This window comes from Sinorhizobium sp. 8-89 (assembly GCF_030124325.1).
Lineage (GTDB): Bacteria > Pseudomonadota > Alphaproteobacteria > Rhizobiales > Rhizobiaceae > Sinorhizobium.
This window is the reverse complement of sequence record NZ_JASKLR010000020.1, coordinates 1-57,671: the sequence shown is the minus strand read 5'-3', so window position 1 is coordinate 57,671 and position 57,671 is coordinate 1. Positions and strand designations below refer to the sequence as shown.

Below are 57,671 nucleotides of genomic sequence, written 5' to 3'. Positions count from 1 at the left end.
GCGCCTGGATCCTCGGTTTCGTCAATGGCGCGGGTTTGATCTTCATCTTTTTCTTCGCACACATCGCCTTTGCCGCCGGGGTTGCGACGACGATCCGCGCCGCCATCGCCGCCTATATTCTCGCGGCGGTCATGGGGCTCATCTGGGTCGGCCTGCTGCAACTGCACTACACCGCACGCACGAGCCTGCTTTTCGCGCTGGCGACCCTTGCACTTGCCCTCGCGTCCGCCTGGTTCCTGCTGCAGCCGCGCGAGGCCTATGTGCTTGCTGGCTCGCTCGAAGGCAAGGTGGCTATCGTCAGCAACACGCCGTCCGGCCTGATCGGTGCTGTGCGCTTCGGCCAATATCCGGGTGCGCCCGAAAACGAGTCCGCCGTCAGGACCTTCCTTGGACCGACCGAAGCGGTCGCGGCCGCGGAGAAGAAGGACGTGACGGCTGCGCTTTTACCTAAGGCGGCAGCTCCCGCAGGTTGGCGGGTACTCTGGGAAACCGAAGCGCTGAACGACCGGGACCGGTCGGCTGGCATCACCTTCGCGGTGCTCGCCATCATCCTCGGCCTGCTCACCTTCGGCGGCTACCTGCATCGGCGCCATCCGCTGGCGATCGGATCGGAGTTCGTCGTCGATACCATTCGCGGCATACCGATGCTGGTGATTGTGCTCTATGTCGGACTGCCCCTGAGCGGCGCCTTGAAGGACGCGACCCAAGGCGTCTTCGACCCGCCTAACCTGATGCGCGGCATCGTCGCGATGGCGCTTGCCTATTCCGCCTATCTCGCCGAAATCTTTCGCTCCGGCATCAATGCCATTCCCGTCGGCCAAATCGAGGCGGCGCGCAGCATCGGTCTCAACCGCTGGCAGACGGCGCGGCTCGTCGTGCTGCCGCAGGCCTTCCGGATCATCATCCCGCCGCTCGGCAACGAGTTGATCGCCATCCTCAAGGACACGTCGCTGCTGTCGATCCTGTCGATCCGCGACATCACCCAGCGCATGCGCGAGTTCCAGTCGGCAAGCTTCCTGCCCTTTGCGCCCTATAACTCGGCAGCGATCTTCTACATCTTCCTGACGCTTGCAGCGGCGAGCCTCGTCAACATGATCGAGCGAAAATATGACATCAAGCATCGATAGGAGGAGCACCATGACCGGCCCCACGGTCCTGATCACCGGCGCTTCCCGCGGTCTCGGCCTGGAGCTCGCACGGCTCTATGCCGATTCTGGCTGGCAGGTGATTGCCTGCGGGCGTTCCGTCTCGGCTTCGGTTGACCCCAGGCTCGCCCGGCGAAGGCTGGATGTCGCCGATAGCAATTCGATTGTCACATTGGCGCGCGAACTCGACGGCCTGCCGATCGACCTCCTGATCAACAATGCCGGAATTCGCGGCGACACGGGCGGCTTGGCGACGCTCGATCCGGAGGAGTTCCTCGAGGTCATGCGCGTCAACGCATTGGCCCCGCTTCTTCTGGTGCGGGCGCTTCTATCCAACATCCTCGCCGGCGAGCGCCGGATCGTCGCCAATATCAGCAGCCGTGCGGGATCGCTGGTTGAGGGCACGCTCGACGATGACGAGGGCGACTATGCCTATCGCTGCTCCAAGGCGGCGCTGAACATGGCGACGGTGAAGCTCGCTCAGGATCTGCGTAAGCGCGGAGTTGCGGTTCTGTCGCTGCATCCCGGCTGGGTAAAGACCGACATGGGCGGCGAGGCGGCGACAGTCCCGATCGCGGAGAGCGCAGCCGGGCTCAAAGCGGTCATCGACAAAGCGGGGCTCGCCAATAGCGGCAGCTTCCTCGCTTTCGACGGCAAGCGGGTTTCATGGTGAGAATGTGAGCGGGATCATGACCACGAAGGATTTGGGCGGACAGGAGATAGCGGCGATCAAAAAGCTGCTGACCGGGACCTATGGGATGGAGGGAGAGATCTCCGCGCTGCCGGGCGAACACGACCTCAATTTCCGTGTTCGCGCGAGCGACGGCAGTGAATTCCTGCTGAAGCTGCACGCGGCGGGTGCTTCGGAAGAGCTCGACATGCAGGTCGCCGTTCTCGAGCACCTGGCCCTGGCAGCGCCGGCATTGCCCGTCTCCCGCGCCCTGCCGGATCGTTCCGGCGCGCTGCTCAGTTCCGTCGACTTCAAGGGAGCGCGCCTTGCCCGGCTCCTCACCTGGCTGCCCGGCGAAACCTGGGCGGGAGCTTCGAACCGCAGCGCTGCAAGCGTCGAGACATTGGGAGCCTTGCTCGGCGCGCTCGACCGCGCCTTGACGGGCTTCGATCATCCGGGTGCAGGGCGCGTTTATGGCTGGGATCTCGCTCAGGCCGAGATGCATCGCGCCCATGTCGATCTGATCGCGGACGAGGAAAAGCGCAACGTGGTTCGCGCCATTCTCGATCATTTCGTTTCCGCCGTGCTGCCGCGCCTGAAGGCTTGCCCGCGGCAGGTGATCCACAACGACGCCAATGATTACAATGTGCTTCTCGACGCCGATGGACGCGTCAGCGGCCTGCTCGACTTCGGCGACATGGTCGAGACTTTTCGCGTCATCGAGATCGCGGTGGCCTCCGCCTATGCTCTGATCGGCGCGGAGGATGCGGTTGGCACCATCGCCCGCCTTGCCGGCGCTTATCACGACGTCAACCCGCTTACGGAAACCGAAGTCGAGCTGATCTTCGACCTCGTGCGCACGCGCTACGCCGTCAGCATCTGCGTGGCAGCAAAACAGATCCGCGAGAATCCCGAGAACACCTATCTGCTCGTCAGCCAAAAGGATGTCTGGCGCGAACTGCAGCGGATCGAGCGCGAAAACCGCGCAATTGCCGTTGCTCGCCTTCGGGATGCCTGTGGCTTCGAACCGGTTCCCACGGCGGCGCGGATCGTGCGCTGGCTCGAGCGGAACGCCCATGATTTTTCGAGAATCATAAGGCCGGCAGTCTCGAAGCCGAAGGCAGCGGTCTTCGATTTTTCGGCAAGCGGGCTCGCTGCGAACGACTGGGCGACACTTGACAAGGCGAAGGCGGAAGCCCGGATCGAGGAGCTTATCCGCGACGAGGGCGCGGACTTCGGCCTTGGCCTTTATGGCGAGGACCGCGCGGTCTACAAGGGGGATGCCTATCGCACGACGGTCGCGAGCCAGCGGCGCACCGTCCATCTCGGCGTCGATATTTTTGCGCCGGCCGGCGAATCCGTTCATGCACCGTTTGCGGGCAAGGTCGCCTTCTACCATGACGACGCCGTGGCGCACGGTTTCGGTCCGACGGTGCTCATTGAGCACGTGACCGCCGAGGGTGACGTGTTCTGGACGCTTTACGGTCACCTGTCGCGCGAGAGCGCGGAAAAACTTGCGATCGGTCAGCCGATCACCAAGGGGGAGGCTTTCGCGGCCCTAGGCGCCCGCGATGAAAACGGCGGTTGGGTGCCGCATCTGCATTTCCAGATCGTTACCGATCACCTCGGTCTCGAAGCGCGGATGCATGGCGTCGGCGTGCGCGACCAATGGCAGGTCTGGCGCGAAGTGAGCCCTGATCCGAGCGTCGTGCTCGGGCTTTCGGTGCCGGCCTCGGTAACCGTTTCGCGCGACAAGGAATTTCTGGTGCGCGAACGCCATCGCCGCATCGGCCGGTCGTTGAGCATCGCCTATAGCGCGGCGCCGCTCAAGATCGTCGGCGGCGAAGGTGCCTATCTGATCGACGAGGAGGGCACCCGCTGGCTCGACATGGTCAACAATGTCTGCCATGTCGGCCACTGCCATCCGCGTGTGGTCAAGGCGGCCGAGACGCAAATGGCGCGGCTCAATACCAATTCGCGCTATCTGCACGACAGCCTGGTCGAATATTCGCGGCGGCTGACCGCACTCTTCCCCGACCACCTGAACGTCTGCTTCTTCGTTAATTCCGGCAGCGAGGCGAATGATCTCGCGATCCGGCTCGCCCGTGCCTATACCGGCAACCGCGACATCATCACGGTCGATCACGCCTATCACGGCCATCTCTCGAGCCTGATCGACGTCAGTCCCTATAAATTCGCCGGCAAAGGCGGGGAGGGCAGGCCGGCGCATGTGCGCGTCGCCGAGATGCCGGATCTCTACCGCGGCCGCTACCGTTACGGCGATGCCGATGCGGGGGCGAAATATGCCGAAGACGTCAAACGTCAGGTCGAAGCGCTGGCGGCGGAAGGCCGCAAGCCGGCGCTGTTCTTCAGCGAGGGCATTTTGGGGACCGGCGGCCAATTGGTCCTGCCGGAGGGATATCTGAAGCAGGCTTACTCCCATGTGCGCGCTGCCGGAGGATTGTGCCTGGCGGACGAGGTGCAGGTGGGCTTCGGCCGTGTCGGCACTCACATGTGGGCGCACGAGACCCAAGGCGTCGTGCCCGATATCGTCACCATGGGAAAGCCGATCGGCAACGGTCATCCGATGGCGGCCGTTGTCACCACCGAGGCGATCGCGGCGACCTTTGCCAATGGGATGGAGTATTTCAATACGTTCGGCGGCAATCCGGTTTCCGCGGAGATCGGCCTTGCGGTACTCGACGTCATTCGCGACGAGCGGCTGGTGCACCATTGCGCGGTCGTCGGCAAGCGTTTGATGGATGGTGCGCGCCGGCTGGCGGAGCGGCACCCAATCATCGCTGACGTGCGTGGCCATGGTCTTTTTAACGGCATAGAACTCGTGCGCGATCGAGAAACCCTGGAGCCGGCCGCGAGCGAACTCGACTTTGTCATTGCCGAAATGAAGAGGAAGTACCGGATCCTGCTTTCAAGCGAGGGGCCGCATCACAACGTGCTGAAGATCAAACCGCCGGCGCCCTTTAGCGCCGAGAACAGCGACTATTTCCTCGATGCGCTCGACGAGGTGCTGGCAAGTGTTTCGAGCGGTTGATCAACCGGTCGCGGGGCGGAGCCGGCCAGAGTCAATCCGGCTGCAGTGGTGTCAACACCCCCTCTGCCCTGCCGGGCCGACCGTGGAGGGATGGACCTCGAACAGGCGGGGCCGCCTCGGACGCGCTCGCTGACATTGGTCACTCGTCGCCATTTGTCTTCGTATCGCCCTCAGCTAGTTTCTTGGGCGAGTCCGATGAGCAGCCCTTCAGGCCCACGAATGTAGCAGAGCCGATACGCGTCTTTATACTGGACCACTTCGCCTACGAGCTGCACGCCGCGCGTACGGAGCCTTTCAAGCGTCTCGTCGATGTCGTCCACGGTGAACATGACGCGGAGGTAGCCGAGAGCGTTGACCGGGGCGTTCCGGTGATCTGCGACGACAGGCGGCGTGAGGAAGCGGGAGAGCTCGAGCCGGCTGTGTCCATCAGGTGTGCGCATCATGGCAATCTCGACACGCTGATCACCCAGTCCAGTGACACGTCCGGCCCATTCTCCTTCGATCGTGGCCCGCCCTTCGAGCTCAAGGCCGAGTTCGCCAAAGAAATCAATCGCGCCTCCGAGGTCTTCGACGACGATTCCAACGTTGTCCATCCGCTTGAGCGCCATGTTCCCAATCTCCAAGGTGTCGTGCCAAATCTACAAGATGTCGCCTAGTCCAACAACGCACGCTTGACATGCCCCCAACACGGCGGCCATCGCTGCTGTCGACATCAGAAACTTGAATCATGGCCGCCTGAAACCGCCACCTTGAAACGGTCTCTGAATTTTCGCTTTACACGTAAGTTAAACGTTTTTTTCGTCTATAAAAACGTTTAACTATGTGGTGCATCGAAGGCAGCGATCGCCTCGTGCGCTTTGGGGAGAGATTTTTTGGCAGCGATCCGCATCGAAAATCTTTGCAAGGGCTTCGGCTCGCTGGAAGTGTTGAAGGGCATCGACCTCGACATCGCCGACGGTGAGTTCGTCTGCTTTCTCGGCCCATCGGGCTGCGGCAAGAGCACGTTGCTGCGCTCGATCGCCGGGCTCGAAAATCTCGACGGCGGCTCGATCCGCCTTGGCGAGCGTGACATCACCGACTTGCCGTCGGCGAAGCGCGACATTGCGATGGTGTTCCAAAACTACGCGCTCTACCCGCACATGAACGTCCGCAAGAATCTCTCTTTCGGCCTGGCGCTGAACGGCATGAAGCGCGACGAGATCGATCGGCGCGTCACGAACGCGGCCGAGGTGTTGCGTATTACCGAGCTTCTGAACCGCAAGCCGCGCCAGCTTTCCGGTGGCCAGCGCCAGCGCGTGGCGATCGGCCGGGCGATTGTGCGCGAGCCGAAGCTGTTCCTGCTCGACGAGCCGCTCTCCAATCTCGATGCGGGGCTACGCGTGACGATGCGTGTCGAGCTCGCGGCCCTGCACGAGCGTCTCGCCGTGACGATGATCTATGTGACGCATGATCAGGTGGAAGCGATGACGCTCTCCGATCGCGTTGTCGTGCTCGACAAGGGCAAGGTCAGCCAGTTCGGCACGCCGCTGGAACTGTTCTATCGGCCGGCAAACCTCTTCGTCGCAGGGTTCATCGGCTCCCCCCGCATGAATTTCGTCAACGCCAACGTGGCGGACGAGTGCGAGACGGGCCTGAGGCTTGCCGGCGGCGGGCTCGCGCGGGAGCTTTCGCTCGACACGCTTTCGCCCGCGCCGATCGGCCGCGACTGCCCCGTGACGCTTGGAATTCGCCCGAACAAGTTGGAGTTGACATCGCCCGATGAAGCGCATCTTGCCGGCAATGTCAGGCTCGTCGAACGCCTCGGCACCGAAAGCCACGTCCATATCAGCCTCGAAGGCGGCGGTGATCTGACCGCGGTCGTGCGCGGCACGCATCCCGTCTCAACCCGCGAGCGCGTCCATATCCGCATTCCTTCCGAGCATTGCCATCTCTTCGATGCCGACGGGAAGGCGATCGAACGGCCGCTCGATGCCGAGACGCGGGCGCTCATCAATCAAGAAGAGGGAAGGGGCCCGCGCGGCCCGGTTTTGGAGGAGAGACATGCATAAGATGACGAAGTCGATCGCCGGCTCGTTTTTGGCGCTCGCGCTAACGGGAGCGACCACGCGGGCGGAAGAGACCTTGCGTTTCGCGACCTGGGACACGGATGAAAGCCTTGCAATCCAGCAGGCGATCGCAAAGAAATTCGAGGAAAAGCATCCGGGCGTGAAGGTTCAGGTCGAACCCTATGCGGACGGTTACGACCAGAAGCTCGTCGCCGCCTTCGGCGCCGGCAATCCGCCGGACGTCATGTATATGTGGAATTTTCCGCAATATTACACGTCGTTGATGCCGCTCGACGAGCTGATCGCGCGCGATGCCGCCGAGATCAAGCCGGACGATTTCCCTCAAGGGTTGATGAACACGACGCGCGTCGAGGGCAAGACCTACGGCATGCCCTCGGGCTTCACCACCCAGGTCGTCTTCTACAACAAGGACATGTTCGCCAAGGCCGGCGTTGAGCAGCCGAAGGACGGATGGACCTGGGAGGACCTCCGCGCCAAGGCTGCGAAGTTCCGCGATGAGGCGAACAAGGTCTATGGCTTCGCCGTCGACGCCAAACCGGACCCCTATGACTTCGAGCAGTTCCTGTGGTCGAACGGCACTAAATACATCTCCGACGACGGCAAGGAGATCGATGGCTATATGAACAGCGATGCGGCCGCCGAGGTGCTCGACATGTTCGCCGATATGGCCAAGTCGCACGAGGCGGTGACCCTCAATCTCGGCGACGATACGTCGGGCGGGACGCTCTTCAAGGGCGGCAAGATCGCCATGTTCCAGAGCGCCATGTGGTCGAAGGCGGGCATCGATGCTGCCGGCTTCAACTATGGCGTGGCGCCGCTGCCGAAGTTCGGCGACCATGTCGCCCATTCGGCGCTCGGTGTATCGGCGATTTCGATCGCCAAGGACGCCACCCATCCGGATCTCGCCTGGGAATTCGTAAAGTTCTTCTCCTCGCCGGAAGCGGTTGCCATGCGCACCAACGACCTGCCGGTCCGCACCAGCGTCGCCGAAGCGAAGGGCATGACCAAGGACCCGGTCTACAAGCCGTTCTTCGACATCCTCGCCACCTCGAACATTGAAATCCACGCGTATTTGAAGAACGAGAACTGGGGCAAGATCCAGGACAACCTGGCGCGCGCCATCGAGGCGACGATGATCGATCAGGGCAACGCCAAGGCGCATCTGGACGATGCCGTGGCTCGCTCGAAGCGACTGTTGAAATAAGCGAGGAACGGGGAAATGGATATGGCCTATGCCGGAACGCAGACAGGAGCGGCGCGCCGCAAGCGTGCGAGCGTCAGGCGCCACATTGCGCCCTATCTGTTCATTTCCCCGTGGATTCTCGGTTTCCTGTTCTTCACGCTCGGGCCGCTCCTGTTCTCGCTGACGATGAGTTTCTTCGACTGGCCGGTGGTCGGCGAGCGCACCTTCGTCGGCCTCGACAACTACCGTTCGATGTTCACCGAGGACCCGCAGTTCTGGGAGAGCCTCTGGATCACCGTGAAGTTCGCGGCGATCTACGTGCCGTTCAACATCGTCATGTCGTTCTTCCTGGCGCTGATGCTGCACCACGTGACCTTTGCCAGCGGCTTCTTCCGCACCGCCTTCTATCTGCCAAGCGTCATTTCCGGCGTCGCCCTGGTGACGATCTGGAGCTGGATCTACAGCAGGGAATACGGGCTCTTGAACTTCATGCTGTCGCTCGTCGGCATCGACGGCCCGAACTGGCTCGGCGATCCCAATCTTGCGATCGTCGCGATCATCATCGCCAGTCTCTGGGGGCTCGGCGGCACGATGCTGATTCTGCTCACCGGCCTCAAGGCGATCCCGAAGGAGCTTTACGAGGCCGCGACCATCTCTGGCGTGCCCGGCTGGGCCCAAATGCTGTTCATCACGCTGCCGATGCTCGGGCCGATGCTCATCTTCACCTTCATCACCTCGATCATCTCCGCCTTCCAACAACTGACGATCGCGCTGCTTTTGACGAAGGGCGGTCCGCTCGGTTCAACTTATTTCTTCGCCATGTATGTCTACGACAACGCCTTCAAATATTTCGACATGGGTTATGCCGCGGCCGGCTCCTGGGTGATGTTCGTCATCGTGCTTGCCTTGAGCCTCGTGGTGATGCGCTGGTCTGCCGCCTGGGTCTACTACGAAGGCGAGATCCGCCAGGCCGACGGAGAGCGCAATGCGTAAGACCTTCCTCTATTCGGCGCTGATCCTTGCCTCCGCGCTCTTCATCGCGCCCTTCTACTGGACTTTCGTGACGGCGATCAAAAGCTCGGCCGAACTCTATCAGTTCCCGCCGGTCTTCTGGCCGTCCGAATGGCACTGGGAGAACTTTGCCGCCGCCTGGAGCAAGCAGCCGTTCGGCACCTATCTCACGAACTCGCTGATCGTCGTCGTCTTCTCGACGGTCGGGCAACTACTCTCGAGTTCGCTCGTCGCCTTCGGCTTTGCCCGCTTTCGATTTCCCGGGCGCGATGCGCTCTTCATCCTGTTGCTCGCAACGATGATGATTCCGTGGGACGTGAAGATGATTCCGCTCTACATGGAGTTCAACATGCTGGGCTGGATCAACACGCTCAAACCATTGATCGTGCCTGCCTATTTCGCTGACGCGTTCTTCGTCTTCCTGCTCCGGCAATACATCATGACGGTGCCGATGGAGATCGACGAGGCGGCGCGGATGGACGGGGCGAACAGCTTCGACATTTATTGGCGCATCCATCTGCCCCTGATGATGCCGGCGCTGGTGCTCGTCGGGACCTTCCACTTCATGAATGCCTGGAACGATTATCTCGGCCCGCTGATCTTCCTCAACGACCAGTCGAAATACACGCTGACGCTCGGGCTTTCGATGTTCAAGGGCCTGCATGAGGTCGACGTGACCTCGATCGCGGCGATCACCGTGATCCTCTGCCTGCCGCCGCTCGTGCTCTTTTTCCTGGCGCAACGCTACATCATGGATGGCGCGGTCGGCTCATCGGTGAAAGGTTAGGCCATGCTGTTCGATATCGAGCATGTTCCCTTCAGCCGAAGGGGACGGTTCCTGACGCTGTCGATGATGCGGGTGCCGGGCCGTGAGAGCGAGCGCGCCCTCTATCTGAGACACGTCAGCGGCGGTGACGAGCGTCCCTCGCTTGGTCGACTCTGCCGCGTCGAATTCCTGGATCGGACAGGAGAAATCGCCGAGGCTCGCTTGGAGCTGTCGCCGGACCAGTTCGTCGCGCGGATCGGCGAGGGTTGCGTGCGTTTCGTGATCGGCGAGGGCGAGCGGCTGTATCTGAAAGGCGAACGCGGGGGCGTTCGCTTCCATCTCGAAGGCTCGCGCTACGACTATGTCTACCGCACGCCCGCCGGCGAGGATTGCCTCGTCGCGGCCGCCGAGAACGTCAAGTTCATTCCAAGAGTCGTTTCAGGAGATCTTGCCGTCTCTGGTGAATGGCAGCGCGATCGTTCGACCGAGGTCTCTTTCGCCTTCTCCGGTGAAGGCGGCTTCGAAGGCAACGTGGATTTTTTCCGCGCGCTGCCGCCGCTGGAAAAGCCGGGCGGCTTCGACGCGGCACATGCCGGCGTGGCGGCGGAGTTTTCCGCCTGGTATCGATCGGTACCCGCAGGCGTGGCGGGCGGAGAGGAAGCGCGCCGGCTTGCCGCCTACCTGCTCTGGGCGAATGCCGTGCCCGCCGGCGGCGCGCTGACGCGGCCGGCGATCTACATGTCGAAAAATCACATGATCAACATCTGGAGCTGGGACAACGCTTTCTCGGCGCTGGGTGTGGCGGCTTTCGATGAAAAGCTCGCCTTCGATCAGTTTGCCGCGATCTTCGATCATCAGCACCCCTCCGGCCTCTTGCCCGACTATGTGAACGACCGCGACGTGCTCTTCGCCTTTACCAAGCCGCCGGTGCACGGCTGGGCGGTGTCCTTGATCGCCGCGGCGCAGCCGGATTTCCTGACGCCCGAGCGCAAAGCCTATCTTTGCACTGCGATCGGCCGGCAGATTGCCTATTGGCTGACGTGTGCGCGAGCCGGCGAACACGAACTGCCGAGCTATTTTCATGGCAACGACAGCGGCTGGGACAATGCGAGTTTCTTTGCCAAGGGCGGTCCGGTTCTTTCTCCCGACCTGCCGGTGTTCCTGATCCTTGCCTGCGACGCCCTTGCCACGCTGCTCACGGACAATGCCAGCCGTGCCGCCGTCTGGTCCGAGACGGCCGACAGGCTGCACGCGCTGCTGATCGACCGGCTGTGGACCGGCGAGACATTTGGCGCGCGGCTCGCAAGCGATCCGGGCCGCGTTGTCGACGGGGAAAGCCTGATCCAGTTCATGCCGTTGCTTCTCGGCAAGCGCCTCCCGGCGGCGATCAGTAAAAGGCTTGTCGCCAGGCTCAAGGCGGGCGGCTTCATCACCGAATGGGGACCGGCGACCGAGAGCCCGCAGAGCCGCTTCTACGAGGACGACGGCTATTGGCGTGGGCCGATCTGGGCGCCGACGACCTACCTCCTCTGGGACGGCCTGCGTCGGCAGGGCGAGGGCGCATTGGCGCGAGAAATCGCGCAAAAGTTCTGTGCACTTGCCAACAAAAGCGGTATGGCCGAAAACTTCGACGCACGGTCGGGGAGGGGCTTGCACGACCGGGCGTTCGCCTGGACGTCGGCGGTCTATCTGCTGCTGGCGCAATCCCTTCGCGACGAAAACCGGTAAAGAGTTGAACGGCGATGCAGCGACCGACGATCAAGACCATTGCGCAGGAGACGGGGCTGTCGATCGCCACCGTGTCCAAGGCGTTGAAACACTCGCCGCAGGTTCGTCCGGAAACGCGCGCGATCGTCTTCGATGCCGCCGAGCGGATCGGCTACGAGCTTAATCTTCACGGCGTGCAGTTGCGTACCGGCAAGACCTTTCAGGTCGCCGCGATCATGACGGCGCCGGGGCCGAAGCAGGACGAATGGGAAGGCGTCGAATACGCTCAACTCCTGAGCGGTATTTCCTGGGCGCTGGAGGAAAGCCCTTACCGCGTCGCCCTTTTTGCAGTGCGCGATTTCGAGGAAAGTCTCGCGACGATCAAGCAGATCGTCTCGCTGAAAAAGGCGGACGGCATCATCATTTCCGGTACGCGCGCCGACGATCCGCGCATCCGTGTGATGCAGGAGGCGGATTTTCCCTTCGTCACCTATGGCATGAGCATCGAGAACGAGCCGCACGCCTATGTGGACGCCGACAACCAGCAAATGATCCGCATATCGATGGCGCGCTTGGTCGCGCGCGGGCACCGGCGCATCGCCCTGCTCAATCCGGTGGAGCAGCTGACCTACGGCATTGTTCGGCTTAACAGTTACCGGCAAGCGCTCGACATCGCGGGCCTTCCCTATGATCCGGCCCTGGTCGCCCACGGGCGGCTGACCCCGGCCTTCGGTCGGGAAAACGTGATCGCCATGTCTCAACTTACGGATCCGCCGACCGCCTATATCTGCGCCAACGAGGCCACCGCGCTTGGTGCCTTCTCCGGCTTCCACGCGCGGTGGCCTCGTCCATGGTCGCGACGCGGTCATCAATGCCACCGACGACTTGAACGTCAGCCAGTATTTCGCGCCGCCGATCACCACCTATTACTTGCCGATCGGCGAACCGAGCGCGCTGCTTGGCAAATTCATCCTGCGCCGCATGGAGGGCGAACAACCGGAGGCGCTGCAAATTCTGCTGATGCCCGACCTTATCGAGCGATGCGACGATCGCCTCAGGCCGGAGCGCTAGAGCCAGAAAAGTGTGTAGCCGCTTTCCCTGCGGACCTGCGTAATTTCAAAGGGTTGGAGTAATTCCACGGCTTCAATGAAACGGCGAAAAGTTCTAGGAACGGCGGCGCGCAGCGTCTCTCCGACCGAGAATATAAACGTTTTTATCCCGGCGCCCGCCGGCTCGTTGCTGCGACGAAGGCTTCGCCTGCAGTCGCCAACTGAAAGTGACAAAGGAACCCACCTTGCATCTGCCGCTGACCAAACCTAACCGTTTCAATCCCGACCTCCCGACCTCCGATATGCTCGAACTCGGCGTCTGTTACTATCCGGAGCAATGGCCGCGCGAGAAATGGGAAGAGGATGCGAGCCGCATGGTGGACCTCGGGCTTGCCTGGGTTCGCATCGGCGAGTTCGCCTGGGGCCGGATCGAGCCGAGGTCCGGCGAGTTCCACTGGCAATGGCTGGACGAGGCGATCGACGTGCTTGGCGGTGCCGGGCTCAAGGTCATTCTCGGCACGCCGACGGCTGCGCCGCCGAAGTGGCTGGTCGACCGTCATCCGGACATCCTGCCGGTCGACGCCCGCGGTGTCGTGCGCAAGTTCGGCGCGCGCCGCCACTACTGCTTCTCAAGCCGCCGGTACCGCCAGGAGGCCGCCCGCATCACGGAGGCGATGGCTGCGCGCTATGGCGAAAGCGCCTATGTGCATGCCTGGCAGACGGACAACGAATACGGCGACCACGACACGATCTACAGCTATTCGGACGAGGCGCTGCGCGCCTTCCGGCTGTGGCTCGCTGAGCGTTACCGAACCATCGAGGAGCTGAACCGCGCCTGGGGTACGTCGTTCTGGGCGATGCACTACAACAGCTTCGACGAGGTGGAACTGCCGAACAATCTCGTCGAGGAGCCGAGCCCGACCCATATCGTCGACTTCATCCGCTTCTCCTCCGATCAGGTGAAGAGCTTCAACAGGGCGCAGGTCGATATCATCCGTACGCATTCGCCAGGCCGTCCGGTGACACATAACTTCATGTCGCAGAATACAGACTTCGACCACTACAAGGTCGGCGAGGACATCGACATTGCCTCCTGGGACGTCTACCCGATGGGCGGGCTCTTGAACGGTCGGCTGGCGGCGGAAGACAAGGTGCACTACCTGCGCGTCGGCGACCCCGATCAGCCGGCGTTCAACCACGACCTCTATCGGGCGGTCGGCCGCGGCCGCGTCTGGGTGATGGAGCAGCAGCCGGGCCCGGTAAACTGGGCGGCGCACAACCAGTCGCCGGCCGACGGCATGGTGCGGCTCTGGACCTGGCTCGCCTATGCCCACGGCGTCGACATGGTGTCCTATTTTCGCTGGCGGCAGGTGCCCTTCGCACAGGAGCAGTTCCACGCGGGCCTGCTGCTGCCGAACAGCGAAGCGGACCAGGGCTATCTGGAAGTCGCGCAGGTGGCCGACGAGATGAAACGGCTGCCGAAGGGCGAGACGCGCGGCAAGGCGAAGGTCGCGATCGTGCTTGACTACAGCTCCCGCTGGGCGACACGCGCACTGCCGCAGGGCAGCAGCTATTCCGGCGCAGCCACGGCGCTCGATTGGTACGCGACGGTGTCACGGCTCGGCGTCGACATCGATTTCATTGGCCCGCATTCCGACGTCGACGGCTATCGGTTGGTGCTGGCGCCCGATCTGATGATTGCCGACGCGGCCTTTGTCGAACGGTTGGCAAGGTCGGGCGCGAAGGTCCTTTTCGGCGCGCGCAGCGGCAGCAAGACCGAGGACATGCACATTCCGGAAGGCCTGCCGCCGGGGCCGCTTTCGAGGCTGATCGATGTCAGTGTCGCCCGGGTCGAGTCGCTGCCGGACTTCCACAAGGAAACCGTCCTCTATGGCAACGAGATCTTTGAGGCCGGCGTCTGGCGCGAAAGCATCAGAACCGTCGAGACGGTGCTCGCCACTTTCGATGGCGAATACCGTAACGGCGCGCCGGCGCTCGTCGGCAACGACAAGGCGCGCTACCTCGCGACCGTCGCGCGCGGCGACTTCCTCCGGAAGGTGATCGGCGACGCGCTCGGCTGGGCCGGGGTGGAAAGCCTGACCGAGCTCGGCGATCTGCGGGTGACACGCCGCGGACGGCTCCGCTTTGCCTTCAATTTCGGCAAGGCGACGGCAGAGGTTCCGGCGGCAGAGACGGCGACGTTCCATGTCGGCGGCCGACGGCTCGCGCCGGTCGATGTGGCGATCTGGACGGAATGAGTGCCGAGCGGGGCGGGCTGGGCCGCCCCGCCTCTTCTCGGCGTTCGCACCGCTTAGTCGCCCATCGGCTACTGATGAAGAGGCGCTCAAATAATCACGCGAAATCCATGGCTGGTTACCAAACGTGCAGGACAGGGCCGCAAGTTGCTGAAAATATTAACGATCTGAAATTGGCACGACGCTTGCTTGCTTGCCTTGTATGCAAGATTTGTCGCCACAACAGACCGCACAGAATGGCATCGACGAGGCCATCGTCTCGTCCATTCTCTCCGCCAGGATCCGTCCCGGTACGCGGCTGAGCGAAACCAGCTCGCCGCGCTCTTCGATGTTTCGCGCACCCGCGTGCGCGAGGCCATGATGCGGCTGGAGGCGCGCGGGATCGTCAATGTCAGCCCGCGGCGTGGCTGGTTCGTGGTGGAGCCCTCCGCCGAGGAGGCGATGACGGTCTACGAGGCGCGGCGCGTCATCGAGGCCGGGCTTCTGCGCACCATGAGCCGCCTGACGGAAACCGGCCGCGCAATCCTCAACGCCCATCTCGCCGAGGAGAAGGCGGCAATTGCCGCCGGTGACCGGCAGCGCCTGACCTGCCTGATGGGCGATTTCCACATCCGCATCGCGGAACTCGCCGGCAATGCCATTCTCGTCGATATCCTGCGCGATCTGACTGCGCGCACGATCCTGATTTCGATGCTCTATCAGTCCGATTTTCACGCCATGCAGTCCCACCTCGGCCATTGCCGTATCGTCGCGGCGATGGAGGAAGGTGAATTCCAGAAGGTGGCAGCACTTTCCGTCGAGCATCTCGACCAGGTGGAGACGGGGCTGGACCTTACAAGACGCCCCGACCCGCTCGCCGATCTCAGACACTCCCTCTCGCTTCCTGCCCAGACCGCCGCTCCGTCTTCGACGGCGTCGCGCAAAGCCAAACCCTAGACAAAGGAGAATGCCGTAATGCTGAAAAGAAGACACTTCGTTGCCATCGCGGCGCTGGCCGCAGCCGTCGGCTTCGCTTCCGTTTCCCACGCCGATGCACTCGGCGACATCACCGAACGCGGCGCGCTGCGCGTCGCCGTTCCACAGGACTTTCCGCCCTTCGGCAGCGTAGGACCGGACATGGCGCCGGTCGGCTACGACATCGATATTGCCAATCTGATCGCCGAGAAATTGGGCGTGAAGGTCGAGCTCATGCCGGTCACCAGCGCCAACCGCATTCCCTATCTGCAGACCAACAAGGTCGATCTGGTGATTTCCAGCCTCGGCAAGAACCCCGAGCGCGAGAAGGTCATCGATTTCTCGACCGCCTACGCGCCGTTCTTCAACGGCGTTTTCGGGCCAGCCGAATTCGCCGTCGCGAAGCCCGAGGAACTCGCCGGCAAGGTGGTCGGTGTCACCCGCGGCGCAGTCGAGGATCTGGAACTGACGAAGGTCGCGCCGACCGACACGATCATCAAGCGCTATGAGGACAACAACGGCACGATCTCCGCCTTCCTTTCCGGGCAGGTCGAAGCTGTCGCGACCGGCAACGTCGTTGCCGCGGCCATACTCGCCAAGAACCCGCCGAAGCGGCCGGAGCTCAAGTTCCTCATCAAGAATTCGCCCTGCTACATCGGCCTCAGCAAGGAACAGCCCGCGCTCCTCGAAAAGGTCAACGGTATCATTGCCGCCGCCAAGGCGGATGGTTCGTTGAACGCCATTTCGCAGAAATGGCTCGGAACCGATTTGCCCACCGATCTCTAATCAGCCGGCCGCCATCCCGCGCGGGAGATTACCGGACGGGATGGCGTCGCCGAATGTTTGCTAAACAGGGGTGCGCCTTTGAATTATCAATTCGAATTCGGCTGGCTCGCCGAATATTATCCGCAGATCGTCAAGGGGATCGGGATCACGGTCGAACTGATCGCGGTCGGCGCCGTTGCCGGCATTTCGCTTGGCATCTTCTGCGCCTGGGTGAGGGCGCTCGGCCCTGCCTGGCTAAAGCCGATCATCGCGCTTTACGTCGAACTGATCCGCAACACGCCGTTCCTCATCCAGATCTTCTTCATCTTCTTCGGGCTCCCTTCGCTCGGTCCGCAGCTCAGTGAACTGCAGGCGGCCAATGTCGCCATGGTCGTCAATCTCGGCGCCTATAGCTGCGAAATCATCAGGGCCGGTATTCAGGCGACGCCGAAGGGCCAGTTCGAGGCGGGCGCCAGCCTCGCCATGACGCGTTTCGAGACCTTTCGCCATGTGGTTCTCGTACCGTCGCTTCAGCGGATCTGGCCGGCGCTCTCCTCGCAGGTCGTCATCGTCATGCTCGGCTCGGCCGTCGTTTCGCAGATCGCCGCGGAAGACCTGACGTTTGCCGCGAATTTCATCCAGTCGAGAACCTTCCGCGCCTTCGAAGCCTATATTGTCTCGACTACCGTCTATCTGGCGCTCGCGGTCCTGCTTCGCCAGGTGCTGGCGATGGTTGGCGGGCTCATCTTTCCGAGGAGGGCGGTGCCATGATCGAGTTCACGATCTGGGACATTTTGCGGAACCTGCTGCTTGCCACCCGCTGGACGATTGTCCTGTCGCTCGTCTCGTTCATCGGCGGCGGTATCGTCGGGCTGGTCCTGCTTTTCCTGCGCGTCAGCAAGCGCCAATGGTCGCGGTCGCTCGCGAAATACTACATCGAGCTGTTCCAGGGCACGCCGCTGCTGATGCAGCTCTTCATCGCCTTCTTCGGCCTTGGTCTCTTCGGCATAGACGTGCCGGCCTGGCTTGCCGCCGGACTGGCCTTGATCTTCTGGTCCGCCGCCTTTCTCGGCGAGATCTGGCGCGGCTGCGTCGAGGCGATCGCCAAGGGCCAATGGGAAGCCGCCGCCAGCCTCGGCATGGGCCGGCTGCAGCAGATGCGCTACGTCATCCTGCCCCAGGCCATGAAAATCGCGGTCCCACCGACAGTCGGGTTCTCCGTTCAGGTCATCAAGGGCACGGCGCTGACCTCGATCATCGGTTTTGTCGAACTGTCGAAGGCCGGCACCGTCGTCACCAACGCCACCTTCCAGCCCTTCACCGTCTACGGCCTCGTCGCCCTCATCTATTTCGCGCTTTGCTGGCCGCTCTCCTGGAGCAGCCAGATCCTCGAAAGGAAGCTCAATGTCGCTCATAGAAATTACTGAGGTCCGCAAAAGCTACGGCGAGAACGAGGTGCTGAAGGGCATCAATCTCGATGTCGAGCCGGGCGAGGTGATCGCTATCATCGGCAAGAGCGGTTCGGGCAAGTCGACGCTCTTACGCTGCATCAACGGCCTCGAGACGATCAGCAAGGGCTCAATCTCCGTTGCGGGCGCTCAGCTTCACGACGATGAAGTGCACCTGAAGGCGCTGCGCCTGAAGATCGGCATGATCTTCCAGCAGTTCAATCTCTTCCCGCATCTGACGGTTGGCGGCAACGTCATGCTGTCGCAGATGGTGGTCAAGAAGACGGCGAAACCGGAGGCGGAGAAGATGGCGCGCAGGATGCTGGAGCGCGTCGGCCTGGAGCAAAAATTCGACGCCTATCCGGACGAGCTCTCTGGCGGACAGCAGCAGCGCGTGGCGATCGCTCGCGCGCTTGCGATGCAACCGATGGCGCTGCTTTGCGACGAGATTACCTCGGCGCTTGATCCGGAACTGGTCGCCGAAGTGCTGGCGGTCGTGCGCGAGCTTGCCGCCGAAGGAATGACGCTGCTCATGGTGACGCACGAAATGAAGTTCGCCCGCGATGTCTGCTCGCGTGTCGTCTTCATGTATCAGGGCCGCGTGCACGAGATCGGACGGCCGGAGGATGTCTTTGCCAATCCGCAGACGCCGGAGCTGAAGCAGTTCCTCGGCTTGCACTGAGCAGGCGATCGGTCGGCGGATACCCGGCCGGTCGCTCTTGCCTGTAGGCTCAAGGGCGCACGATGAGGTGCCCTTTCATATTGGGGTGGTAGCGGCAGATATAGTCGAAGCTGCCTGGCTCCTGCAGTACGAGGCGCCCCGATTTTTTCGCAGGGAGGAGCACTTCCGCGCCTCCCTGCACGGTAGCGGTGTGAACGAGCGCATCCCTGTTGATCCACTCGATTTCATCGCCCACCTTCGCCTCGATCTCCGCGGGCGCGTAGGCGAGGCGGTCGATCGTGACCTGAACGGTTTCTGCCTGTGCGGGAACGGCGATGGCCGCCGCGCCCAAGAACAGCGCCAGAAAAGCGCGTCTCGCAGGGTTCGCGCTCATTTCAGCTCCGTCGCGACGTGTTCGGCGTGCTGCTGATGGCCCTGGAAGAGCTTGAGCCCGGTCTCGAGCAGAGACTTGAGCTCGGCATTTTGCGCAGACGGGATCAGCAGAGTTTCCAGTGCGCCGTTGACCTGCTTGTGGTAGGCGATCTCATTCTCGACATAGGCCCTGTCGAAGTCCGCCCCCGTCAGCTTCGCCAGTTCCTCGCGCTTGGTTTCGGCCGCCTGCGACAGAGCTTTGCTGGTGTCGTTGTCTTCCGGCGCAACGTTGAGCTTCTTGACGAGATCGAGCGCCTGCTTGTTCACAGACTCGTGGTCGCGCACCATGCTCTCGGCGAATTCGACGACGGTCTTGTTTTTCGACGTTGCAATGGCCTGTTTCGCCGCTTCAACATCGATCACACCTGCGGTGTAGGCGATATGCGCGATCTGTTGATCCGTCGGCTTGTCGGCGGCGAGCGCCCAATTACTCCCGAGCAACAGGGCGATTGCAGCGGCTGCGGTGGCTAAGCGTATGGTCATCGGATGTCCCTTTCCAGCAATTCAGAGTCCTACAGCGTCCTTTGCGCGTCTGATAAGACGCGCGGCGCTGTAGAAGATCAAAGCGTGATGTCCAATTGACGTGCTTTGGATGCTTCGCGGGTCGAAACGTTCCCGATTATCCGCCGCCGGTCCCTGGATCAGGGCGCGAGATGCGAGCGAGGACCGCCTCCGTTAGGCGCTCGCAGCGTTTGCCCGCGAAGGGAAAGGCGTCCATTAGGACGGGGCCGATCTGGCGCTCCAACCGTTCCTTCAGCAGGTGTCGAGCCCGATGAAGCCGCGTCCGGACGGTCTCGGGGCGGAGCGCCAGCAGACCGGCGGTCTCTTCGTTGCTGAGGCCCTCGATCACGCGCATGACGAAGACCGTGCGGTAGATGTCCGGGAGCTGGTCGGTCGCCTTTTCGACCAGGTCGAGAATTTGTCTCTGTGCCATCGTCTTTTCCGGGTCGTCGGCGTTTGCGTTGAGTGGGAAGGCGATGATCTCCGCCTGATGGGCTTGCGACATGTCTTCGGTGAGCCGTTTCCTGCGCCGACTTTGGCGCAGTCGGCCCAAGGCCTCGTTGATCACGATGCGCGACAGCCATGTGGTAATCGCCGAGTCGCCGCGGAACTCGGAAAAATGCGTGAAGGCGCGGACATAGGCTTCCTGGAGAACGTCCTCCGCATCGCTGTTGTTCTGCACGATGCTCCGCGCGATGCGATAGAGTTTCCGGTTGTGCGTCTGCATGATCGCGCGGAAGGCGTCGATGTCACGCGACGGCATCTCTCGTTTTCGGGAAGGGACTGCTTCGGCGATGGGCATGGCGTGGCTCCTTGTCGCACATTGGATGCCGGACCCGCTCAAACGTTCCCAAATGTGCAGGTGACTGCCATTCTATCGCGATCGCCTCAACGCTTCGACCCTACACGCCGCGCGTCTTATCAGACGCGCAAAGAACGCTGCAGCACTTCGAATCGCTGCATGTTTTGTCCTTAAATCGGTGTGCAAAAGCCTTCAAAAGAGAAAGCCCGGCGCGGGAGGAGTTGCGCCGGGCTTTCGATCCTGATCGGCAACTGGGAGGAGGAGGGTTGCCGATCCCACGATAGAGCCGGGAGGAGGAAGACTCTATCGATAAGTCATACAATAATGCTGCGATGCAACATCTTCAAGTCCGACGTGGTAAATTTCTACGCAATCGAGATATGGAATTGCAACAGTGTCGGCTGATCGTGCGCGGATGCCTGGTGCGTGCAACCGCTCGCCGAGCGATGCGCTTGCATTCGCCGCTGTCTGCGCCAGATCTAGAGGATCCCCAAGACGAAGGAGGCAGCCATGGCGGAGGATCATCGCAAGGCCGCTCTGGTGCGGATCACCGGAAGAGTGCAGGGCGTCGCCTTCCGCGTCCGGACCCGCGACGAAGCGGCGCGGCTCGGCCTGGCGGGTTGGGTCCGCAACGAACGCGACGGCTCAGTCACCGCTCTGATCGCCGGACCCGAGGCGGCGATCTCGATGATGTTGAGCCGGTTCTGGAAAGGCCCGCCGGCAGCACGGGTCTCGAACGTCAAGAGCGAAGATGCCTCCTCCGTGCACGCGCCCGTGGGATTTCACATCACCGATTGACACGACGGTCGGTAGATACTGGTGTCGCGCCGGTGCGGGGTCATACCCGCTCCAGCGCCACCGCGATGCCCTGGCCGACGCCGATGCACATGGTCGAGAGCGAATAGCGCCCGCCGGTCTCGGCGAGTTCCAATGCCGCCGTGCCGGTGATGCGTGCGCCCGACATGCCTAGCGGATGGCCGAGCGCGATCGCGCCGCCGTTGCGGTTGACGCGGGCGTCATCGTCGGCGATGCCGAGTTCACGCAGCACGGCCAGTCCCTGGCTTGCGAAGGCCTCGTTGAGTTCGATCACGTCGAACTGCTCCTGCCTCATGCCGAGCCGCGCCATAAGCTTGCGGGAGGCGGGGATCGGGCCGATGCCCATCACCCGCGGCGGCACGGCCGCGGAGGCGCCGCCGAGGATGCGGGCGATCGGCGTCAATCCATGCTTCCAGGCGGCTTCCTCCGAGGCGATGATGAGCGCCGCCGCACCGTCGTTAACGCCCGAGGCATTGCCGGCGGTGACGGTGCCGCCTTCGCGGAAGGGTGCCTTGAGCTTGGCAAGCGCTTCCATCGTCGTCGCCCGGGGGTGCTCGTCCCTATCGACAACGACGGGCTCGCCCTTCTTCTGCGGAATTGTGACCGAGACGATCTCCTTGGCAAGGCGGCCGTTCGCCTGCGCCGCGGCCGCCTTGGCCTGGCTGCGGACGGCGAAGGCATCCTGGTCGTCACGGGAAACGCGATAGTCCTCGGCGACGTTCTCGCCGGTCTCCGGCATGGAATCGACGCCGTATTGCCTCTTCATCAAGGGGTTGACGAAGCGCCAGCCGATGGTGGTGTCGTGGATCTCGGCATGCCGCGAGAAGGCGCCTTCGGCTTTCGGCAAAACGAAGGGCGCGCGCGACATGGATTCGACCCCGCCGGCGATCATCAGTTCGGCTTCGCCCGACTTGACCGCGCGCGCAGCGGTAATGACAGCGTCCATGCCCGAGCCGCAAAGCCGGTTGATCGTCGTGCCGGGAACGGAAAGCGGAAATCCGGCGAGCAGCAGCGACATGCGTGCGACGTTGCGGTTGTCCTCGCCTGCCTGGTTGGCGCAGCCGAAGATCACGTCGTCGACGGCTTCCCAATCCACCGAAGCATTGCGCTCCAGGAGACTTTTGAGCGGGATCGCGCCAAGATCGTCGGCCCGCACGGAGGACAGCGAGCCGCCGAACCGGCCGATCGGCGTGCGGATATAGTCGCAGATGAAAACGTCGCGCATCAGGCGGCCTCCTTGCCCGTCTCGGTGCCCTGATGGGCCTTCTTGGTGCGGGCGTTGATGTCGCGCAGCACCGCAAGTTCTGTCTCCGACGGCACCGGCGTCTCGATGACGGCATCGGCGAACTTGATCGCCCAGCCGCAGTTTTCGACGATCTTGTCGCGCGTGACGCCGTGATGAATCGAGACGACGGTCAGTTCCTTCGTCTCGGGATCGGGCTCGAGGATGCAAAGGTCGGTGATGACGCGGGTCGGCCCTTTCGTCTTCATGCCGAGCCGTTCGCGGTGGTCGCCACCTTCGCCATGGCCCATCGAGGTGACGAAGGGCAGCTTCTCGACGAAGCCGCGCTTCGAGAGAGCCATGGTGATGAAGATGCGGCCGCAATTGGAGGCGATCTCCGGCGCGCCGCCACCACCCGGCAGGCGGACCTTCGGGTGGTCGTAGGGGCCGACGACCGTGGTGTTGAGGTTGGCGAAGCGGTCGATCTGCGCGCCGCCGAGAAAGCCGGTGGTGATGCGCCCGCCCTGCAGCCAGTAGCGGAACATTTCCGGGACCGAGACGGTGAAGAGCGCGGTGTCGCAAAGCTCGCCGTCGCCGATCGACAGCGGCAGCACGTCCGGCTTGGTGCCGACGGTGCCGCTCTCGTAGATCAGCGTGATGTCCGGCGCATGCGTCAGCCGGGCGATGTTGCAGGCAGCCGAGGGCGCGCCGATGCCGACGAAGCAGACATCGTCGTTGGAAAGTTCGCGCGACGCGGCGATCGTCATCATTTCCGTGGGTGTGAAATCCGTCATCGTGTCCTCCTCACGCGGCCTTTGCCGACTTTACGGCGTGTCTGGCGAAATCCTCGGGCCTTGCGTCGAGCACGTTCTCCTTGATCCACGCGGTAAACGCTTCGCGGTCGCGGGCGATCTCGTCCCAGGCGATGTAGAAGGCGTTGGAGCGCGGGTAATAGCCATGCGCATAGGACGGGAAGGCGCCGCCCGGCACGTGGGCGACTGCCGTCACCGCCCAGGTCGGCAGCACGACCGAATTGGGGGAAGGCGGGACAAGCTCGTCGACGATCTCCTCGACGGTCACGATCGAGCGCCTGGCGGCAAGCACCGCTTCCTTCTGCACGCCGACAATGCCTTCGAGGAGCACGTTGCCCTTCCGATCGGCACGCTGGGCATGGATGATCGTCACGTCCGGGCGGATCGCCGGCACGGCGGCAAGCACTTCGCCGGTGAAGGGGCAGGTAACGGTCTTGATGTTCGGGTTCACCTTCGGAAGGTCGGCGCCGATATAACCTCTGAGCATCGCGAAGGGCAGGTTTGCGGCGCCTGCTTCATAGGCGTTGGCCATGGCCGCATGGGAATGTTCCTCGATTTCGAGCGGCCGCGGCCATTGATTTTCGACCGCGTCGCGGAAGCGATGCAGCGAGCCGACGCCCGGATTGCCGCCCCAGGAGAATTTCATGCTCCGTGCAGCGCCGACGCCGATCAGCTGGTCGTAGAGGATGTCCGGCGTCATGCGGACGAGGAAGAGATCCTTCCTGCCCTGGCGGATTACCTCGTGCCCGGCGGCGTAGGGGATGAGATGGGTGAAACCTTCCATGGCGATGGTATCGCCATCCTTCACGTTTTCGGCGACCGCCTCGGCGAGCGACAATATGCGAGCCATTCTGGCCCTCCTCCGTTGATGTTGCCGACCTGGGATGCTCCTCGGAGGGCCAGGGGTCCGCGAGGCTTTCGTCGTCGGCGATGGCGCAAATAAGCGCTCGTTTCGGCCGCTCGTCAAACATTTTGTGCGATAGTTGACTTTAGTTCATATATCGCACAAAATGGGTTGTATGAATGAGGTGAGCGAATCATGCGGGAAACGGATTTCGTCAGCGGCTTTGCGCGCGGGCTGAAGGTCATCGAGGCGTTCGGAGAGGCGCGGCCGCGCCTGACGATTGCAGAGGCTGCGAAGATCACCGAGCTTGACCGCGCCACGGTGCGGCGCTCGCTGCTCACGCTTTCCGAACTCGGCTATGCCGACTACGACGGCAAGTTTTTCACGCTGACCCCGAAAATCATGCGGCTCGGCCACGCCTATCTGTCGGCGACACCTTTGCCGGCACTCGTCCAGCCCTATCTCGACCAGCTTTCGGAAAAGGCGGGCCAGAGCGCGTCGGCCTCCGTGCTCGACGGCACGGAGGTCGTCTATGTGGCGCGCGCCTCGCAGCGCCGGGTGATGTCGATCAACCTGATGCCGGGGTCGCGCCTTCCCGCCTATTGCGCCTCGATGGGCCGCGTGCTGCTCGCCGCACTTCCTGAAACGGAAGCGCGCGAGATCCTGAAACGCACCGAGCTAAGGGCCAACACGCCACGCACGAAGACCGATCCGGAAGATTTGATCGAGGAACTGCGCCGGGTTCGCGCGCAGGGCTACGCGGTCATCGACCAGGAGCTCGAGCTCGGACTTTGCTCGATCGCGGTGCCTTTGATGAACGCGCGCGGGCAGGTGGTCGCGGCGCTCAATATCGGTGCTCCGGCCGCCCATGTTGCAGCCTCTGAACTCGCAGAACGTTACCTGCCCTTGCTCAAGGAGACGCAAGGTGCATTGCGGCCGCTTGTGCAATAGGCGCGACCGAGAAAACTGACGCCTCGTACACGCCTCGGCTTCAGCTTTGGGTGGAGGGCGGAGATTCCTTGTCGTTGTTCAGACTTCCCCCATTTGCATGAGCACGTCCTGAACCAGGGCCTCCGGAGATTTCTTGGCCGTATCAATCATTACGCGATCCATGGACCACGGCTCATATTCGGCGCGACGTTCTTGCACACGCTCCCACGGTATGTCAGGCATGCCTGTAATGCCGCGAACCCGGTTTTCAATTCTCTTGCGATGAACACCCTCATCGGAACAGTAGGCTTCAACGAAAATCAGCTTGCTCTTTTGACGTTCCGATAATCGGACCCATGTCGCTCTCGCAGCTTCCACAGGGTTCACAGCATCCACAATGACAGTTAAACCGACCTTCAGGTTCTCTTCCGCCACAGCTGCCGCAACTTCATAAGCAGCTATTCCCGTCATATGCTTGGGAATATCAGATCGCCACATTGCAGCCTCTATCGGATCAACAGAGAGAATGGGCGCGCCAATCGTCCTGGCAAGCCCTTCAGCGATGATGCTTTTCCCTGAACCTGGCAGTCCTGCTGTAACAATCAGTCGAGTTCGGCGCACAGTTCTCTCCCCCATGGATTCATCCAAGATATGCGACGTATTTGAATGTTGCATATGGCTGCTTAGGGCCGAAGGCGTGACTAGCCGATGTCGAGCACACTGGTTAGCGACGTTTGAGTTCCTCTGATGACGAAAGCTGCGGCGTCCGAGTCGCTAAAAGGGTTGGTCGGCATCAAAGGTTAGCCAATCGCCGATCAACTTGGACATTCTGGCAGTTAGCACTTGAGAACCAAAGGTCTTTGTAGATTGCAATGGCCGTCTCGTCTGGCGAGCGATCCCGCGTCAGCCAGACCGAGCGTATCGACCAGGCCTCGGCCGAAGTTGGAAACTTGCTGCATTCGGCGCTATCCGATGCACCGACGCAGGGAACGAACCAAGCTGGCATTAGTGGCCGCGCTTCGTAGCCTGCGGCTGTCCGAGTGATCAGGACTGCAAGACCGGTCCTCTTGTTTGCCTGCCAAGGAAAGATCATACGGCCTCCTGGGAGCAGTGCTTCGAGCCAGTGCGCTGGAAGCGCGACGACGCCGGCACTCACATAGACGAGATTGGCGCTCCGCATGGGCAAAGCCGTCGCGTCATCATTGGTGAGCGCAACACCCTCAAACGGCTCGAGGTTTTCCCGCGCGCGATCGGCTAGGCGCCGGTCGATCTCAAAAGCGTGAACATGCCCGTTTTGCAGCACCAGCAACGCTAGCAGCGCGGTATAGTAGCCTGTTCCCGCCCCGACATGGATTACCACATCACCGGACTTCGGGGCCGCCGCGCCAATCAAGGCTGCGTGGAGGAACGGTTCGCCGTTGTTGATGCCCTTCGTGACATCCAGTGCGACAAGGACATTCTGATAGACGTAGCAGGGATCGGCGCTGGGCGTCTCTATGTAGCGTCGATTGACTTTGATCTGCCACGGCCCGGGACCCAGGAACGCCTCGCGCGGGACAAGCTCAAAAATCCGCTCAAGCCGTTCATCTGCTGAGTTACTGGCAACCGCCATCATCCTCGCGTGGAATGCGCGTATCTCATCCAGGCTGGCACGGCGATTTGTAGTCATTACCTCCCTCCGTCCGCGGCAAGATATTTTCGGCCGGCCGCCCACTCCCGTTGGTGACATAGGCTATAGCAGACAGCCCTCAGATGAGAAGCTAAGATCTTCTGTCATCAGGAGTTGCATTGCGCCCGTTCCGTTGCATTCTGTCCGGATCGGCGCCGCTGATGCACCGATATATTCAAATCCCGATTTCTCGCGGCCGATAGGATCCGTGTCTAATCGCAACGATCCCTTCGCCCTTAGCCGGAGCCGTCATGTCGTTTTCGGATCTCATCTATCGTCCCTTCGAGACGCTCATTCGTCCGCTCGACATTCCTTACGCGCCGCTGCCGTCACGCGGGCCTTTCGCGCTGCTCGTGCATTTCGCTTCGATGTTCCGCGGCGTGCTCGCGGCCGTCGCCATCCTCATGATTGCCATCGAAGGCATCAATCTCGCGACGATCTGGGGGATTTCCTTCGTCGTCGACGGGGTGACCGCCAAGGGCGCAGCTGCTTTCCTCGACGGGAATTGGCCGACGCTAGCCGTCCTCGGCGTGCTGATTTTCCCGGTGCTGCCGCTGCTGATCTTCCTCGGCAACACGCTGAACTCGCAGACCGTGGACGTATGTATGCCGGCCGCGATGCAATGGCAGGGCCACAGGGCGGTGGAGCGCCAGGACCTCGCCTTCTTCCACGATCTTTTCGCTGGCCAGGTGGCGACGCGCATTTCCCAGGTCGCGTCCGCCGTGCAGCAGCAGATTGTCGTGGCCTTCTACCAGGTGCCGCTCTTCCTGGTACAGTTTGTCGGCTCGCTCGTTTTGCTCAGCGCGCTCTCCTGGCCGCTGGCGCTCCCGGTTTTCGTCTGGATTGCTGCCAACATCGCGCTTGCGGTGGCGGCGGTGCCACATTTTTCCTGCGTTCGCGCAGGACCGCCCGCGCGCGCAGCCTCGTCGTCGGCGCCATGACCGATCTCTACAGCAACATCCAGATGGTGAAGCTGTTCGCGGCAGAAGACAGCGAAGCGGGCGCGATGCGCAAGATCATGGAGAACGCCGTCGAGAGCCAACAGCGCGAAAGGCGGATCCACTTGACGACCGACACGTGCGTCATCCTGATCAATACGGTCCTCACACTCGCTATTTCCATCATCGGCTTCTGGGGGCTTGTGGGTGGTTTCGTCACCATCGGCAGTTCGTCGCCTCGATCGCTATCGTGCTGCGGCTCAACGCCAACTCCCGTGCCTTCCTGCAGATGGGACAGCAGATTTTCCAGGCGGTGGGAACGATCCGCGACGCCATGCCCGTCGTGACTACGCCGCCGACTATCATCGACATGCCGGACGCCAGGTCGCTCACGGTGACAGCCGGAGAGGTCGAGTTCAGGAACGTGCAGTTTGAGTACCGGCAGGGACAGGGGGTGATCGAAGGCCTGTCGCTCACCGTGCGTGCCGGCGAGAAGGTGGGGCTTGTGGGTCTCTCAGGCGCCGGCAAGTCGACCCTGGTCAGCCTGCTCCTCCGCTTCTTCGACCTGAAGGGCGGCGCGATCTCCATAGACGGGCAGGATATACGGAGCGTCACGCAGGCGAGCCTGCGTGAGAGCATCGGCGTGGTCACCCAGGACGTGTCGCTGCTGCATCGCTCGGTCGGCGACAATATCCGCTACGGTCGGCCAAGCTCCTCGCGAGAAGAGGTGGAACATGCCGCGAGGCTGGCCGAAGCGGACGGCTTCATCGCCAACCTCAAGGACAGCGGTTACGACGCCTTCATCGGTGACCGCGGCGTAAAACTGTCCGGAGGCCAGCGCCAGCGCGTCGCTATCGCCCGCGTCCTGCTTAAGGACGCGCCCATTCTCGTGCTCGACGAGGCGACGTCAGCATTGGATAGCGAAGCCGAGGCCGCGGTCCAGGACAAGCTCGCCCTGCTGATGGAGGGAAAGACGGTGATCGCCATCGCGCATCGCCTCTCCACCATTGCCAGCATGGACCGGATCGTCGTGCTCGATAAAGGCCGCATCATCGAGGAAGGAACGCCCTCGGTGCTGCTCGAACGAGACGGGCTCTACGCGCGGCTATGGAAGCGGCAGACGGGTGGCTACATTGCCGATACGGTCGAGACGACGTGAACCGGCTCTGAGGCCGCCTCAATTCCATGCCGCCAGGGATAGCGAGTGTCCGCTTCGAGGCGGCAAAGCGCCTGTTCCGCCCGTGCGCAGGCGAGCCTCCTCCTGCGACCACCGCAAAACGCAGGATGGCGGATTCGGGGCGCTTTGCTGCCGATCCCGTAAATCTGCCCTTATGCTGCATTGCGGCAAAAATCGCCTCATCGGCCATGAATTCACCAAAACTTCGCGACAGAACGCTATTGCGGGTTGTCCGTCGGGCACGGAATACCTCTCGCAAGCGGCAAGTCGGCCGGCACTACCCTCCCATGTCTGGCGAGACTTTCACACGGGGATGACGGAACATGAAAGTTGTAGTCGAAAATACCGTCTGCTTGAACACGGGCGACGCGGCCATTCTTTTCGCGATCAGGCATATCCTGAAATCGATACTGGGTGAGAAAGTGGAATTGCTGGTGCTCGACAGCCAGCCGGACGTCGCGGCGCGACTGTATCCGAAAGAGCAATATCCCGACATCGAGCTACGGAAACTCCCGTCGGAATCGATCTTCAAGTACAAATACGACGACAATACCGTTAAAAATGCGCTGAAGCAGGTCTATAACCAGGCTGCCTTCCACGCGCTCCGCCATCTCGGCAGCGGCAACTATCTCGACAGGCGCTTCTTCAGCGACGAGGACCGGAAGAGTCTTGCACTCTACAAGGGCGCCGATCTGGTGATCACCACGGGCGGCACCTATCTCGTCGAAAACTATTCGCTCGAGCGGCGCATCAACCAGTTCAAGCTCGGCGAGATGCTTGGCAAGAGAACGATCTTCTTCACCCAGTCTCTGGGGCCGTTCGAGAAGCCTTACAATCTCCGGATGCTGCCGCCGATTTTTGCCCGCAGTCCGCTGATCCTCCTGCGCGACGTCCGTTCGCGCGACCATATCCTCGATCTCGTCGACGATCCCAAGAAATGCCACGTGGTCGCCGATTCCGTCTTCGCGCTTGCGGAGGTGGAGCGGATCAAGGCGCTGCTGCTGATCGGGCGCCCAGCGCCAACTGGCCGCGTCGGCATCTCCGTACGGCACTGGCATTACGTCAAGGGCGGCGACGGCGGCATGGGCCGGTATATCGATTCCGTCCGCGAGATCGCGACGAAGCTCGTGCGCGACCACGGCAAGAAGGTCACTTTCATTTCGACCTGCCAGGGCGTGCCGGAATATGCCCATGACGACTCGAAGACGGCGAAGCTGATCGTCTCGGGACTGGCGCCCGACATCGCCGAGCACGTGACGGTCGACGCGTCGTTCCACACGCCGGAGCAGTTGATGACGATCGCGAGGGAGCTCGATTTCGTCGTGGCGACGCGCATGCACATGATGATCATGTCGCTTTGCGTCGGTACGCCGGTGCTGCCGATCGCCTACGAGTTCAAGACCAAAGAAGTCGCCAAGCGCGTTGGCGTCGACGATGTCCTGCTCGACATCGATACGGTCACGCCGGAAGAGGCGAGCGGCAAGCTCGACCGCTTCGTCGGCAATCTCGATCACTATCGCGAGGTGAGCCTCAAGGCCGTGCTCGAGGAGCACGCCTCGGCGATGTCGGCGGCGGATCTCCTCCGCCCTCTGATCGAAGGCCTATCGGCGAATGGCGCTCATGGCCTTCGAAAGGACGTCGAACAGGACTTTGCGAGGCTGGCGTAGGGCAAGTGCGAAGATGAGCGCCAGCCCGTAGTTGAGGCAGATCGCGGAAGCGAGGGCGAGGAAGTCCGATGAACCGGTTAGGGCTTCCGGCAGCATCCGATAGCAGATCCAGGCGGCCAGGGCCGACACCAGAAAGAGGCCCTGGACGTAAAGGAAATCAATCGCCGAGACTGGCCCCACCCGCTGCAACAACCAGGCGAGCACCGGGACGCGCAAGACGTAGCCGCTGACCGCATAGGCGGCTGCGACACCAATCGCGCCCCATTGCAGGCCGACAACGAAGGAGAGCACCGTCGTCAGCGACGAGTATATGCCCCAGCGGAACATCGTCTTCGTTTCGCCCTGGCAGATGAAGATCCAGCCCGTGGTGCTCGAAACCGGCTGCATCAGGCTCGCGATCCCAAGCCAGGCGAAAATGGGGGCGACCGGCAGCCATTGTTCACCGAAGAGGATGCTGACGGTCGGTTCAGCGGCCGAGGTCACCGCCGCAATGCCGGGCATGGTGACTGCCGCGAGCAGCCAGTTTGTGCGCAGGTAGATATCGCGAAAGCGGAGCTTGTCTTCCTGGATGCGGCTCATCAGCGGGATCATCACGCGCGACAGCGGCTGCGTGATGTTCTGCAGCGGGAACAGGAGAAGCTTGTAGGCGCGATCGTAATAGCCGAGCTCGATCGGCCCGGAAAACTTGCCGATCAGAACGTTGTCGAGATTGCGCGAAAAGAAATTGACGAGGTTGAAACCGGTGAGATTGGCGCCGAACGAGATGATGTCACGGTCGATTGCGAATGCCGGCCGGCCGGGCATCCAGCGCGTCGTCCACCACGCCGCGAGGAGCGCGACGGCGGCAGACGCCGCAGGCCCGATGACAAGCGACCAGTAGCCCATCCCGAGATAGGCGGCCGTTGCGGTGACCAGAAGGCCCACGACCGCAGCGTAGACATCGTTCAACGCCAATTGTCCGAATTTGAGATGCCGGTTCATCAAGGCGAGCGGAAGGGCAGCCAGGCTGCCGAGCAACAGCGGCAGCGCGGCGGCAATCGCAATGGCCGTCATGCGCTGGTCGCCGTAAAAAAAGGCGATGGCGGGCGAGAGGGCGACGACCACCAGGGTGCAGACGAGACCGACGAGGGTACTTATCCAGAAGACCTGATTAAGCTCTCTCTCTCCGATCTCCTTGCGCTGGATAACCGCCTGTTGAAGCCCAAGATTCTGAAAAAGCCCGACGAAGGCGACGATCGGGCTGACCGATGCGACGAGGCCGAAGTCCTCCGGCGCGAGCAAACGCGCGAGCACGATGACGGAGACGAACTGAACGACCATGCGAATGGCCTGGGCGCCACCTGTCACCAGCCCGCCGCGAAGCGCGAGGCGACCGAATCGGATGTTTTCTGCGTTCAAGCGACTTGCCTCGTTCCGGCGAACCGACTGATGATTTTGGCGAAATCGTTGTCGAGTGCCTCCATGTCGAATTCGGCCTCGACCTTCTTTCTTGCTTGCAGCGCTATGCGCTCGCAGTGCTCGGGATGCTCCGCGACGAAGCGCAGCCGGTTCGCGAGCGTCCCGACGTCCTTTTCGTCCGCGAGGAAGCCCGTCTCCTGGTCCTCGACCAGTTCCGGAATACCGGAATGATTGGAACTCACCACCGTCAAACCGGCTGCCATGGCCTCCATCAGCGCCACGGGGATGCCTTCGACATCGCCGTTCTTGGCGGTGACGCTCGGCAGCACGAAGGCGTGGGAGCGCCGGAGCCATTGCTTGACGTCCTTGTGGGCAAGGCTGCCGAGGAAGGAAACGCGACCGGCGATGTCGAGTTCGGAAGCCAGCGCCTCGAGTTTTTGCCGCAAAGGGCCGTCGCCGATGATCGTGTAGTGCCAGTCGAGTTCCGGCGCGTCGGCACGAACTCGTGCGAGCGCGCGCAGCGCGTATTCCACGCCCTTTTTTTCGGCCAACCGGCATACGGAAATCAATTGCAGCGGCACGCCGCGCCAGGATCTCCATCCATAGGAAATGTTTCGCAGATCAATCCCCATATGGTGCACGGCGACCTTGGCTTGCGGCGCCCCGGCGTCCACAAGAACGCGGCGGAAATAGTCGTTCACGGTCAGGTTGAGAGTGCCGTGTTCGAAGAGGTCATTGTATCGGCTGAGGCCACGCTCGCGCAGCGGGACGCCGACGTCATAGCCGTGGAAGATCGTGACGATCGGAGGTTTCAGCCTCTTCCATTTCTTCAGCCGCGCGGCGCGGGCGCCGTTATGTCCGAAATGAGCGACGACGACGTCGCATTCGTTCAGGCGAGCGACCGACGACAGGTCGAGTGCGGTGGAGACCTTGTCGCGAAGTTTCGCGGGCAGACGCCCGACCGTCGGACGCGTGCGCGCCGCCGCACCCCACCAGTCGCGGGTTCGTGCGAGAAGCGTCGCAAGCGGCTCCTGCTTGCGATCCGCGAAATTATAGTCCGAGATCCCGTTGCAGACGACATCGACCGTAAAGCCGCGCCGCAAGAGGCCGGCCATCTGGCCGACGACGAAGGTTTCCGAAAGCGACGGAAACTGACCAACTATGAAACCGATACGCATTTTGCCGGTCTCAAGAAGCCTTGAGTGCAGAGGCGCGGCTCGCGGCAGCGCGATCCAGGACCTCGAGGAAGGCCGCAAACTGGCGTTCAGGCTGCATGAGCGGGCGCGCGGCGAATTTCGAGGCGGCCGCCGACAGCCGTTCGTATTCGGCATCGTCGCTCCAGAGGCGGCGGATCGCTCCAGTCCATTCTTCGAGCGGTCCATCGTGGTCGAGAAGGATGCCGCCGTCGCCGATTGCCTCCGGCAATCCGCCGCGCGTCGATCCGACGACCGGAATACCGCTGCAATGGGCTTCGGACGCCACGCGTCCCCAGGCCTCTTCCCATTTGCTCGGCGCCAGCAGGATCTTCGTCCGCCCATAGACGGTTTTCATGTCACTGGTGCGGTTTTCGAGCCGCACGTTCTTCAACGGCGCGATGATCTTCTCGATCTCTGCCCGATGGTCGTCGGCGAGCTTCCAGCTTTCGACGAACAGGAAAGGAATGTCAGGGCATTGTTCGGCGATGCGGACCGCGAGCTCGAATCCCTTTTCCTTATAGGGATTGATGAAGGTCACGTAGTTCCGCGTCGTCGGCGTTTTGTAAGTTTCGGGGTTGATCGTCGGCGGGATGACCACCGAATCGATGCCGTATTTCTGCTTGTAGGTGCGGGCGGTGAATTCCGAATTGGCGATGTAGTAGGCGCCGGTCAGTTCCCTGAGATCGCCCGCGAGTTCGTGAAACTCGACGTTTCTGAGATAGATGACCAGCGGCACATTGTGCACCTGCAGCGCCTTTCCGATCGGGACCGATTTGTGGCACTGCACAACCGCAACGTCGGGGCGGAGCTTATTGACGGCGAAACTTGCTGCCTCCCAGGGATGCCAAGCCCGAACGACGGGATAGCCGGGAAAGCTGTCCATGACGCCGCGCTCACCGGACAACTTGAGCCTGACGCGCGCCTTGAAACCGAACATGCCGTCGCCGAATAATGCGGCCAATACGCCAGCCTCGTGACCACGGTCACGCAATTGCTGGACGAGGTGGTGCGTGCTCGACTGAACGCCGCCGCTGAACTCCGGATAATAACCGTTTCCGCCGGCAAACAGAACTTTCATACCACTGTTCTCCTTCATAGAGACGTTTCACCGTGACCGCTGGCGTCTCACCCGAACGGGCGAGGCGAAAGGCATCAACTCCAGAATGACGGCAATTGTTGGGTCGGTCGCTCCTGGGTGGACGCAACCTGCGATATCAGGCCGCGCGAGTGCGAAGGCCACGGGGCTGGCGCGAGTCCGCGCGCGTTTCCGAAGACGTGTTCATCCGGCCGCAAGAAAACAGTCCTCCACCGAGCAGGGTGACCGTGCGAGACAGGTGCGCAGCATTGCTGCACTGCAGCAGAGAGTGTCATGGCGGAAGCGGATAGTCAATGAACTCACCCGGCCGAGTTAGCTCGAACGGGTATGGGCAGACACCCGAACCGCTCGCTTGACGCCGCGGCCTTTCGAGCCTCAAATCAGCCTCAGAAATAAAAAAACGACGGGCGGGTGCATCATGGCCGAGGACGAACCGGTACTGGAGACAAAACTGACCTCCACCAAACGGCGCTGGGCGGCGGATGGCAAGTTCCTGACCGGGCTCCTCGCACGTCCGGAGACCGACCGTCTGCCCCCCGGCCAGCACCTTGTCAAGGACTGGCCGGTTCTGGATCTCGGGCAGCAGCCGCACATCGTGCCGGAGACGTGGCGACTTGACCTCAAGGGCCTCATCGAGAACCCGCTGTCGCTCGACTGGACGGCGTTTCAGTCGTTGCCGCAGAGCGACAGCCTCTCCGACATACATTGCGTCACGACCTGGTCGCGTTACGACAATCGCTGGCAGGGCGTGCTGACCCGCGACCTGCTCGACCGCGTGATGCCGAAGCCCGAGGCGGAATACGTCATACTGACGAGCTATGACGGCTATACCACTAATCTTCCGCTCGTCGATTTTGCCGCAGAGGACGCGATCCTCGCGACTAGTTGGGAAGGCGCTCCGATCAGCCGCGCCCACGGCGGCCCAATGCGCCTCATCGTACCGCACCTCTACCTCTGGAAAAGTGCCAAATGGCTGACGCGGATCGATTTTCGCGCTGCCGACATGGCCGGCTTCTGGGAGCGGAATGGTTATCACATGCGCGGGGATCCTTGGCGCGAGGAGCGCTATTCCGGCGATTGATGCGGACCCGTTCCTGAGTGCAGCCGGTGAATTTTGCTGCTACAGTCATCGGTTGAGGGCATCGTTTTGCGGGCAATCATTCCAGTCGCCGGAGGAAAGCATGCGCAGTCTGAGCTTGAAGAGCCTGTCCCTTGCTTTGATATTCTCGCTTGTCGCCGTTTCACCGTGGAGCGCCCAGGCGGCGTCGCCGGAGCCGGTCAAAGCCGAGCACGGCATGGTCGTTACCGCCCAGCATCTCGCCTCCGACATCGGCGTGGAAGTTCTGAAGAGGGGCGGCAACGCGGTCGACGCGGCGGTCGCCGTCGGCTATGCGCTCGCCGTCACCTATCCGACCGCCGGCAATATCGGCGGCGGCGGCTTCATGACCATCCGTTTCAAAGACGGCAAGACCACCTTCCTCGACTTTCGCGAACGTGCGCCACTCGCCGCCACCAAATCCATGTATCTCGACGACAAGGGCAATCTCGTCAAAGGCTTGAGCACCAATGGCTATCTCGCCGTCGGGGTGCCCGGACCGGTGATGGGTTTCGAGTACGCGCGCAGCCGCTATGGCACGCGCCCGCTCAAGGAACTGATCGCGCCGGCGATCAAGCTCGCCAAGGAAGGCTTCGTGCTGGAGCAGGGCGACGTCGACTCTTTCGACGGTAAAACGGAGAGGTTGGCGAAGGACCCGGCGGCAGCGGCGATCTTTCTGAAACCCGACGGCAAGCCCTTCGCGGTCGGCGAAAAGCTGATCCAGGCCGATCTCGCCGCCTCGCTTTCGAGCATCTCCGAGAACGGGCCGGACGCCTTCTACAAGGGCGCGATCGCCGACGCGATCGTCAAGGCGAGCGCGGATAAGGGCGGCATCCTCGCCAAGAAGGATTTCGAGCAATATGCCGTTCGCGAGCTTGAGCCTGTGAAATGCAACTACCGCGGCTATGACATCGTTTCCTCGCCGCCGCCGTCGTCGGGCGGCGTCATCATCTGCGAGATACTCAACATCCTCGAGGGCTATCCGCTCTCCTATCTCGGCTACGGTTCGGCGGAGACGGTCCATGCCATGGTCGAGGCCATGCGGCACGCCTATGTGGACCGCAACACCGCGCTCGGCGATCCGGATTTCGTCGAAAATCCTGTCAGCAAACTCGTCGACAAGGCTTATGCCAAGGAGATCCGCGAGAAGATCGAACCCTTCAGGGCCGGCGTCTCGCAGGCGCTGATGCCGGCGGGTTTCGCCGAGAGCAAGGAGACGACCCACTATTCGATCATCGACGATGAGGGCAATGCTGTCGCTGTCACCTATACGCTGAACGGCTCCTTCGGCGCGGGTGTGGTGGCACCCGGAACGGGGATACTGCTCAACAATGAAATGGACGATTTTACCGCCAAGCCCGGCGCGCCTAATCTCTACGGTCTCGTCCAGGGTGAGGCGAACGCGATCGCGCCCGGCAAGACGCCGCTCTCGTCGATGAGCCCGACGATCATCTCCAAGGACGGCAAGCCCTTCATGGTGATCGGCAGCCCCGGCGGCGCGCGTATCATCACCATCACGCTTGAGGCGATCATCAACGTTATCGACCACGGCATGAACATTCAGGAGGCGGTCGACGCGCCGCGCCTCCACCATCAATGGCTGCCGGACAAGGTGTTCATGGAGCCCTATGCGCTCTCGCCGGATACCCGCAAGCTTCTCGCCGCCATGGGCCATGACGTCGAAATCGACGAAAACTGGATGATCTGGGGACAGGCGACCGGCATCCTCGTCGGCGGCGAAAACCTCACGGAGATCGAGGCCGGCGGCGGCGCCCGCTATAACGGGGCCGTCGACAGCCGCATCGGGGCGGGCGCCGCGAGTGGGTATTAAAGCAGTTCCAGGAAAACTGTGTAACTGTTTTCCACCCGAAATTGCGTCGTTTCAAAGGTCAGATCGTTTCACTGTTTCAATAAAACGATGAATGATCTACAGCGCCGCGCGTCTTTTCAGGCGCGCAAAGGACGCGGCAGCACTTTGAATGGCTGCGTGTTTTTGTCCTTAAATCGGCTACGATCCAAGGAAACATGCAGTAAGGCCGGCATAGTGCGGGCGCCGATGACAGTAGCGTTTCCGCAGCAGCTGCCCCTATCGGGGAAGATCGCTGCGCAGCAGGCCGTAAGTTGCGGTGTCCCAGCGTTCGTCGCCGACTTTCACGGACGAGCGGCGCACGCCTTCCTCGATGAAACCGAGGCTGAGATAGGTGCGGATCGCCGCGCTGTTGAAGGTATAGACGTGGAGTTCCAGCCGCTCGAATGCGGGAACCGCAAAGACACGCTGAACGACGAGCCGCAGGAAGGGACGGGCGAGCCCCTGGCCGCGAAAGCGCGGATTGACGGCGACCCGGGTGAGGCGCGCGACGCCGTTCCGCCAGTCGAGGGCGACCTGTGCATGGCCCGCAACAGCGCCTCGCGCGATGGCGGAAAAGATCCAGCGCTTCGGTTCTGAGCCGGCCGTTTCGGCGACCATCGCCTCGAACTGTCCCTTGTCGAGCGGAAAGCGGACATCCGGTCCGCCCCACTGGATGAGCGATTGCAGTGTCGGGAACCAGCTCGGCAGGTCCCGGGCATGGTCTTCCGCGAAATTTTCGAGCTGCAGTTCTGTTTCGGACATGACGGACGGTAGGGATGAAAACGCCAGTGCCGGGCATTCTCGCTATCGGTCGGTGAAAGTAAAGCGCCGCTTCCCGGCACAGCGTTCAGCCCTTCGGCATCGCCACTCCGGCCGCCTCGCGGATGGTCTGTATCAGGATGGCGAGCGGCAGGGACGGGATCGCGTCGGTGCGCATAGTTAGCCCGACCGGCCCCTTGGTCTCGCTGGTGTCGATCGGCAACGTCGCCAGCAGGCCGTCTTCGAAATCGGTCGCGACGACGCCGGCCGAGATGATCCAGATCGCATCGCTCGAGCGCACGAAGGCGCGGCCGAAGGAATCTGAGACCGTTTCGATCTGGTTCGGCAGACTGGCAATGCCGTTCGCAATCAGGAGCCGCTCGACGAAGGGACGAATGATCGACGCACGGGTGGGCATCAGGACGGGATAGTCCCCGAGATGAGCGAAGATCGATTGCTTGCCAGCGATGAGCGGGTGGCCGGGGCGCACAGCAAAGACCACCTGTTCGGAATAGAGGTGCTCGAAGGAAAAGCCGGTCATCTTGTCGGGCGCGGCGAGTCTGCCGACGACAAGGTCCAGGTCGCCGACGCGCAACTGTTCAAGCAGCACCGCGTTTTCTCCGGTGACGATCTTGGTGCGGGTACCGGTTTCCTCCTTGAGAAAGAGCGCCATGGCGCGGGGCATGATGCGGGTGGAAACGGTCGGCAGCGCCCCGACCCGGATCGGCGGACCTTCGCCGGACCGTTCCTGCGAGACCGAGTCGAGCCCCTGCCTGAGCGCTGTCAGCGCGGCACCGGCATGGCGGAGAAAGACCTCGCCATAGCGGGTGATCCTGATGCCGCGCCCCTCCCGCTCGAACACGGCGACGCCCAGCACCTCCTCCAGTTCGCGGATCGTTTTGGTAACCGCCGGCTGACTGACATGCAAGATTCCGGCCGCTTTCATCACGCTCTTCTGGCGCGCGACCTCGACAAATGTCTGCAGATGGCGAAACTTGATGGCATGGTTCTTTAACAATGACGCGATCTCGTGAAATGATCAATGAATTCAACGAGGTTTAGAGGCTGTGCGCACATTAGCGGAGTAGTTTGCTCTCTTATTTTTGGCCTTATTTCAGACAATCTAGTTCCCGATAGCTCACTTGGCAAAGCTTAGATGCCCGAAGTGGGTTGGGATCGCCTCTATATCGGCAGCAAAGATCTCGGCATCGGCAGCAAAGATCTCGGCCGCTTCCCGCCGAGGCTTTGTGGCGTCCAGGTTTTTTCCAGGTTAACGGCCGGCTAGGCCGGCTATGCGGCCGTCGTTGCGGTGCATCACCGTACGGATGGCTCACGACGTCTCGAGCGATTTCACAGAGCGGGCTGTGGCAGAGTTCCCGACAGAGCGGAACGGCACCAGGGACTTTTTCATCCTCAGCACCGATGACATCTACGGAACAAGGCAAGGCCAGCGCCGTTGAGGTTATAGTTCAAAAAGGAGGGTGTACATCATGGCCAAAGAGGGTCGACGTCCTGATCACAAGGAAAGTGAACAGCGGGACAGCACCAAACCCGGCACCATAGTCGCCGGTCCGGATGCCCATGCGCGGGAACGTGCCGGGAAGGCGCCATCGAAGCGCGGCGACAGGCAGATGGACGACCCTGCGGGTGATCCGGCAAATCGTTCCAAACGGCCTCGGGCGGAAAACAAGTGACCCACCCCCGGGGAAACCAGGGATGGGACATTGATGACGAGATTCCGAGGGAACCTTATTCAGACAGATCGAAACGATCGGCGTTCATGACCTTCGTCCAGGCGGCGGCGAAGTCTTTGACGAACTTCTCCTTGTTGTCGTCCTGGGCATAGACTTCGGCATAGGCCCGCAGGATGGAGTTCGAGCCGAAGACGAGATCCACGCGCGTGGCGGTAAATCTGGTCGTTCCGGTCTTGCGGTCGCGAATCTCGTAGAGATTATTGCCGGCCGGCACCCAGGAATAGGCCATGTCAGTCAGCGTGACGAAGAAGTCCGTCGTCAGCGCGCCGGCGCGATCCGTGAGGACGCCGTGCGCCGTTCCACCATGGTTGGTGCCGATCACCCGCATGCCGCCGACCAGCGCCGTCATTTCCGGCGCAGTGAGGCCCATGAGCTGTGCGCGGTCGAGCAGCAATTCCTCGGGGCTGACCACGTAGTCCTTCTTCAGCCAGTTACGGAAGCCGTCAGCGAGAGGTTCCAGCGGCGCAAAGCTTGTCGCATCGGTCTGCTGGGCGGTCGCATCGCCGCGACCCGGGGCGAAGGGCAACTCGATTTCGAAGCCAGCACCCTTCGCTGCCTGCTCCACACCGTAATTGCCTGCAAGCACGATCGCGTCGGCGAGGCTGACGCCGGACCCCGCCGCGATCGGCTCGAGCACCGAGAGAACACGGGCCAGACGCGCCGGTTCATTGCCTTCCCAGTCCTTCTGGGGAGCCAAGCGGATGCGCGCACCGTTTGCACCACCACGGAAATCCGAACCACGGTAGGTGCGGGCGCTGTCCCACGCGGTCGTGACCAGATCCGAAACCGAAAGACCGGAGGCCGCGATCTTTGCCTTGAAGGCGTTGACGTCGTAGTCCTTGCGTCCGGTGGGAACCGGATCCTGCCAGATGAGGTCTTCGGTGGGCGCGTCGGGACCGAGATAGCGGGTCTTCGGCCCCATGTCCCGATGTGTGAGCTTGAACCAGGCGCGGGCGAAAGCGTCCGAGAATGCTTCGAAATCGTTCATGAAGCGCAGGGAGATCTCGCGGTAGATCGGGTCCACCTTTAGCGCCATGTCCGCGTCAGTCATCATCGGGTTGTGGCGGATCGAAGGATCTTCCACGTCAACCGGCCTGTCCTGTTCGGCAATCGAGACCGGCTCCCATTGGGTCGCGCCGGCCGGGCTCTTCACCAGATGCCAATCGTGTTCGAACAGCATCTTGAAGAAGCCATTGTCCCACTTGGTCGGTTCGGTGGTCCAAGCGCCTTCGAGGCCCGAAACGACCGTGTCGCGGCCGATGCCGCGGCCCTTCGTATTCAACCAGCCCAGGCCCTGGAGTTCCGGGCCTGCAGCCTCCGGATCGGGGCTGAGATCGAGCGGGTTGCCGTTACCGTGGGTCTTGCCGATCGTATGGCCGCCAGCAGTGAGCGCCACGGTTTCTTCGTCGTTCATACCCATACGAGCAAACGTCTCGCGCATTTGCGCGGCGGTTGCCAGCGGATCCGACTTCCCGTTGACGCCTTCGGGATTGACGTAGATGAGACCCATTTGTACGGCGGCAAGTGGGTTGTCGAGCGTCTCAGGCTTGGAGACGTCGCCATAGCGGCCGTCGCTCGGCGCGAGCCACTCCTTCTCGTCACCCCAGTAGGTATCCTTTTCCGGATGCCAGATGTCCTCGCGGCCAAAGGCGAAGCCGAACGTCTTGAGACCAGCAACCTCATAGGCGATCGTGCCGGCGAGCGCTATCAGGTCGGCCCAGGAAATCTTGTTGCCGTACTTCTTCTTGATCGGCCAAAGCAGACGGCGGCCCTTGTCGGTGTTGACGTTGTCGGGCCAGGAATTGAGCGGCGCGAAACGCTGGTTGCCGGTGTTGGCGCCGCCGCGGCCGTCAGAGGTGCGGTAGGACCCGGCCGCATGCCAAGTGACACGAGCCATCATGCCGACATAGCTGCCCCAATCCGCCGGCCACCAATCCTGACTATCCGTCATGAGCGCACGCAGGTCGGCTTTCAGCGCTTCCACGTCCAGCTTCTTGAGTTCTTCCCGATAGTTGAACTCCTTGCCGAGCGGATCGGTCTTGGTGTCGTGCTGGTGCAGAATGTCGAGATTCAGCGCGTTGGGCCACCATTCCATGACAGATTTGCCAAGGGCAGTATTACCGCCGTGCATGACCGGACACTTGCCGGCCGGTTTCGTCTTTGCGTCCATATTTGCTCTCCGATGGGGTTGCCTAGACAGAAAGGAGCGACTGAAAGTGGCCCATGGAACGCCCGCTTTCGAAAGCGGCGATAACCATCAAGATCCACTAGCAGTACCGACGCAGTAGCCAACCCTGACGATAAATTCCAATTGTATATTCTAAAGGCTCCGATATGCTCAGGTTATGATTGGGTTGTCCATGAAACACCTGCGCTATTTCGATGCCCTCGCGAGATTGGGCCACTTCGGACGGGCGGCTGAGGCATGCGCAATCTCCCAGCCGGCGTTGTCGGTGCAGATAAGGGAACTGGAAGACTTGATCGGTGCTCCCCTGGTGGAAAGAGGGGGCCGAAAAATTCGTCTCACAGGCCTTGGCGAGGAGTTCGCAGGAAGGGTTCGCTCGATCCTGCGCTCAGTTGACGAACTAAAGGACCTGGCACGCGCGGCGCATGGTCCGCTCGCCGGCCGCCTTCGTATCGGCGTCATTCCTACGGTCGCGCCCTATCTTCTTCCTGATGTCATAAAGACGCTCAACCAGCGCTACCCCGGTCTGGAACCCAGGCCGCGCGAGGCAATCACTCAGAAGCTGATCGAAGACCTCTTGGAAGCCCGGCTCGACGCGGCGATCGTCGCACTGCCGGTTTCCGAACCTGCGCTGGAAGAGGTCCCGCTCTTCGATGAGGAATTCGTGTTGGTGCGTCCGCTGGAAGATGCGGGTAAACCGGTACCCAGTTCCGACAAACTTCACGAGATGAAGCTGCTGCTTCTTGAGGAGGGCCACTGCTTCAGGGACCAGGCCCTTTCCTTCTGCAATGTCGCGGCCTTGCCTACACGCGAGTTGATGGAGGGGAGCTCTCTTTCCACTCTTGTCCAGATGGTGGGTGCCGGCATCGGCGTTACTCTCGTTCCGCAGATGGCGGTTTATACGGAGACGCTATCCTCCAGAGTGTGCATGTCTCGCCTGGCCAAGCCGCGTCCTTCTCGGACTATAGGAATGGTGTGGCGGAAGACGAATCCCCTGTCTTCACAGTTTACCCTGATCGCCGAGATCGTTCGCGAAGTCGGATTGCAAAAACAAGGTCAAATGCAGGATCTTCTGCGCAATTGAGTTGCCTGAGCAGGGACCCGCTAGTCGCAAGCGGAGAGCGGTGTCTCAGGTGACGTCAGCCCGCACCGGAGGGGCATCGCTGCAGCCGCGCGGGTGGCAAGGGCCGTTCCATGCATTTCTCACCGCGCTATCTCGGTCGGGAACAATCGCTGATCGACGAGTTCCGGGCAGGCCTTGCCGACCAAGCTCCTCATGCGGATCCTTGAGCTAAACTGACAATTACAATCGCCAGCCCATGAGCTTGATTCGGTCCTCGCCGAGCGTAATCAGTCAAGGCGATCCATTTCGAGGCGGCGTCACGCCGTTGAGATGGTAGTTGCCGACCACGTGATATTTCCAGCGAACCGGATCGTGCAGCGTGTGGGTGCGCGCATTGCGCCAGTAGCGGTCGAGATTGAGCGCGACCTTCGTCGAGGCGGTGCCGGCAAGTTCGAAGAGCGTGTTGGTGGCGTCGAGCGCGACCTCCGTCGTCAGAACCTTGGCGGTGGCGACAGCAAGGCTCGCTTCGATTGCATGTTGCTCCGTCGGATCGATTTGGGCGACATCGACCTTTCTTCCCGCATGTTCGACGACTGCCGACGCCGCTTCCAGGCGGATGGCGATCTCGCCGACCCGGGCGATCGTCAACGGATCCTCCGACGCTCGTTCCACGCCGCCGTCCGTCCACGGCCGCGCCTTGGTGCGAACGAAGTCGACCGTCTCCCGGAAGGCGGCGCGCGCAATGCCGAGATCCACGCCGGCACGGATGATCTGGCCGACGGAGCCGATGGTGCCGGCACGTTCGAATCCGCGGTGAAACCGGACGACGGATCCGGCGTTCACATAGACGTTCTGCAGCACGGTCGTGCCGCTGCCGGTGACGCGTTGTCCGAAACTATCCCAGTCGTCGATGATCTGGACGCCTTCGGTGCCGCGCGGGACGAAGGACATGGTCAGCTGGTCGGCAGGATCGAGCGCGAAAATTGCGATCCAATCGGCAAAGAGAACGCCGGTCGAATAATATTTGCGGCCGTTGATCCGGTACCCGGCACCGTCTTCGGTCAGGCGCGTCTCGTAATCGCCGACGGTCTCCGTTCCGGTTTCGGCGAGCGCATTGCCGAACCGGTCGCCGGCAAGCACCCGCCCGAAAAAGAACTTCTTCTGCTCCTCCGTCCCGTCGTGACGAAGCGCCTCCAGAACATAGAAATGGTTCTGGGGAATCTGGCCGATCGAGCTATCGGCCTCGGAGAGGATCGCCGCGACCTCGGCGAGCACGGCGTTCGATACATCGATCCCGTCATAGTCCGATGGAACGCTGATCGCCAGCAGGCCTGATTGCGCGAGCTGATCGAGTTCCTCATAGGGAAGAACGCGCTCCAGGTCACGCTCGCTGGCACGTACCGCAAACTGCCTCGCCAGATCTCTTGCAACCGACAAGGCCTCTTCCTCGCTTTCGATGCGCTGCGCGGGCGATCTCGTCTTCTCGGCGAAATGCGAGATGGTTCCCATATCGATCCTCCATAGATCGCGACGTCCCTGGATCGCATCAATCCGGAACTCTCGCGATCGGTTCCAAGAACATCGGTGCGGGCGGAAGCCGTTTTCCACTCTCGACGATTCCGCTCCGACATTGGCCCGTATCACTGAATGATCACCTTACATCCGGTAAGGAAGCTTGTTCTATAGAATTTGTGGATATTGAACTTTCTTTACTTCGCTCGGGTCGATCCTCTCTCATAGCATGAAGCATGGACTGTTTTCTTGCATTCGCCAATTATACGTCCGGTCGCGGTAGAGAAGGCTGTAGAAAGCGTGACGGGCGAAGCCGTTTGACGCACCGCTGTCGAGGGGCAATCGTGGCAGGGTTTCAATCGGAAACGCCGGGCGATGTTCCTCGGCGGCGACTGCTTGAGACGAGTGGTTGAGACGAGGGGTCGAACAAAACGCTTGCCGATCGGTCTCTTTGTCATAAAATACTAACTTGATAGACTATGCCGCATAAGCATGCGCCTGAGGAGGCGCGGCGCTGGAGGCAGCCAAAGGAGCGCAGACTTACCGGTAGCCGAGCGGCATCCAGTCTTGATATCCCTGAAAATTCAAACGGCAGCTATTTGTGTGTCTCGAAGTCCTGCGTAGGGGTTGCCCACGACTGATACGGCTGCGGCCGGACGCAAAGGAGCTCACATGACTGTTTACGGATTGTTTGCAGCGAAGCCGTCCGCGGCGGCCGGGCTATCCTCGAAGCCCGAGATTGCCGTCGTCGGGCGCGGATTTTCGGGCATCATGATGGCGATCGCGCTCATGAAGTCGGTCCGCGTATCCTTCCATTTGACCATGTACGATCCTCACCCGTCGATCAGCGGTGGCCAGGCGCTGTCCTCGGCGCAGAGCTGCGAGATCCTCAACAGCCGCGTGCGTGATCTTTCGGTTGCCGCCGGGCAGCCTGACGATTTCAACGACTGGCTTTGCACCAACGGCGAATTCCGGGCGGCGGTACCGGCGGCGATACCCGGGTTCCAGCAGATTTTCGTGCCCAGGGGCATTTTCAGCGACTACGTCCATCAGCGCTTTTCCGAAGCGCTTGCACGCCGTTCCGATATCACCGTAAAATTCTCCCACCAGCCAGTCCGTGGTCTGCACAAGCTCGCCACTGGTCGCTTCACGCTCGTTCACGACGCCGGAACCGACGAATGCGATGTCGTCGTGCTCGCGACCGGCTTTGGCATGAGGGCTCGCGACGTCGATGTTCCCGACGAGGAGCGGCCCGTCGTCAGAGCCCGCCGGCTCGTCGATCCGCGGCATGCGATCCTTCTTGGCAGCGGCATTCGTGTCGTCGACCAGCTCTTCCAGTTGCGTGACAACGGCTACGCGGGGACGGTCACGCTCCTGTCGCGACATGGCTTTCTCCCGCAGACGCATACGCGCCTGTCGGCGGCCCCGAGTTTCCCTGTCGACCCGATGCCGTCGAGCCTCCGCGAGATCGTCCGGTTTGTCCGCAGGGCCTGCGCCGATGCGGAGGCCAAGGGACAGAGCTGGCAGTCGGCGATGAACGGGCTTCGCCGCCGTGCGCGCTCTCTCTGGCAGGCGCTCCCCGCGCGCGAAAAGCGCCAGTTCAACCGGCATCTGCGCGCCATCTACGACAGCCACAGAAACCGCCTGCCGGCGGCCGTCCACGCTCGCCTCCAGCAGGAGCTTGCCGAAGGCCGGACGGTACTTCGTCGCGGATGGGCCGGGCGGCGGGTACCGGAAGGGCTGATGGTTCGCTGGTCCGGCGAGCCCGCGGAGGAACTGCTGCGGGCCGACCAGGTGATCGACTGCCGCTGCTCGGCGCCGGACCTGCAGGCGCCACTGTTGCAGAGCCTTTTTGCCGGCGGACTGGCGATGCCCGACGAGCTTGAACTCGGCATCGCCGTAAGCCCGACCGGAGAAGTGCTTGGCAGCGGCGGCCGCACGCCGAACCTCTTTGCGATCGGTCCGCTCGGAGTGGGCAGCCTGCCCGACATCGACCTCGTTCCGGAGATCGTCACTCAGACCTATGCGGCGGCACGCCTGATCGCGACCGGCAAACGCGTGGCACTGAAGGCGGGGTGATCGGAACCGCGACGATGCAGGCTACAGCACCGTGCGTCTTTTTAGACGCACTGGCTGTGGCACTTTACGTGGCTGCGTATTTTTTCCCAGATCGGCGCGACGTCGAATTCGCAACCGGGCAACACCCGCTCGAACCTGCCAAGCCATGCTAGTGCTTGGACACAGACGGCGGATAGCTATCTATGTCATTCTTCGAACGACCCAGAGCGACCGTTCCGCATGAGCGATTCCCGACACGAGTTGAAGGCGAGGATTGTCCTTGAGCCGCTCGGCCTCATTCACGTCAAGAAGCAGGACCTGCTGGTCGGTCTCGTTTGCGTTCGGCGTAATCCACCAGCGCCGATCCTCGTAGCAAAGGCCGGCTTCCGGGTTCTCTTGGAAGTACTCAATCGCATATTCAGCGTCCGCTTTTCGCGGACCCGCGCCCACGGACATTTGTTCTTTTCCTCCCTCTAAGATCGCTTGGGGGTCCCACGCGACTATACTTCATTATGGCGCCTGTTGCAGCGAGGACATTTTTTGCGCTCCGTCGAACATCCTGATGCTCAAGATGGCAATACGCTAAGCGCCCGATCGAGCCCTTGACAGCCTTTCACAGCGTACTTAACATCTCTGTTAAATACAGGGATATGTCATGCATACCGATCCACTGAGCGCCCAATTCGCTGCCCTTGCCGATCCCACGCGCCGCGCGATCCTTGCCCGATTGAGCGAGGGGGAGACCTCGGTGAACGATCTCGCCGCGCCGTTTGCGATGAGCCTGCCGGCCATCTCGCGGCATCTGAAGGTGCTGGAGAATGCCGGGCTCGTCAGCCGCAGCCGCACCGCGCAGTGGCGGCCGGCCAGGCTCGAGCCGCTTGCGATGAAGGGGGTCGCCGACTGGATCGATCAGTATCGCCACTACTGGGAATCGAGCTTCGATCGGCTGGATGCCTATCTGAAGAGCATCCAATCGGGGAGCGACGATGGCTCCCGTCACTGACGCGCTTGCAGCGCACTCGCTGAACCTGCGTCGCATCTTCAATGCGCCGCGAGAGCTGGTCTGGCGCGCCTGGACGCGGCCGGAGATGCTTGTCGCATGGTTGGGGCCGCCTGAGTGGCCCGCGGTCCGCACCGAGCAGGACTTGCGCCCGGGCGGCGCCTGGCGTGCCTGCCTGCGCTCAACGTCGGAAGATCGCGTGCTCTGGCAGGGCGGAGTCTATCGCGAGGTGGTTCCACCCGAGCGGCTGGTGTTCAGCTTCAAGTGGGAGAGCGACGGTCATGAGGACGGCACTCCGGTCGGCACGCTCGTCACCGTGCTCCTCACCGAACTGCCCGACGGGCAGACGCAAATGGAGTTCACGCAGCAGGGATTGAAGTCCGAGCAGAGTCTTGCCGGACATCGCCACGGCTGGACGGGCACCTTCGCCCGGCTCGAACAGTGGCTGCACACCTACGGGAGGACGGCATGAACACGCCTGCGATGCTCTGGACCGGTCGGATTCTCACCGGGCTTTTTGCCCTGTTCATGCTTGGCGCCTCGATCGCGCCCAAGCTGCTCCAAATGCCTGTGGCGGAAGCGACGATGGCTGAGCTTGGCTGGCCCGCCGGCTATTCTTTCACGATCGGCCTCATCGAGCTGATCTGCCTGGTGCTCTACCTGATCCCGCGCACAAGTGTGCTCGGTGCGGTGATGATGATGGGGCTGCTCGGCGGCGCTATGGCGACCCAGATCCGCGCGGGCAGCCCACTCTTCAGCCATATCCTGTTCAGCGTCTATCTCGGGCTGTTCATGTGGGGCGGCCTATGGCTCCGCGACCAGCGCCTCAGGGCTCTGTTTCCCATCGCGCGAGAGACTTCCGCCCCACCTCGTTCAAGGGACATGGCAGCGTTGCCGGTGTCCAGCCAATAGGAGGATGAACGCACCGGCGACCTGCGGTGCAACTCGCCTCGACGGTTTCAGCCAAGTGGGTCTTGAGAGTGTTCGTCCTGCAGCCGGTCGCCCGGCGTCCGGGCTGGCGACGAGAGCGTTCGTTGCGAACGGCGCAAAGGCCACCAACTTCGATCAAAGGAGACAGCAATGCCCAAGATGATTTTCGTGAATCTGCCGGTGAAGAACATCGCCGCCTCAACCCGCTTCTATCAAGCGATCGGGTGCCAAAAGAACGAGCAATTCAGCTACGATAAGGCGTCCTCGATGGTCTGGTCGGACGCGATCACCTTCCAGCTGCTGACGCGCGACTATTTCGCAACCTTCACGTCGAAAGAGATTCCGGACGCGCATGCGACCTGCCAGGTGCTGCTTTGCCTCTCCTGCGACAGCCGCGAAGAGGTGGACTCGCTCACCGAGACCGCAGCGAAGGCCGGAGGCAAGGCCGACATTCGTGAACCGATGGACATGGGCTTCATGTACAACCGTACGTTCGAGGATCCCGACGGGCATGTAGTCGAGTTGGCGTGGATGGATCCTCAGGCCGTCATGGACGGCAATGCAGAATCAGCCTGACGTCGGCACGGGTATAAGGGCCTCACATGCGGCAGAGACCGGTCTGAGCCGCCGGCACTGCGCCGGCGGCGAATGGCTCGAAGCGGCAGCACAGTCCCCTCAGACCGGCGGACGGGCGCCTCCTGCGCGGCGCAAATTTGTGCCGCGCCCCCTCACGCCGAACACCAAGTCTCGTGGCCGCGCTGGCGAACGGCTTTTCATTGTTGAAAAACCCCCTGCGGAATCGAAGCTTCTGATCGCCGCGCACGCGGTGCCATAGTTCGCTGGAATCACCATAGTGGAAAGGAATGCCATGCTTGCCAGCGACAACTCTGCGATCAACCGCAGGCCATTGGGACGCTCCGGCCTCGCGGCCGCACCTATCGGTTTAGGCTGCTGGGCGATTGGAGGCTATTTCACACTCGATGGAAAACCGGACGGCTGGGGGGAGGTCGACGACGAACAGTCGATCCGTGCCATTCAACTCGGGCTTGAGATGGGGGCTTCGCTGATCGACACGGCTGATGCTTATGGAACCGGGCACAGCGAGGAGGTGATTGGCCGGGCACTGAGCGGACGAAGAGCCGATGCAATCATCGCAACCAAGTTCGGATACACTTACGATCGCGTCGCCCGTGCCCTCGTCAGCACCGATGTCAGCCCCGCCTACATCGAACAGGCCTGCGCAGCATCGCTTGAGCGTCTGGGCACCGACTATATCGACCTCTATCAAATCCATGTCGGAGAGCTTTCGGCCGATCTGGCGGATGCGGCCGGCGAGACGCTCGAGAAGCTGGCGGAGAAAGGCGCCATCCGTTTCTGGGGCTGGAGCGCGGACAACGCCGCAGCGGCGAAACGAATGGTGAAATTCCCGCATTTCGTTGCGGTTCAGCAGGAGCTGAACGTCTTTACGGATGGGCCGGCCATGTTGGCGATGTGTGAGGGCAGCAATCTCGCCAGCCTCAATCGATCACCGCTGGCGATGGGGTTCCTGAGCGGCAAGTTCAGTCCCGAGACGCGTCTGCCGCCAAGCGACGTGCGCGCAGCCGGTCATAGCTGGGTGCGGTTCTTCGAGGGCGGGCGGCCTCGCGCCGATTATCTCCACCGCCTTGCAGAGGTACGAGAGCTCCTCCAGATCGGCGGCAGGACCTTGGCGCAAGGGGCACTCGGGTGGATTCTGGCCCGCTCGCCCAACACCTTTCCCATCCCCGGCTTCAAGACGGAGGCGCAGGTGCGCGAAAATCTGGCCGCGCTGGAGAAAGGTCCGTTACCGTCCGCGATCATGGCGGAAGTCGATGCGCTTCTCGGGAACGAGGCCGATCAAAGGTGATCAGTCTGCTGGGAACGGCACCCGGCATGAGAATCCGCGGAGCGGCTGATGCCCAGGCCGCTTCCTTCGCCTGGCGGCCTCCAGTCGTCTCTTGCTTGTCCCGCGAGTCGCCCCGCTCGGAACAAGCAAGTGGCGCTTCAGCTCGCCGGCGCCGGCACGAAGCTCTGAAAAGTGTTGCATTCTCGCAACGGACCTGGCGTGATTTCTACAATCCCGAATTGTGCCTTTGCAGATTGGTCGGTCTCGTGTAAAGTCACCATACTCGCAATTCAAATCAGAGGAGGCGTGAAATGATATCTGTTCTCGTGATTATGCGCCTCTCTGGCGGGACGGCTGGCAGCACGACGATGTATCGCACATCTTGCTCGAGCCGATTTTGCTTCCAGGGTCTCTAAGCCCCGGATTTCTGCCGATTGGCGCTTTCCCATTTGAGCTGACGTGACCGGCTGACGGAGCGATTGTTCGCATTTCCGCGTCCGCTTCCGCACGTCTATTCGACCTTCGAGAGGACCTGGCCGCATTGTCGCGCCGGGACGGAAAAATCATGCGTGAAGCACAATTTTTAGTTGTTGATACCCTTACCGCAACGGTCGATGACCTGTGCCGGAAATTCGGCATCTGGAAGACCGCGGGTGCGTTGATCCGGGCCGCCTGGAGACGTCGTCAAACGACGAACCGGACCGCCCATCTGTCAAACCGCATGCGCCGCGATATCGGTCTTCCGGAGAGTGGGGACACGCTCCTGGAAGCCAGATTTCCCCTTTGGGATGTCCGGCTTTAAGGTGCATCGCTATGCAAGACGGCAAACCGGCGGAAGCAGAGGAAGGGCGTCAGTGACGTCCTTCCTCTCGTTTCGTCGCTCGACGCGGATCTGCAGCGGCCGCAGCAGAGGCGGCGTCGTTGATCGTCCCCGGCATGCAGCAGCAGCCCGACCAGCTTCGTACCCAAGAGCACGCTCACGGACTTCCCGCACTCACCTACACGTCACTTCGTCGCTCGGAACAGATCGGGAAGTGCGGCGTTTCCTCTGATCGGCGGAGATCTGCGATGCGGGCCTTGAGGGCGGCGATCGTTTTCATTGCGGCCGTATTTGTGGCTGCAGGTGTTTTCTTTCTGTTGGCGTGGCGTTCCGAAATCCCCGAGGACGCCGCTGCGGCGCAGGCGAGTTTTGCCCCGGATCTCGTCGCGAAGGGCGCGCAATTGGCGGCGCTCGGCAATTGCATCGCCTGCCACACCGTTCCCGGCAAACCCGCATTTTCGGGCGGTCTCGCCGTGCCGACCCCTTTTGGCACGATTTACTCCACCAACATCACCCCCGATCGTGAAACGGGCATTGGCGGCTGGAACGAGGCGGCCTTCCAGCGCGCCATGAACGAGGGCGTCGACCGGAACGGCAGCCATCTCTATCCAGCATTCCCCTACGACCATTTCACGCGCGTCTCGGAAGAGGACAACCGCGCTCTCTATGCCTTCCTGATGACGCGTGCCGCGGTAAAGGCTGAAGCGCCTGAGAACGATCTCCAGTTCCCGCTGACGTTCCGCCCCCTGCTTGCCTGCTGGAAGCTGCTCTTCTTCGACAGGGGCGAACTGGAACCGGACAGCGGTCAGAGCGAGGCGTGGACGCGTGGGCGCTATCTTGCCGAAGGGCTCGGCCACTGCGGCGCTTGCCACACGCCGCGCAACGCGTTCGGTGCTGAAGATCGCGACCGGAACTTCGGCGGCGGCGAGGCGGAGGGCTGGCAGGCTTACGCGATCAACAAGGATTCCAAGGCTCCTATCCCGTGGGACGAGCAAAGCCTCGCCTTCTACCTGCGCAACGGCTGGCATGAATTCCACGGCGTTTCGCGCGGACCCATGGCCGAGGTAACGGGCAATCTCTCCGCCCTTCCGGATAGCGATATCATGGCAATCGCCACCTATGTGACGTCGATCATGGGAGATCCGACGCCCGAACGCGGGGAAAGAGCGGCGCAATTGCGCGAGCAGTTCGAAGGGGATCGCCTGGAGCAGACGGCCGATAGCCAGAGTTCGCTCGTGAGTGCTTCCGGGGCCGGTTCAGGCGAAGCGATCTATATTGCCGCCTGTGCAAGTTGCCATGAAGGCCGCCAGCGCCAGCCCTTCGGCGGCCTGAACTTCGAACTCAGCACTGCCGTCAATGCGCCGAATCCGCAAAACATCGTCAACATCGTCCTGTTCGGCCTTCCGCCGGCGGACGGCGAGGCAAGCGCGGTGATGCCGGCCTTCCGACATCTGCTCAATGACCAGCAGGTGGCCGACGTCCTTGCTTACATGCGCGAGCGGTTCTCCGAGGAGCCGGCATGGGCGGGTCTTGTGGAACTGGTCGCCAATACCCGGTCCGGCGCGCACAAGGTGACCATCCGGCCGTCGGACGGCATTGAAAGGGCGCCGCACAATGTCGGTGCCGAGGAGGGATGATGAGCATATCGCTGACAGTAAACGGCAGTCCGCATCAGATCGACGCCGATCCGTCGACGCCTCTGCTCTACGTCCTTCGCGACGACCTGGCCTTGAACGGCGCCAAATACGGCTGCGGGCTCGGCCAGTGCGGCTCCTGCACGGTGGTGGTGGACGGCGAGGCGGTGCTTTCCTGCATGGTGCCCGTCATGTTGCTGGAAGGCCGCGAAATCACGACCATCGAAGGTCTGGGCACCATTGACGACCCGGGACCGTTGCAGCAGGCATTCATCGAGCTGCAGGCGGCGCAATGTGGTTACTGCATCCCGGGCATGATGATGAGTGCGCACGCGCTCTTGCGCCGGAATGCGCAGCCAAGCGACGAGGACATCCGCGAGGCGCTGGCGACAAACCTCTGTCGTTGCGGAACGCATATGCGGATTCTCGCGGCGATCAGACGGGCAGGCGAATTGATGAAGGCCGCCTCGTTGCCTGAGTCCGATGAACGGAGGGCAGGCTGATGGGCATTCTTAAGGACGAAATCACCCGCCGCAGTGTGATCGCCGGCGCCGGCGGGCTCGTTGTCAGTTTTTCGCTTAGCCGCGCATTTGCCCAAGCGCCTGCGCCACCGGCACCGCCGACGACGCCACCGGCACCACCCGCGTCCTTGCCCGGCAGCCTTGACGACGACCGCTTCCTCGATTCCTGGATCCGGATCAATCCCGACAATTCGATTACCGTCTTCACCGGCAAGGCAGAGCTCGGCCAAGGCATCCGCACAGCCCTTCTGCAGGTTGCTGCCGAGGAACTGGAGGTGAACCCGACGGAGATCGAGTTTATCACGGCGGACACGGGCCGTACGCCGAACGAAGGTTTCACGGCCGGCAGCCAGTCGATGCAAAACAGCGGTACCGCAATCAGGAACGCCGCGGCACAGGTGCGCGCGCTGCTTCTGGCGGAAGCCGCCAAGCGCTTCGGCATAGCGCCGACGGAACTCAGGGCCGAAAACAAATCCGTGCTGGCAAAAGACGGGAGAAGCGCCACCTATGGCGAGCTTGTTTCCGGCCAGACGCTGCACGTGGAAGCGCAGCCGCAATCCGCCTTCAAGCAGCCCGGTAGCTTCCGAGTGATGGGCAAACCGCTTCCTCGCGTCGACATCCCGGCGAAAGTGACAGGCCAGCCCGCCTATGTGCACGACCTGCGTCTGGATGGCATGCTGCATGCTCGCGTCGTGCGTCCGCCGAGCCCGGCAGCGGAGCTTACCGAGTTCGATCAAAGCGCGGCCGATGGAATGCCCGGCGTCGTCTCCGTCGTGCGCGACGGCAACTTCCTTGCCGTCGTGGCCGAGAAAGAATTTCAGGCGGTAAATGCCATGCGGACGTTGGCAGAGGCCGCGCGGTGGCAGGAAAGGGAGACGCTCCCCGATCAGACCGACCTGCCGGCGGAACTGCAAAGGCTCGAGCGCGAGGTGGGAACCGTCGCCGAGGCGGGCGTGATCTCATCCAGCGGCAAGGTGTTCGAGGCGACCTACACGCGGCCCTATCAGATCCACGGCTCGATCGGCCCCTCCTGCGCCGTCGCGCAGATGAAGGCGGACGGGACGTTGGACGTCTGATCGCACACGCAAGGGGTCTTTCCCGACCGCGAGGCGATCGCCGAGATGCTGTCGATGCTGGAAGAAAAGGTCCATGTCATCCATATGGAAGGGTCGGGGTGCTACGGCCATAACGGTGCCGACGACGCGGCCGCCGATGCCGCGCTCATTGCCACCAAGATTCCCGGCAAGCCGGTGCGCGTTCAGTGGATGCGCGAGCAGGAGCACAGCTGGGAGCCTTATGGTCCGGCGATGCTCATGAAAGTCAGCGCAACGCTCGACGATCAAGGCAAGATCGCGAGCTGGGCTTACGATCTCTGGAGCAATACGCATTCGACGCGGCCCGGCGGGGCCGGTGCGCTGCTCGCAGCGCGCCACAAGGCCCAAGCCTTCCAGCCGGAGCCGGCCGAGCTCAGAATCAGTCCCTCCGGCAACGGCGACCGAAACGCCAATCCGCTCTACACCATTCCGAACAAGCGCGTGCTCTGGCACTTCTTGCCCGACATGCCGCTGCGCGTCTCTGCGCTCCGGGCGCTGGGCGGCTATGCCAATGTCTTCGCGATCGAAAGCACGATCGACGAATTGGCACTGATGGCCGAAGCTGATCCGGTCGAATTCCGGTTGCGGCACATGGAGGATCCGCGTGCGCGTGCCGTCATCGAACTGGCTGCAGAGCGCTTCGGCTGGGACAAGGCCCAGATGCCGAGGAATCGCGGACGCGGTTTCGGCTTCGCGCGCTACAAGAACCTGGCTGCTTACCTAGCGGTGGCGATGGAAGCGGAAGTCGAGCCGGAGACCGGGCGCGTTCGCGTGGTACGCGCCGTTTCCGCCATCGACAGCGGCGAGATCGTCAATCCGGACGGCATCCGCAACCAGACGGAAGGCGGCATCCTGCAATCGATCAGCTGGACGCTCTACGAGGCCGTGGCATTCGACAGGACGAGGATTACCAGCACCGACTGGTCGAGCTATCCGATCCTTCGTTTTGCGAGCGTTCCGGATAGCGTCGAGGTGCATATTGTCGAGCGCCCCGGGGAACCGTTCCTCGGTACCGGCGAGGCAGCCCAAGGACCTGCGGCCGCGGCTGTCGCCAATGCGATCAGGGACGCCACTGGCAAGCGTCTCTATGATTTGCCATTTACCAGAGAGCGACTACGAAACGCGGTCGGACGTGCTTGATCCACTGTCGCTTCCTTAAATCGTAGCCGATTGGCGTCCTTTGCGCGTCGAACAAGGCGCGCGGCGCTGTGGGGGGCCAGACGGAGCGGGACTGCCCCAATCGCGTCCGCGTGCCGCCGCTTCGAACAAGGATCTCGAACAACTGGTCGTTCAACCCGCTTGTGCGGGGAAGTAGGTCCTCTCCAAGCCGGCACTTCTTGCCTTTCCAGAATACGATGACAGTCAGGCAAATACGGGCGGAGAGACTGGTTGCGCCAAGGTCGCTGCGGTCACGGGCCGCATCATGGGAAACTCTTCTCCTCTAACGATGCGGAATAGAACTTCGTTTCTATAAATCATAAAAATTATAGATTTAGATGACGACATCTGAAGCGGCGCCAACGGAGGTCAAGATGCCGGATAAAAGAGTAGCCGGAATCTCGGGAAACATCACACGCCCATCCAAAACCCGGGGGTTCGTCGATCATATCGTTCATCGGCTCGCGCTGAACATCGGGGCGTCCGCGCAGACATTCGATATCGAGGACTTCGGTCCCTCGCTGCCCAAGGCGAGGCGGCTGGACGATCTCGCCCCTGAAGCACGATATCTCGTCAGCCAGGTGATCGAGGCTGACGTGCTGGTCGTCGGTTCACCGACCTTCAAAGGCAGCTACACCGGCCTGTTCAAGCACTGCTTCGACCTCTTCGATCCTAGGTCGTTGCGCGGCAAGCCGATCATCATCGCGGCGACCGGCGGCGGCGAACGTCATTCGCTGATCGTGGAGCATCAGCTACGCCCTCTGTTCGGCTTCTTTGAAGCCCTTGCGATGCCGACGGCAATCTACGCGTCGGACAAGGACTTTGCGGACGGCGTTCTGCTCTCCGAAGCGATCCATGCGCGGGTAGGGCAGTCGGTCGACGAAGCGACGCGGGCCGTGGCGCGCTCCGATTGGCGGAGCATCGCCGCCTAGCGCGCCGACTGAGAACAGACATCGTGAAGCAACCATCAACTCGTGGCCGATCGGCCGATTCTCGGAGGGTTCAATGACCAGAAAGATCAAGCTCGGCGCCTTTCTGCCGGGCGGCGGTCAGCATGTCGCCGCCTGGAGACACCCGGAGGCACCGGCAGACGGCGCGACAAGTTTCGAATTCCACAAGAGGCTTGCACAGACGGCTGAACGCGGCCTGTTCGACGCCTACTTCCTGGCGGACAATCTCTCCGTAGGGCTTGGGGGCCGTGAAGGCGGGAACGCCAAGATCGCGGGGTTCGAACCCATTACGCTCTTTGCTGCACTCGCGCCGCTCACGACGCATCTCGGCTTTATCGCGACCGCCTCGACCACCTACGAGGAGCCCTACACGCTCGCCCGCAAATTTGCGTCGCTCGACCTTCTTTCCAACGGCCGGGCCGCGTGGAACGTGGTGACGTCGGCAGGGGATGAGACGGCGCGCAACTTCAACAGGGAGACGCAGCCGACCCACGCCGAGCGCTACGAGCGTGCGCACGAGCATGTCGAAACGGTCAAAGCCCTCTGGGATAGCTGGGAGGACGACGCTTTCATCCGCGACAAGGCGACCGGTCGCTTTTTCGATGCGGGACGTGTCCACGACATCAATCACCGGGGCAAGCATTTTTCGGTGAAAGGGCCGCTGAACGTGCCGCGCCCGATACAGGGCCATCCGGTTGTCGTCCAGGCGGGACAATCCGAGGACGGACGCAGGCTTGCGGCCGCGACAGCTGAAGTGATCTTCACCGCACACCAGAATCTGAGTTCCGCCCAGGAGTTCTACCGGGACATCAAGGCGCGCGTCCAACGCGCGGGGCGTAACCCCGAGCACGTGCTGATCATGCCGGGCGTGGCGCCCTTCGTCGGCCGAACGGAAGAAGAAGCGCGTGACAAGTACGAGCGGCTCAATGCGCTGATCGTGCCCGAGGACGGCGTCGCCCTGCTCAATGGATTGACCGGCGGAACGCTCGACCTGACCGGATATCCGCTCGATGGTCCGCTCCCCGTCAGCCAGGAGACCGAAGGCATGAAGAGCCGCCAGGCGCTTATCCGCAAGATCGCCGACGAGCACGGCTTCACGATCCGGCAGCTCTACCAGTGGATCGCGACGGCGAGAGGTCACTACACCGTCGTAGGCAGCGCTGAGCAGGTCGCCGATCAGCTCGAGGAGTGG

47 protein-coding genes and 4 pseudogenes (1 of these 51 running past the window's edge) are annotated in these 57,671 nt (G+C 62.1%); 34 read left to right on the top strand and 17 right to left on the bottom strand.

Going from position 1 to position 57,671, the window contains the following annotated elements; translation table 11 throughout:
- The 3 genes in view from QN219_RS26250 to QN219_RS26240 are tightly spaced (at most 16 nt apart) and all read left to right on the top strand, a layout consistent with a single transcriptional unit that may run on beyond the window.
- Positions 1-1,127, top strand: partial view of an amino acid ABC transporter permease gene (locus tag QN219_RS26250; protein ID WP_284003071.1) — the 3' portion only. It extends 526 nt beyond the left edge of the window; the window shows 1,127 of its 1,653 coding nt (coding positions 527-1,653); its start codon lies off the left edge, out of view; its stop codon occupies positions 1,125-1,127.
- A gap of 10 nt (positions 1,128-1,137) precedes the next feature.
- The gene (locus QN219_RS26245; RefSeq protein ID WP_284003070.1) at positions 1,138-1,818 is read left to right on the top strand and encodes an SDR family oxidoreductase; all 681 of its coding nucleotides are present in this window, start codon (positions 1,138-1,140) and stop codon (positions 1,816-1,818) included.
- A 16-nt stretch (positions 1,819-1,834) separates the two neighbouring features.
- Entirely contained in the window at positions 1,835-4,867 is a 3,033-nt protein-coding gene (locus QN219_RS26240) for an aminotransferase class III-fold pyridoxal phosphate-dependent enzyme (RefSeq protein WP_284003069.1), read from the top strand.
- 170 nt (positions 4,868-5,037) lie between these two features.
- Here QN219_RS26240 and QN219_RS26235 read toward each other — a convergent pair whose 3' ends face one another.
- The gene (locus QN219_RS26235; protein WP_284003068.1) at positions 5,038-5,475 is read right to left on the bottom strand and encodes a VOC family protein; all 438 of its coding nucleotides are present in this window, start codon (positions 5,473-5,475) and stop codon (positions 5,038-5,040) included.
- Positions 5,476-5,739: 264 nt separating this feature from the next.
- Here QN219_RS26235 and QN219_RS26230 point away from each other — a divergent pair, with 264 nt between their 5' ends.
- The 12 genes and pseudogenes from QN219_RS26230 (at position 5,740) to QN219_RS26175 (ending at position 18,753) form a co-directional block, all read left to right on the top strand.
- Positions 5,740-6,915, top strand: coding sequence for an ABC transporter ATP-binding protein (locus QN219_RS26230; RefSeq protein ID WP_284003067.1), 1,176 nt, complete (start codon positions 5,740-5,742; stop codon positions 6,913-6,915).
- Complete coding sequence (locus QN219_RS26225) at positions 6,908-8,137, top strand: sugar ABC transporter substrate-binding protein (RefSeq protein WP_284003066.1); 1,230 nt, start codon at positions 6,908-6,910, stop codon at positions 8,135-8,137. The genes QN219_RS26230 and QN219_RS26225 overlap by 8 nt, the downstream gene beginning before the upstream one ends.
- 15 nt (positions 8,138-8,152) lie before the next feature.
- Positions 8,153-9,109: a sugar ABC transporter permease gene (locus tag QN219_RS26220; protein ID WP_284003064.1), complete on the top strand. Its 957-nt coding sequence runs from the start codon at positions 8,153-8,155 to the stop codon at positions 9,107-9,109.
- Positions 9,102-9,914: a carbohydrate ABC transporter permease gene (locus tag QN219_RS26215; protein WP_284003061.1), complete on the top strand. Its 813-nt coding sequence runs from the start codon at positions 9,102-9,104 to the stop codon at positions 9,912-9,914. The genes QN219_RS26220 and QN219_RS26215 overlap by 8 nt, the downstream gene beginning before the upstream one ends.
- 3 nt (positions 9,915-9,917) lie before the next feature.
- Positions 9,918-11,621: an MGH1-like glycoside hydrolase domain-containing protein gene (locus QN219_RS26210; protein ID WP_284003059.1), complete on the top strand. Its 1,704-nt coding sequence runs from the start codon at positions 9,918-9,920 to the stop codon at positions 11,619-11,621.
- A gap of 14 nt (positions 11,622-11,635) precedes the next feature.
- Positions 11,636-12,671, top strand: a pseudogene (locus QN219_RS26205) (LacI family DNA-binding transcriptional regulator).
- A gap of 223 nt (positions 12,672-12,894) precedes the next feature.
- On the top strand, positions 12,895-14,907 hold the full coding sequence (locus QN219_RS26200) for a beta-galactosidase (RefSeq protein WP_284003058.1): 2,013 nt from the start codon (positions 12,895-12,897) through the stop codon (positions 14,905-14,907).
- A 199-nt stretch (positions 14,908-15,106) separates the two neighbouring features.
- Positions 15,107-15,840 (top strand): annotated as a pseudogene (locus QN219_RS26195) (GntR family transcriptional regulator).
- 18 nt (positions 15,841-15,858) lie between these two features.
- The gene (locus QN219_RS26190; protein ID WP_284003056.1) at positions 15,859-16,644 is read left to right on the top strand and encodes a transporter substrate-binding domain-containing protein; all 786 of its coding nucleotides are present in this window, start codon (positions 15,859-15,861) and stop codon (positions 16,642-16,644) included.
- Between the two features lie 78 nt (positions 16,645-16,722).
- Positions 16,723-17,394 carry an amino acid ABC transporter permease gene (locus tag QN219_RS26185; protein ID WP_284003053.1) on the top strand — a complete coding sequence of 224 codons (672 nt, stop codon included), beginning with the start codon at positions 16,723-16,725 and terminating at the stop codon, positions 17,392-17,394.
- A complete protein-coding gene (locus tag QN219_RS26180; protein ID WP_284003052.1) occupies positions 17,391-18,050 on the top strand; it encodes an amino acid ABC transporter permease in 660 nt (219 codons plus the stop codon). Before QN219_RS26185 ends, QN219_RS26180 begins: the two co-directional genes overlap by 4 nt.
- The gene (locus QN219_RS26175) at positions 18,028-18,753 is read left to right on the top strand and encodes an amino acid ABC transporter ATP-binding protein (protein ID WP_284003050.1); all 726 of its coding nucleotides are present in this window, start codon (positions 18,028-18,030) and stop codon (positions 18,751-18,753) included. The genes QN219_RS26180 and QN219_RS26175 overlap by 23 nt, the downstream gene beginning before the upstream one ends.
- A 49-nt stretch (positions 18,754-18,802) precedes the next feature.
- On the opposite strand, the gene QN219_RS26170 is transcribed toward QN219_RS26175, so the two are convergent.
- From QN219_RS26170 to QN219_RS26160, 3 genes are all read right to left on the bottom strand, one after another.
- Complete coding sequence (locus tag QN219_RS26170; protein WP_284003047.1) at positions 18,803-19,126, bottom strand: cupredoxin family copper-binding protein; 324 nt, start codon at positions 19,124-19,126, stop codon at positions 18,803-18,805.
- Positions 19,123-19,647, bottom strand: a complete 525-nt coding sequence (locus QN219_RS26165) for a DUF4142 domain-containing protein (RefSeq protein WP_284003045.1) — start codon at positions 19,645-19,647, stop codon at positions 19,123-19,125. Before QN219_RS26165 ends, QN219_RS26170 begins: the two co-directional genes overlap by 4 nt.
- 136 nt (positions 19,648-19,783) lie before the next feature.
- Positions 19,784-20,467 (bottom strand): RNA polymerase sigma factor, encoded by a 684-nt coding sequence (locus QN219_RS26160; RefSeq protein ID WP_284003043.1) that lies wholly within the window; start codon positions 20,465-20,467, stop codon positions 19,784-19,786.
- 510 nt (positions 20,468-20,977) lie between these two features.
- Between QN219_RS26160 and QN219_RS26155 the strand changes: the two genes are divergently transcribed.
- Positions 20,978-21,265, top strand: a complete 288-nt coding sequence (locus tag QN219_RS26155; RefSeq protein WP_284003041.1) for an acylphosphatase — start codon at positions 20,978-20,980, stop codon at positions 21,263-21,265.
- A gap of 40 nt (positions 21,266-21,305) precedes the next feature.
- Here QN219_RS26155 and pcaF read toward each other — a convergent pair whose 3' ends face one another.
- From pcaF to QN219_RS26140, 3 genes are read right to left on the bottom strand one after another with little or no spacing between them, the layout of a single operon-like run.
- The gene (gene pcaF, locus QN219_RS26150; protein WP_284003040.1) at positions 21,306-22,508 is read right to left on the bottom strand and encodes a 3-oxoadipyl-CoA thiolase; all 1,203 of its coding nucleotides are present in this window, start codon (positions 22,506-22,508) and stop codon (positions 21,306-21,308) included.
- The gene (locus QN219_RS26145) at positions 22,508-23,299 is read right to left on the bottom strand and encodes a CoA-transferase subunit beta (protein ID WP_284003038.1); all 792 of its coding nucleotides are present in this window, start codon (positions 23,297-23,299) and stop codon (positions 22,508-22,510) included. The genes pcaF and QN219_RS26145 overlap by 1 nt, the downstream gene beginning before the upstream one ends.
- A gap of 10 nt (positions 23,300-23,309) precedes the next feature.
- Positions 23,310-24,167, bottom strand: a complete 858-nt coding sequence (locus QN219_RS26140) for a CoA transferase subunit A (protein ID WP_284003036.1) — start codon at positions 24,165-24,167, stop codon at positions 23,310-23,312.
- A gap of 189 nt (positions 24,168-24,356) precedes the next feature.
- Between QN219_RS26140 and QN219_RS26135 the strand changes: the two genes are divergently transcribed.
- Positions 24,357-25,112: an IclR family transcriptional regulator gene (locus QN219_RS26135; protein ID WP_284003034.1), complete on the top strand. Its 756-nt coding sequence runs from the start codon at positions 24,357-24,359 to the stop codon at positions 25,110-25,112.
- A 78-nt stretch (positions 25,113-25,190) separates the two neighbouring features.
- On the opposite strand, the gene QN219_RS26130 is transcribed toward QN219_RS26135, so the two are convergent.
- Positions 25,191-25,727: an AAA family ATPase gene (locus QN219_RS26130; RefSeq protein ID WP_284003033.1), complete on the bottom strand. Its 537-nt coding sequence runs from the start codon at positions 25,725-25,727 to the stop codon at positions 25,191-25,193.
- A gap of 157 nt (positions 25,728-25,884) precedes the next feature.
- Positions 25,885-26,706 (bottom strand): methyltransferase domain-containing protein, encoded by an 822-nt coding sequence (locus tag QN219_RS26125; RefSeq protein ID WP_284003032.1) that lies wholly within the window; start codon positions 26,704-26,706, stop codon positions 25,885-25,887.
- A gap of 305 nt (positions 26,707-27,011) precedes the next feature.
- On the opposite strand from QN219_RS26125, the pseudogene QN219_RS26120 reads away from it, so the two are divergent.
- Together QN219_RS26120 and QN219_RS26115 are read left to right on the top strand one after the other, a co-directional pair.
- Positions 27,012-28,857 (top strand): annotated as a pseudogene (locus tag QN219_RS26120) (ABC transporter ATP-binding protein).
- 341 nt (positions 28,858-29,198) lie between these two features.
- The gene (locus tag QN219_RS26115; RefSeq protein ID WP_284003031.1) at positions 29,199-30,542 is read left to right on the top strand and encodes a polysaccharide pyruvyl transferase family protein; all 1,344 of its coding nucleotides are present in this window, start codon (positions 29,199-29,201) and stop codon (positions 30,540-30,542) included.
- On the opposite strand, the gene QN219_RS26110 is transcribed toward QN219_RS26115, so the two are convergent.
- The 3 genes from QN219_RS26110 to QN219_RS26100 are packed head-to-tail and all read right to left on the bottom strand — an operon-like array spanning position 30,477 to position 34,214.
- Positions 30,477-31,940, bottom strand: coding sequence for a lipopolysaccharide biosynthesis protein (locus tag QN219_RS26110; RefSeq protein ID WP_284003030.1), 1,464 nt, complete (start codon positions 31,938-31,940; stop codon positions 30,477-30,479). The genes QN219_RS26115 and QN219_RS26110 overlap by 66 nt on opposite strands.
- A complete protein-coding gene (locus QN219_RS26105; RefSeq protein ID WP_284003028.1) occupies positions 31,937-33,118 on the bottom strand; it encodes a glycosyltransferase in 1,182 nt (393 codons plus the stop codon). The genes QN219_RS26110 and QN219_RS26105 overlap by 4 nt, the downstream gene beginning before the upstream one ends.
- 10 nt (positions 33,119-33,128) lie before the next feature.
- The gene (locus QN219_RS26100; protein ID WP_284003027.1) at positions 33,129-34,214 is read right to left on the bottom strand and encodes a glycosyltransferase; all 1,086 of its coding nucleotides are present in this window, start codon (positions 34,212-34,214) and stop codon (positions 33,129-33,131) included.
- A 436-nt stretch (positions 34,215-34,650) separates the two neighbouring features.
- Here QN219_RS26100 and QN219_RS26095 point away from each other — a divergent pair, with 436 nt between their 5' ends.
- The gene (locus QN219_RS26095; protein ID WP_284003026.1) at positions 34,651-35,313 is read left to right on the top strand and encodes a sulfite oxidase-like oxidoreductase; all 663 of its coding nucleotides are present in this window, start codon (positions 34,651-34,653) and stop codon (positions 35,311-35,313) included.
- 100 nt (positions 35,314-35,413) lie between these two features.
- Positions 35,414-37,159, top strand: coding sequence for a gamma-glutamyltransferase (gene ggt / locus QN219_RS26090; RefSeq protein ID WP_284003024.1), 1,746 nt, complete (start codon positions 35,414-35,416; stop codon positions 37,157-37,159).
- A 255-nt stretch (positions 37,160-37,414) separates the two neighbouring features.
- On the opposite strand, the gene QN219_RS26085 is transcribed toward ggt, so the two are convergent.
- From QN219_RS26085 to katG, 3 genes are all read right to left on the bottom strand, one after another.
- The gene (locus QN219_RS26085; RefSeq protein WP_284003021.1) at positions 37,415-37,939 is read right to left on the bottom strand and encodes a GNAT family protein; all 525 of its coding nucleotides are present in this window, start codon (positions 37,937-37,939) and stop codon (positions 37,415-37,417) included.
- 85 nt (positions 37,940-38,024) lie between these two features.
- Positions 38,025-38,954, bottom strand: a complete 930-nt coding sequence (pcaQ, locus tag QN219_RS26080) for a pca operon transcription factor PcaQ (RefSeq protein ID WP_289624264.1) — start codon at positions 38,952-38,954, stop codon at positions 38,025-38,027.
- A 731-nt stretch (positions 38,955-39,685) separates the two neighbouring features.
- Positions 39,686-41,860, bottom strand: coding sequence for a catalase/peroxidase HPI (gene katG / locus QN219_RS26075; RefSeq protein WP_284003020.1), 2,175 nt, complete (start codon positions 41,858-41,860; stop codon positions 39,686-39,688).
- Between the two features lie 175 nt (positions 41,861-42,035).
- Between katG and QN219_RS26070 the strand changes: the two genes are divergently transcribed.
- Positions 42,036-42,959, top strand: coding sequence for a hydrogen peroxide-inducible genes activator (locus tag QN219_RS26070; protein WP_284003019.1), 924 nt, complete (start codon positions 42,036-42,038; stop codon positions 42,957-42,959).
- 270 nt (positions 42,960-43,229) lie between these two features.
- Here the strand turns inward: QN219_RS26070 and QN219_RS26065 are convergent, their stop codons facing one another.
- Positions 43,230-44,447 carry an SfnB family sulfur acquisition oxidoreductase gene (locus QN219_RS26065; RefSeq protein ID WP_284003017.1) on the bottom strand — a complete coding sequence of 406 codons (1,218 nt, stop codon included), beginning with the start codon at positions 44,445-44,447 and terminating at the stop codon, positions 43,230-43,232.
- A 675-nt stretch (positions 44,448-45,122) separates the two neighbouring features.
- Here QN219_RS26065 and QN219_RS26060 point away from each other — a divergent pair.
- On the top strand, positions 45,123-46,529 hold the full coding sequence (locus tag QN219_RS26060; protein ID WP_284003016.1) for an FAD/NAD(P)-binding protein: 1,407 nt from the start codon (positions 45,123-45,125) through the stop codon (positions 46,527-46,529).
- A 180-nt stretch (positions 46,530-46,709) separates the two neighbouring features.
- On the opposite strand, the gene QN219_RS26055 is transcribed toward QN219_RS26060, so the two are convergent.
- Positions 46,710-46,964: a hypothetical protein gene (locus tag QN219_RS26055; protein ID WP_173512039.1), complete on the bottom strand. Its 255-nt coding sequence runs from the start codon at positions 46,962-46,964 to the stop codon at positions 46,710-46,712.
- Between the two features lie 199 nt (positions 46,965-47,163).
- Between QN219_RS26055 and QN219_RS26050 the strand changes: the two genes are divergently transcribed.
- The 11 genes and pseudogenes from QN219_RS26050 to QN219_RS26000 all read left to right on the top strand — a co-directional run.
- Positions 47,164-47,511, top strand: coding sequence for a metalloregulator ArsR/SmtB family transcription factor (locus QN219_RS26050; protein ID WP_284003015.1), 348 nt, complete (start codon positions 47,164-47,166; stop codon positions 47,509-47,511).
- Positions 47,495-47,980: an SRPBCC domain-containing protein gene (locus QN219_RS26045; RefSeq protein ID WP_284003014.1), complete on the top strand. Its 486-nt coding sequence runs from the start codon at positions 47,495-47,497 to the stop codon at positions 47,978-47,980. The genes QN219_RS26050 and QN219_RS26045 overlap by 17 nt, the downstream gene beginning before the upstream one ends.
- Positions 47,977-48,420, top strand: a complete 444-nt coding sequence (locus QN219_RS26040; protein ID WP_284003013.1) for a DoxX family protein — start codon at positions 47,977-47,979, stop codon at positions 48,418-48,420. Before QN219_RS26045 ends, QN219_RS26040 begins: the two co-directional genes overlap by 4 nt.
- A gap of 168 nt (positions 48,421-48,588) precedes the next feature.
- Complete coding sequence (locus tag QN219_RS26035; RefSeq protein ID WP_284003011.1) at positions 48,589-49,014, top strand: VOC family protein; 426 nt, start codon at positions 48,589-48,591, stop codon at positions 49,012-49,014.
- A 292-nt stretch (positions 49,015-49,306) separates the two neighbouring features.
- Entirely contained in the window at positions 49,307-50,323 is a 1,017-nt protein-coding gene (locus QN219_RS26030) for an aldo/keto reductase (RefSeq protein ID WP_284003010.1), read from the top strand.
- 544 nt (positions 50,324-50,867) lie between these two features.
- Positions 50,868-51,104 (top strand): DUF1127 domain-containing protein, encoded by a 237-nt coding sequence (locus QN219_RS26025; RefSeq protein WP_284003009.1) that lies wholly within the window; start codon positions 50,868-50,870, stop codon positions 51,102-51,104.
- Positions 51,105-51,370: 266 nt separating this feature from the next.
- Positions 51,371-52,759 (top strand): cytochrome c, encoded by a 1,389-nt coding sequence (locus QN219_RS26020; RefSeq protein WP_284003008.1) that lies wholly within the window; start codon positions 51,371-51,373, stop codon positions 52,757-52,759.
- On the top strand, positions 52,759-53,259 hold the full coding sequence (locus tag QN219_RS26015; protein WP_284003007.1) for a (2Fe-2S)-binding protein: 501 nt from the start codon (positions 52,759-52,761) through the stop codon (positions 53,257-53,259). The genes QN219_RS26020 and QN219_RS26015 overlap by 1 nt, the downstream gene beginning before the upstream one ends.
- Positions 53,259-55,511: pseudogene (locus QN219_RS26010) on the top strand (molybdopterin cofactor-binding domain-containing protein). Before QN219_RS26015 ends, QN219_RS26010 begins: the two are co-directional and overlap by 1 nt.
- Positions 55,512-55,903: 392 nt before the next feature.
- Positions 55,904-56,461, top strand: a complete 558-nt coding sequence (msuE, locus tag QN219_RS26005) for an FMN reductase (protein WP_284003006.1) — start codon at positions 55,904-55,906, stop codon at positions 56,459-56,461.
- A 73-nt stretch (positions 56,462-56,534) separates the two neighbouring features.
- A partial coding sequence (locus QN219_RS26000; RefSeq protein WP_284003004.1) for an LLM class flavin-dependent oxidoreductase occupies positions 56,535-57,671 on the top strand: 1,137 nt, incomplete at its 3' end.

Coding starts and splice junctions, on each gene's coding strand:
- QN219_RS26095 (WP_284003026.1), top strand. CDS start 34,651: ATGGCCGAGGACGAACCGGTACTGGAGACAAAACTGACCTCCACCAAA.
- QN219_RS26015 (WP_284003007.1), top strand. CDS start 52,759: ATGAGCATATCGCTGACAGTAAACGGCAGTCCGCATCAGATCGACGCC.
- QN219_RS26100 (WP_284003027.1), bottom strand. CDS start 34,214: ATGAAAGTTCTGTTTGCCGGCGGAAACGGTTATTATCCGGAGTTCAGC.
- QN219_RS26135 (WP_284003034.1), top strand. CDS start 24,357: ATGCGGGAAACGGATTTCGTCAGCGGCTTTGCGCGCGGGCTGAAGGTC.
- ggt (WP_284003024.1), top strand. CDS start 35,414: ATGCGCAGTCTGAGCTTGAAGAGCCTGTCCCTTGCTTTGATATTCTCG.
- QN219_RS26160 (WP_284003043.1), bottom strand. CDS start 20,467: ATGCCCATCGCCGAAGCAGTCCCTTCCCGAAAACGAGAGATGCCGTCG.
- QN219_RS26215 (WP_284003061.1), top strand. CDS start 9,102: ATGCGTAAGACCTTCCTCTATTCGGCGCTGATCCTTGCCTCCGCGCTC.
- QN219_RS26145 (WP_284003038.1), bottom strand. CDS start 23,299: ATGACGGATTTCACACCCACGGAAATGATGACGATCGCCGCGTCGCGC.
- QN219_RS26130 (WP_284003033.1), bottom strand. CDS start 25,727: ATGGGGGAGAGAACTGTGCGCCGAACTCGACTGATTGTTACAGCAGGA.
- QN219_RS26020 (WP_284003008.1), top strand. CDS start 51,371: ATGCGGGCCTTGAGGGCGGCGATCGTTTTCATTGCGGCCGTATTTGTG.
- QN219_RS26210 (WP_284003059.1), top strand. CDS start 9,918: ATGCTGTTCGATATCGAGCATGTTCCCTTCAGCCGAAGGGGACGGTTC.
- pcaF (WP_284003040.1), bottom strand. CDS start 22,508: ATGCGCGACGTTTTCATCTGCGACTATATCCGCACGCCGATCGGCCGG.
- QN219_RS26235 (WP_284003068.1), bottom strand. CDS start 5,475: ATGGCGCTCAAGCGGATGGACAACGTTGGAATCGTCGTCGAAGACCTC.
- QN219_RS26245 (WP_284003070.1), top strand. CDS start 1,138: ATGACCGGCCCCACGGTCCTGATCACCGGCGCTTCCCGCGGTCTCGGC.
- QN219_RS26040 (WP_284003013.1), top strand. CDS start 47,977: ATGAACACGCCTGCGATGCTCTGGACCGGTCGGATTCTCACCGGGCTT.
- QN219_RS26055 (WP_173512039.1), bottom strand. CDS start 46,964: ATGTCCGTGGGCGCGGGTCCGCGAAAAGCGGACGCTGAATATGCGATT.
- QN219_RS26045 (WP_284003014.1), top strand. CDS start 47,495: ATGGCTCCCGTCACTGACGCGCTTGCAGCGCACTCGCTGAACCTGCGT.
- msuE (WP_284003006.1), top strand. CDS start 55,904: ATGCCGGATAAAAGAGTAGCCGGAATCTCGGGAAACATCACACGCCCA.
- QN219_RS26060 (WP_284003016.1), top strand. CDS start 45,123: ATGACTGTTTACGGATTGTTTGCAGCGAAGCCGTCCGCGGCGGCCGGG.
- QN219_RS26240 (WP_284003069.1), top strand. CDS start 1,835: ATGACCACGAAGGATTTGGGCGGACAGGAGATAGCGGCGATCAAAAAG.
- QN219_RS26115 (WP_284003031.1), top strand. CDS start 29,199: ATGAAAGTTGTAGTCGAAAATACCGTCTGCTTGAACACGGGCGACGCG.
- QN219_RS26170 (WP_284003047.1), bottom strand. CDS start 19,126: ATGAGCGCGAACCCTGCGAGACGCGCTTTTCTGGCGCTGTTCTTGGGC.
- QN219_RS26050 (WP_284003015.1), top strand. CDS start 47,164: ATGCATACCGATCCACTGAGCGCCCAATTCGCTGCCCTTGCCGATCCC.
- QN219_RS26165 (WP_284003045.1), bottom strand. CDS start 19,647: ATGACCATACGCTTAGCCACCGCAGCCGCTGCAATCGCCCTGTTGCTC.
- QN219_RS26180 (WP_284003052.1), top strand. CDS start 17,391: ATGATCGAGTTCACGATCTGGGACATTTTGCGGAACCTGCTGCTTGCC.
- QN219_RS26155 (WP_284003041.1), top strand. CDS start 20,978: ATGGCGGAGGATCATCGCAAGGCCGCTCTGGTGCGGATCACCGGAAGA.
- QN219_RS26125 (WP_284003032.1), bottom strand. CDS start 26,706: ATGATGGCGGTTGCCAGTAACTCAGCAGATGAACGGCTTGAGCGGATT.
- QN219_RS26030 (WP_284003010.1), top strand. CDS start 49,307: ATGCTTGCCAGCGACAACTCTGCGATCAACCGCAGGCCATTGGGACGC.
- QN219_RS26175 (WP_284003050.1), top strand. CDS start 18,028: ATGTCGCTCATAGAAATTACTGAGGTCCGCAAAAGCTACGGCGAGAAC.
- QN219_RS26065 (WP_284003017.1), bottom strand. CDS start 44,447: ATGGGAACCATCTCGCATTTCGCCGAGAAGACGAGATCGCCCGCGCAG.
- QN219_RS26105 (WP_284003028.1), bottom strand. CDS start 33,118: ATGCGTATCGGTTTCATAGTTGGTCAGTTTCCGTCGCTTTCGGAAACC.
- QN219_RS26190 (WP_284003056.1), top strand. CDS start 15,859: ATGCTGAAAAGAAGACACTTCGTTGCCATCGCGGCGCTGGCCGCAGCC.
- QN219_RS26035 (WP_284003011.1), top strand. CDS start 48,589: ATGCCCAAGATGATTTTCGTGAATCTGCCGGTGAAGAACATCGCCGCC.
- katG (WP_284003020.1), bottom strand. CDS start 41,860: ATGGACGCAAAGACGAAACCGGCCGGCAAGTGTCCGGTCATGCACGGC.
- QN219_RS26025 (WP_284003009.1), top strand. CDS start 50,868: ATGCGTGAAGCACAATTTTTAGTTGTTGATACCCTTACCGCAACGGTC.
- QN219_RS26140 (WP_284003036.1), bottom strand. CDS start 24,167: ATGGCTCGCATATTGTCGCTCGCCGAGGCGGTCGCCGAAAACGTGAAG.
- QN219_RS26225 (WP_284003066.1), top strand. CDS start 6,908: ATGCATAAGATGACGAAGTCGATCGCCGGCTCGTTTTTGGCGCTCGCG.
- QN219_RS26085 (WP_284003021.1), bottom strand. CDS start 37,939: ATGTCCGAAACAGAACTGCAGCTCGAAAATTTCGCGGAAGACCATGCC.
- QN219_RS26220 (WP_284003064.1), top strand. CDS start 8,153: ATGGATATGGCCTATGCCGGAACGCAGACAGGAGCGGCGCGCCGCAAG.
- QN219_RS26070 (WP_284003019.1), top strand. CDS start 42,036: ATGATTGGGTTGTCCATGAAACACCTGCGCTATTTCGATGCCCTCGCG.